At 47.2% G+C, this 57,671-nt stretch carries 54 protein-coding genes and 1 riboswitch (2 of these 55 cut by a window edge); of the genes, 37 read left to right on the top strand and 17 right to left on the bottom strand.

Annotated features, from left to right (window positions below):
• Positions 1-85, bottom strand: partial view of a zinc ribbon domain-containing protein YjdM gene (locus AWU56_RS07155; RefSeq protein WP_272978148.1) — the 5' portion only. Its footprint begins 251 nt before the window's first position; 85 of the gene's 336 nt are visible here — the first part of the coding sequence; the start codon lies at positions 83-85; the stop codon falls past the left edge of the window.
• Between the two features lie 62 nt (positions 86-147).
• On the bottom strand, positions 148-1,512 hold the full coding sequence (locus AWU56_RS07150) for an SLC13 family permease (protein WP_286682125.1): 1,365 nt from the start codon (positions 1,510-1,512) through the stop codon (positions 148-150).
• Between the two features lie 44 nt (positions 1,513-1,556).
• On the opposite strand from AWU56_RS07150, the gene AWU56_RS07145 reads away from it, so the two are divergent.
• Positions 1,557-2,456, top strand: a complete 900-nt coding sequence (locus AWU56_RS07145; protein WP_286682124.1) for an ATP-grasp domain-containing protein — start codon at positions 1,557-1,559, stop codon at positions 2,454-2,456.
• A 46-nt stretch (positions 2,457-2,502) separates the two neighbouring features.
• Here the strand turns inward: AWU56_RS07145 and AWU56_RS07140 are convergent, their stop codons facing one another.
• Positions 2,503-4,635, bottom strand: a complete 2,133-nt coding sequence (locus AWU56_RS07140; RefSeq protein ID WP_272978151.1) for a TonB-dependent receptor family protein — start codon at positions 4,633-4,635, stop codon at positions 2,503-2,505.
• A 273-nt stretch (positions 4,636-4,908) separates the two neighbouring features.
• Between AWU56_RS07140 and AWU56_RS07135 the strand changes: the two genes are divergently transcribed.
• The 3 genes from AWU56_RS07135 to AWU56_RS07125 are packed head-to-tail and all read left to right on the top strand — an operon-like array spanning position 4,909 to position 7,482.
• Positions 4,909-5,766 carry an META domain-containing protein gene (locus AWU56_RS07135; RefSeq protein WP_272978152.1) on the top strand — a complete coding sequence of 286 codons (858 nt, stop codon included), beginning with the start codon at positions 4,909-4,911 and terminating at the stop codon, positions 5,764-5,766.
• 8 nt (positions 5,767-5,774) lie between these two features.
• Positions 5,775-6,227, top strand: a complete 453-nt coding sequence (locus tag AWU56_RS07130; RefSeq protein WP_272978153.1) for an RrF2 family transcriptional regulator — start codon at positions 5,775-5,777, stop codon at positions 6,225-6,227.
• Positions 6,217-7,482, top strand: coding sequence for a metal-dependent hydrolase family protein (locus tag AWU56_RS07125; protein ID WP_286682123.1), 1,266 nt, complete (start codon positions 6,217-6,219; stop codon positions 7,480-7,482). The genes AWU56_RS07130 and AWU56_RS07125 overlap by 11 nt, the downstream gene beginning before the upstream one ends.
• 9 nt (positions 7,483-7,491) lie before the next feature.
• Here the strand turns inward: AWU56_RS07125 and AWU56_RS07120 are convergent, their stop codons facing one another.
• From AWU56_RS07120 to AWU56_RS07105, 4 genes are all read right to left on the bottom strand, one after another.
• Positions 7,492-8,364: a MaoC family dehydratase gene (locus AWU56_RS07120; RefSeq protein WP_286682122.1), complete on the bottom strand. Its 873-nt coding sequence runs from the start codon at positions 8,362-8,364 to the stop codon at positions 7,492-7,494.
• 13 nt (positions 8,365-8,377) lie between these two features.
• Positions 8,378-11,446: an AAA family ATPase gene (locus tag AWU56_RS07115; protein ID WP_286682121.1), complete on the bottom strand. Its 3,069-nt coding sequence runs from the start codon at positions 11,444-11,446 to the stop codon at positions 8,378-8,380.
• On the bottom strand, positions 11,443-12,591 hold the full coding sequence (locus AWU56_RS07110; protein ID WP_272978158.1) for an exonuclease SbcCD subunit D: 1,149 nt from the start codon (positions 12,589-12,591) through the stop codon (positions 11,443-11,445). Before AWU56_RS07110 ends, AWU56_RS07115 begins: the two co-directional genes overlap by 4 nt.
• Positions 12,592-12,667: 76 nt before the next feature.
• Positions 12,668-14,707, bottom strand: coding sequence for a BCCT family transporter (locus AWU56_RS07105; protein WP_286682120.1), 2,040 nt, complete (start codon positions 14,705-14,707; stop codon positions 12,668-12,670).
• A 122-nt stretch (positions 14,708-14,829) separates the two neighbouring features.
• Here AWU56_RS07105 and AWU56_RS07100 point away from each other — a divergent pair, with 122 nt between their 5' ends.
• Positions 14,830-15,420 carry a TetR/AcrR family transcriptional regulator gene (locus AWU56_RS07100; RefSeq protein ID WP_286682119.1) on the top strand — a complete coding sequence of 197 codons (591 nt, stop codon included), beginning with the start codon at positions 14,830-14,832 and terminating at the stop codon, positions 15,418-15,420.
• On the opposite strand, the gene AWU56_RS07095 is transcribed toward AWU56_RS07100, so the two are convergent.
• Complete coding sequence (locus tag AWU56_RS07095; protein ID WP_286682118.1) at positions 15,406-16,599, bottom strand: cyanate transporter; 1,194 nt, start codon at positions 16,597-16,599, stop codon at positions 15,406-15,408. The genes AWU56_RS07100 and AWU56_RS07095 overlap by 15 nt on opposite strands.
• A 130-nt stretch (positions 16,600-16,729) precedes the next feature.
• Between AWU56_RS07095 and gmk the strand changes: the two genes are divergently transcribed.
• The 4 genes from gmk (at position 16,730) to ridA (ending at position 20,367) form a co-directional block, all read left to right on the top strand.
• Entirely contained in the window at positions 16,730-17,356 is a 627-nt protein-coding gene (gene gmk / locus AWU56_RS07090) for a guanylate kinase (RefSeq protein WP_006954445.1), read from the top strand.
• 68 nt (positions 17,357-17,424) lie between these two features.
• On the top strand, positions 17,425-17,697 hold the full coding sequence (rpoZ, locus tag AWU56_RS07085; RefSeq protein WP_006954443.1) for a DNA-directed RNA polymerase subunit omega: 273 nt from the start codon (positions 17,425-17,427) through the stop codon (positions 17,695-17,697).
• 170 nt (positions 17,698-17,867) lie between these two features.
• Positions 17,868-19,973: a bifunctional GTP diphosphokinase/guanosine-3',5'-bis pyrophosphate 3'-pyrophosphohydrolase gene (gene spoT, locus AWU56_RS07080; protein ID WP_286682117.1), complete on the top strand. Its 2,106-nt coding sequence runs from the start codon at positions 17,868-17,870 to the stop codon at positions 19,971-19,973.
• A gap of 1 nt (position 19,974) precedes the next feature.
• On the top strand, positions 19,975-20,367 hold the full coding sequence (gene ridA / locus AWU56_RS07075) for a deaminase RidA (RefSeq protein WP_286682116.1): 393 nt from the start codon (positions 19,975-19,977) through the stop codon (positions 20,365-20,367).
• Positions 20,368-20,384: 17 nt separating this feature from the next.
• Here ridA and AWU56_RS07070 read toward each other — a convergent pair whose 3' ends face one another.
• On the bottom strand, positions 20,385-21,734 hold the full coding sequence (locus AWU56_RS07070; RefSeq protein WP_286682115.1) for a Na+/H+ antiporter NhaC family protein: 1,350 nt from the start codon (positions 21,732-21,734) through the stop codon (positions 20,385-20,387).
• Positions 21,735-21,864: 130 nt separating this feature from the next.
• Here AWU56_RS07070 and AWU56_RS07065 point away from each other — a divergent pair, with 130 nt between their 5' ends.
• The 12 genes from AWU56_RS07065 to hemB are packed head-to-tail and all read left to right on the top strand — an operon-like array spanning position 21,865 to position 34,149.
• Positions 21,865-23,394, top strand: coding sequence for a bifunctional GNAT family N-acetyltransferase/carbon-nitrogen hydrolase family protein (locus AWU56_RS07065; protein WP_286682114.1), 1,530 nt, complete (start codon positions 21,865-21,867; stop codon positions 23,392-23,394).
• Between the two features lie 9 nt (positions 23,395-23,403).
• Positions 23,404-24,096: a tRNA (guanosine(18)-2'-O)-methyltransferase TrmH gene (gene trmH / locus AWU56_RS07060; protein WP_006954438.1), complete on the top strand. Its 693-nt coding sequence runs from the start codon at positions 23,404-23,406 to the stop codon at positions 24,094-24,096.
• Positions 24,097-24,099: 3 nt separating this feature from the next.
• On the top strand, positions 24,100-26,175 hold the full coding sequence (gene recG, locus AWU56_RS07055; protein ID WP_006954437.1) for an ATP-dependent DNA helicase RecG: 2,076 nt from the start codon (positions 24,100-24,102) through the stop codon (positions 26,173-26,175).
• Between the two features lie 52 nt (positions 26,176-26,227).
• Complete coding sequence (gene ubiE, locus AWU56_RS07050) at positions 26,228-26,983, top strand: bifunctional demethylmenaquinone methyltransferase/2-methoxy-6-polyprenyl-1,4-benzoquinol methylase UbiE (protein ID WP_006954436.1); 756 nt, start codon at positions 26,228-26,230, stop codon at positions 26,981-26,983.
• Positions 26,983-27,576 carry a ubiquinone biosynthesis accessory factor UbiJ gene (locus tag AWU56_RS07045; RefSeq protein WP_272977624.1) on the top strand — a complete coding sequence of 198 codons (594 nt, stop codon included), beginning with the start codon at positions 26,983-26,985 and terminating at the stop codon, positions 27,574-27,576. The genes ubiE and AWU56_RS07045 overlap by 1 nt, the downstream gene beginning before the upstream one ends.
• 9 nt (positions 27,577-27,585) lie before the next feature.
• Positions 27,586-29,238, top strand: coding sequence for a ubiquinone biosynthesis regulatory protein kinase UbiB (ubiB, locus tag AWU56_RS07040; protein WP_006954434.1), 1,653 nt, complete (start codon positions 27,586-27,588; stop codon positions 29,236-29,238).
• Between the two features lie 7 nt (positions 29,239-29,245).
• Complete coding sequence (tatA, locus tag AWU56_RS07035) at positions 29,246-29,491, top strand: twin-arginine translocase TatA/TatE family subunit (RefSeq protein ID WP_006954433.1); 246 nt, start codon at positions 29,246-29,248, stop codon at positions 29,489-29,491.
• Between the two features lie 6 nt (positions 29,492-29,497).
• A complete protein-coding gene (gene tatB / locus AWU56_RS07030; RefSeq protein WP_006954432.1) occupies positions 29,498-29,836 on the top strand; it encodes a Sec-independent protein translocase protein TatB in 339 nt (112 codons plus the stop codon).
• A complete protein-coding gene (gene tatC / locus AWU56_RS07025) occupies positions 29,829-30,551 on the top strand; it encodes a twin-arginine translocase subunit TatC (RefSeq protein WP_272977626.1) in 723 nt (240 codons plus the stop codon). The genes tatB and tatC overlap by 8 nt, the downstream gene beginning before the upstream one ends.
• Before the next feature lie 15 nt (positions 30,552-30,566).
• Positions 30,567-31,361, top strand: a complete 795-nt coding sequence (locus tag AWU56_RS07020) for a TatD family hydrolase (protein ID WP_272977627.1) — start codon at positions 30,567-30,569, stop codon at positions 31,359-31,361.
• 2 nt (positions 31,362-31,363) lie between these two features.
• Positions 31,364-33,148 (top strand): sensor domain-containing diguanylate cyclase, encoded by a 1,785-nt coding sequence (locus AWU56_RS07015; RefSeq protein WP_286682113.1) that lies wholly within the window; start codon positions 31,364-31,366, stop codon positions 33,146-33,148.
• 5 nt (positions 33,149-33,153) lie between these two features.
• Positions 33,154-34,149: a porphobilinogen synthase gene (hemB, locus tag AWU56_RS07010; RefSeq protein ID WP_006954428.1), complete on the top strand. Its 996-nt coding sequence runs from the start codon at positions 33,154-33,156 to the stop codon at positions 34,147-34,149.
• Here the strand turns inward: hemB and AWU56_RS07005 are convergent.
• The gene (locus AWU56_RS07005; RefSeq protein ID WP_286682112.1) at positions 34,141-35,079 is read right to left on the bottom strand and encodes a Ppx/GppA family phosphatase; all 939 of its coding nucleotides are present in this window, start codon (positions 35,077-35,079) and stop codon (positions 34,141-34,143) included. The genes hemB and AWU56_RS07005 overlap by 9 nt on opposite strands.
• Before the next feature lies 1 nt (position 35,080).
• Positions 35,081-36,346 (bottom strand): ATP-dependent RNA helicase RhlB, encoded by a 1,266-nt coding sequence (rhlB, locus tag AWU56_RS07000; protein WP_286682111.1) that lies wholly within the window; start codon positions 36,344-36,346, stop codon positions 35,081-35,083.
• Positions 36,347-36,439: 93 nt separating this feature from the next.
• Between rhlB and trxA the strand changes: the two genes are divergently transcribed.
• The 9 genes from trxA to AWU56_RS06955 all read left to right on the top strand — a co-directional run bounded on the left by trxA (position 36,440) and on the right by AWU56_RS06955 (position 45,717).
• Entirely contained in the window at positions 36,440-36,766 is a 327-nt protein-coding gene (gene trxA / locus AWU56_RS06995) for a thioredoxin TrxA (protein ID WP_006954425.1), read from the top strand.
• 264 nt (positions 36,767-37,030) lie between these two features.
• On the top strand, positions 37,031-38,299 hold the full coding sequence (gene rho, locus AWU56_RS06990) for a transcription termination factor Rho (RefSeq protein WP_006954424.1): 1,269 nt from the start codon (positions 37,031-37,033) through the stop codon (positions 38,297-38,299).
• Positions 38,300-38,302: 3 nt separating this feature from the next.
• Positions 38,303-39,775 (top strand): 4-hydroxy-3-polyprenylbenzoate decarboxylase, encoded by a 1,473-nt coding sequence (gene ubiD / locus AWU56_RS06985; RefSeq protein WP_286682110.1) that lies wholly within the window; start codon positions 38,303-38,305, stop codon positions 39,773-39,775.
• Positions 39,776-40,477, top strand: coding sequence for an NAD(P)H-flavin reductase (gene fre, locus AWU56_RS06980; RefSeq protein ID WP_286682109.1), 702 nt, complete (start codon positions 39,776-39,778; stop codon positions 40,475-40,477). It abuts the gene before it with no gap.
• 35 nt (positions 40,478-40,512) lie between these two features.
• A riboswitch (TPP riboswitch) is annotated at positions 40,513-40,611 on the top strand.
• 84 nt (positions 40,612-40,695) lie between these two features.
• Positions 40,696-42,810 carry a TonB-dependent receptor gene (locus tag AWU56_RS06975; RefSeq protein WP_286682108.1) on the top strand — a complete coding sequence of 705 codons (2,115 nt, stop codon included), beginning with the start codon at positions 40,696-40,698 and terminating at the stop codon, positions 42,808-42,810.
• A 9-nt stretch (positions 42,811-42,819) separates the two neighbouring features.
• The gene (locus AWU56_RS06970) at positions 42,820-43,080 is read left to right on the top strand and encodes a hypothetical protein (protein ID WP_006954420.1); all 261 of its coding nucleotides are present in this window, start codon (positions 42,820-42,822) and stop codon (positions 43,078-43,080) included.
• A gap of 4 nt (positions 43,081-43,084) precedes the next feature.
• Positions 43,085-43,678, top strand: coding sequence for a nicotinamide riboside transporter PnuC (pnuC, locus tag AWU56_RS06965; RefSeq protein WP_286682107.1), 594 nt, complete (start codon positions 43,085-43,087; stop codon positions 43,676-43,678).
• A complete protein-coding gene (locus AWU56_RS06960) occupies positions 43,675-44,391 on the top strand; it encodes a phosphotransferase (protein WP_286682106.1) in 717 nt (238 codons plus the stop codon). Before pnuC ends, AWU56_RS06960 begins: the two co-directional genes overlap by 4 nt.
• Positions 44,392-44,400: 9 nt before the next feature.
• Positions 44,401-45,717, top strand: a complete 1,317-nt coding sequence (locus AWU56_RS06955; protein WP_272978523.1) for an MFS transporter — start codon at positions 44,401-44,403, stop codon at positions 45,715-45,717.
• 30 nt (positions 45,718-45,747) lie between these two features.
• Here the strand turns inward: AWU56_RS06955 and AWU56_RS06950 are convergent, their stop codons facing one another.
• A complete protein-coding gene (locus AWU56_RS06950) occupies positions 45,748-45,945 on the bottom strand; it encodes a DUF3185 family protein (protein ID WP_006954416.1) in 198 nt (65 codons plus the stop codon).
• A gap of 195 nt (positions 45,946-46,140) precedes the next feature.
• On the opposite strand from AWU56_RS06950, the gene AWU56_RS06945 reads away from it, so the two are divergent.
• The gene (locus tag AWU56_RS06945) at positions 46,141-46,935 is read left to right on the top strand and encodes a TonB-dependent receptor plug domain-containing protein (protein ID WP_272978521.1); all 795 of its coding nucleotides are present in this window, start codon (positions 46,141-46,143) and stop codon (positions 46,933-46,935) included.
• Positions 46,936-46,953: 18 nt separating this feature from the next.
• On the top strand, positions 46,954-48,585 hold the full coding sequence (locus AWU56_RS06940) for a TonB-dependent receptor domain-containing protein (RefSeq protein WP_286682105.1): 1,632 nt from the start codon (positions 46,954-46,956) through the stop codon (positions 48,583-48,585).
• A gap of 55 nt (positions 48,586-48,640) precedes the next feature.
• Here AWU56_RS06940 and AWU56_RS06935 read toward each other — a convergent pair whose 3' ends face one another.
• Positions 48,641-49,117 (bottom strand): Dps family protein, encoded by a 477-nt coding sequence (locus tag AWU56_RS06935; RefSeq protein ID WP_006954414.1) that lies wholly within the window; start codon positions 49,115-49,117, stop codon positions 48,641-48,643.
• A gap of 57 nt (positions 49,118-49,174) precedes the next feature.
• Positions 49,175-50,104 carry an oxygen-dependent tRNA uridine(34) hydroxylase TrhO gene (trhO, locus tag AWU56_RS06930; protein ID WP_286682104.1) on the bottom strand — a complete coding sequence of 310 codons (930 nt, stop codon included), beginning with the start codon at positions 50,102-50,104 and terminating at the stop codon, positions 49,175-49,177.
• 95 nt (positions 50,105-50,199) lie between these two features.
• Between trhO and AWU56_RS06925 the strand changes: the two genes are divergently transcribed.
• On the top strand, positions 50,200-50,925 hold the full coding sequence (locus tag AWU56_RS06925) for a sulfite exporter TauE/SafE family protein (RefSeq protein ID WP_272977710.1): 726 nt from the start codon (positions 50,200-50,202) through the stop codon (positions 50,923-50,925).
• Here the strand turns inward: AWU56_RS06925 and AWU56_RS06920 are convergent.
• Both AWU56_RS06920 and AWU56_RS06915 read right to left on the bottom strand, forming a co-directional pair.
• Positions 50,890-51,924, bottom strand: a complete 1,035-nt coding sequence (locus tag AWU56_RS06920; RefSeq protein WP_272977711.1) for a CNNM domain-containing protein — start codon at positions 51,922-51,924, stop codon at positions 50,890-50,892. The genes AWU56_RS06925 and AWU56_RS06920 overlap by 36 nt on opposite strands.
• A gap of 10 nt (positions 51,925-51,934) precedes the next feature.
• Positions 51,935-52,552 carry a YqaA family protein gene (locus tag AWU56_RS06915; RefSeq protein ID WP_272977712.1) on the bottom strand — a complete coding sequence of 206 codons (618 nt, stop codon included), beginning with the start codon at positions 52,550-52,552 and terminating at the stop codon, positions 51,935-51,937.
• Between the two features lie 129 nt (positions 52,553-52,681).
• Between AWU56_RS06915 and hemH the strand changes: the two genes are divergently transcribed.
• The 3 genes from hemH to AWU56_RS06900 are packed head-to-tail and all read left to right on the top strand — an operon-like array spanning position 52,682 to position 54,766.
• A complete protein-coding gene (hemH, locus tag AWU56_RS06910) occupies positions 52,682-53,779 on the top strand; it encodes a ferrochelatase (protein ID WP_286682103.1) in 1,098 nt (365 codons plus the stop codon).
• Positions 53,780-53,786: 7 nt separating this feature from the next.
• Complete coding sequence (locus AWU56_RS06905) at positions 53,787-54,290, top strand: retropepsin-like aspartic protease family protein (protein ID WP_272977714.1); 504 nt, start codon at positions 53,787-53,789, stop codon at positions 54,288-54,290.
• Between the two features lie 8 nt (positions 54,291-54,298).
• Entirely contained in the window at positions 54,299-54,766 is a 468-nt protein-coding gene (locus tag AWU56_RS06900; RefSeq protein ID WP_272977715.1) for a hypothetical protein, read from the top strand.
• Here the strand turns inward: AWU56_RS06900 and AWU56_RS06895 are convergent.
• Positions 54,759-57,419, bottom strand: coding sequence for a putative bifunctional diguanylate cyclase/phosphodiesterase (locus tag AWU56_RS06895; protein ID WP_272977716.1), 2,661 nt, complete (start codon positions 57,417-57,419; stop codon positions 54,759-54,761). The genes AWU56_RS06900 and AWU56_RS06895 overlap by 8 nt on opposite strands.
• A 199-nt stretch (positions 57,420-57,618) precedes the next feature.
• Here AWU56_RS06895 and AWU56_RS06890 point away from each other — a divergent pair, with 199 nt between their 5' ends.
• Positions 57,619-57,671 carry the 5' portion of a M1 family metallopeptidase gene (locus tag AWU56_RS06890; RefSeq protein ID WP_286682102.1) on the top strand. It continues 1,654 nt past the right edge of the window, so the window shows 53 of its 1,707 coding nt (coding positions 1-53); its start codon is at positions 57,619-57,621; its stop codon lies beyond the right edge, outside the window.

Here is a 57,671-nt window from a genome sequence, read left to right as displayed (position 1 = left end):
GTCCGCACTCAGGGCAGACTAATACGTTACCGTCTTCGTATGCGTATTCAGAAGCGCATTGTGGGCAAGCAGGCAATTGATCCATCGAGAGACTCCATCTTTAAAAAGCGCTCAGTTTACCTGAGTTTGCTTAACAGAACATTTGATTTAGACCAAAACCATGACAATTGCGGTCGTTACAAACGCTAGAATAATGTTTAGTACAACGCCTGTGCGCGCCATATCGCGGATGCTGATGCGATTAGACGCAAATACAATTGAGTTAGGTGGCGTTGCTACGGGCATGCAAAATGCACAGCTGCAAGCAATCACCGCTGGAATCATGAGTATCTCAATAGGCTGATTAATGGCCTGTGCGGTTGCTGCTAAAATGGGCATTAGAAGCGTTGCTGTGGCTGTGTTAGAGGTAAACTCGGTCATAAATGAAACCGCCAGCGTGAGTACCAGTATCAACAACCACAGTGGCCATTCTCCTAATACCGTTAAAGACTCGCCCATTAACGTGCCGAGACCACTTGCCATGACGCCTTTAGCGAGACAAATACCGCCCGCGAATAATAATAAAATACCCCATGGGATGTCTTTCGCTAGCGACCAATCGAGTAAGGTGGGTTGTTGCTTTTCTCCCGTTGGAATAATGAACATGGCCAGCGCACCCGCTAAAGCGACAGTCGCATCGTTCAGTGAGGGTAGCCCCAACAGACCTGTCCAGCCGCCAAACGGGGTGGTGCGCATCACCCACAGTAATACCACGACACCAAACACAGTCAGCACGCGTCTCTCATAAGCTGACATTTTATCTTGTTGGGGTAATTGTAATGGCATGCTCAAATGAACGTTACGAGTGAGATACCAAGCCATTAATGGAATGCTGATAACCATCATGGGTATGCCAATACCTAGCCAACGCGTGAAGTCGAAGCCTTGCCCTGAGATATTCTCATATATTGAGGCAAATATAAGATTAGGTGGGGTGCCCACTAAGGTGGCAATGCCACCCACCGACCCTGAATAGGCAAGACCTAATAATAGGGCTTTTTGGAATGGCTTGTTGTCGGTGGCATCTGCAAGTGCCAATGCCACGGGGAGCAAAGCTAATACACTCGCGGTGTTAGAGATCCACATCGAAAGGAAGGCGGTTGCACACATAAATGCAACGACGATGCGACGGCCACTGTCGGGTCCAATGAGCGCAATTAATGACAGTGCGAGACGCTTATGTACACCGCTGGCTTCAATGGCTTTTGCCATCATGAACGCCGCCATGAATAGCAGAATAATGTTATCGCCTAAGGCTGTCGCCGCCTCTTTAGGGTCGAGAACACCAATAACGGGTAGTAAAATAAAAGGTAGCAACGCTGTTATCGCCAGTGGAATACATTCAGAAACCCACCACCAAGCCACCCATATGACGATTGCTAGGGTCAGCGCCGCATCAAGCGGCATGTCTAAACTTCGTGTTACTATGACACTTAATAGGGCGGCAATAGGGCCGATAATTTTATGGGACATGAGCGACCTGTAGGCGTGTTCTTTTTATTGTAAGGAAGTGTAGCATGCGCGATATCGTAATCTTGCACGAAAATGAAGAATGGTTGAAGCCTCTATACGAAGCGTTCAAAGAACGTGGCGTTACACCTAAAAGTTGGTTTTTAGATGAAGGTGTTGTGCCGTTTCACAATCAGCCTGACGATGCGGTTTACTACAATCGAATGAGTGCGTCGTCACATACGCGGGGACATCGCTTCGCCCCCGAGCTGACAAAATTGGTGTTAACTTGGTTAGAGAGCCAGAATCGTACCGTCGTGAATGGCTCGCAAGTGTTAGCGCTCGAGGTGTGTAAACTCTCGCAGTATGCCGCATTGCAACGTTCAGGCTTGTCGGTACCGCGCACTTTTGCAGCGGTGGGCAAAGCGCAACTCGTTGAAGCTGCGAGGCAATTTAACGATTGGCCTTTAATCGTTAAGCCTAACCGCGGAGGTAAAGGTCTCGGCGTACAAAAGTTCAATCAGCTTGATGAGTTGGTTGCTTACACAGAGAGTGCCGACTATGAGGAGCCGCTCGATGGCACCTGGTTAGTGCAACAATACATAAAAGCTAAATCACCGGTTATTACGCGGGCTGAATTCGTCGGTCAGAAGTTCGTTTACGCGGTGCGGGTTAATACTGAACAGGGTTTCGAATTGTGCCCAGCGGACGCTTGTGAGATTGCTGAAAAATTCAAAATTACCACACGTTTTAATGAGCATTCGGTTATTCACCAATTGGAAACGTTCTTACGTAGTAACGACATTGACGTGGCAGGCATTGAGTTTATTGAAAACAGTCAGGGTGAGCTGTTTGTTTATGATGTGAATACCAATACAAATTATAACCAAGACGCTGAGCAGCGTGCGCACGTTGCTAAAACTGGCATGGGTGCGTTGGCGGATTATTTAATCGCATTAGCCGGATAGAAAAATGACCGAGCTCTTGATGAGCTCGGTCGCTTGTTCTTTACCACTAAAATTTATAGTCGATACCCATCCAAACGGTCTGTGGTTTGTTCGGGCGAGCACCATCAGGTGTGCGTGCAACAATCGCTTGCTGGTCGAAGATATTCTCGACTTTTACATAGACGGATGTCTGCGTGTTAAGTTCGTAGCGGCTGACTGCATCGGTAACGAATAGAGACTCTGTTTCGTTAAACGCCGCAGTGCTGTTGTTACAGCCTACGCTGACACACATAGAATCAATATATTTAAAGTTGAGGTAGTTAACCCAACCGGCATTGTTATCAAGGCTAATACGAACGTTTGCCGTGTGCTCTGGAATGTCGTTTAGCCGATCGCCGTCCATCAGCCCCGAGACTGCATTATCTTTACTGATCTCACCTTGAGTGTAGGTGTAAGCAATATCAACCGGAATCAAAAACTTGCCCGCAGCAAAGGTGTGTTGCGCTTGGAACTCTAAACCTTGCACAACCGATTCGCCAAGTACATAAGTACCTGATTCAGCACCGTTATCACATGGTGTAGCGATAGAGCACAACTGGGTGGTGTCGCTAAAGTCGCTATAGAATGCAATGGCTTCGACAAAAGTATTTTGTTGTTGATAGCGTAGGCCGGCTTCGTAGTTGATACTCGTTTCTGGCTCTTGGTTTTCTGTTGCACCGCCACCGAGTGGTGAAAAGCCTTTGTGGATGCCCGCAAGCACCTGCCATGAGTCGCTTAAGTCGTAGGTAAACGATGCGCCGGGTAGCCACTCATCGCTTGAGTTGGAACGGAATGCTGGCGCAGTAGTACGTGCAGCCTCATCGTACTGGTTACGGAATGATGATACATCTTCGTAACGCAAGGCTAAATTAACTTTTAGCGCTTGGTTAACTTGCCAACTATCGGTCACCCAGAGGCTGGTTGCATCGGCACCTTCAATACGGTTATTGCTACCGGAAGGGCTGACCGTGGATTGATAGACTAAGCTGCCGTTGATTTGGTCGAAGATCTCCACAGGTTGAAAGCGATCCATTTCATCCGTGTGGTCGCGCCCACCGACTTCAAGTGCATGCGCGCCAAGTTGCCACTGTGCATTGAGCTCAATGCCATAGCTTTCATAAGCGCGGTTATTATGTTTGTATTCAAGGTCGAAGGCATCTTCGGTACCGTCAAGAATACCTTGTGCTAGCATGTCGCCTTGGTTCGCGGCACTAACATACGACCCACCACCGTTGAGCTTAAACCAGTCACGTTTGAATTCGTTACGATATGCGACAGCATTGAGCGTAACATCACTGTTTACATCAAAGCCGTAAGCCAAGCTAAAGCCTTTATGGCTGTTGTCCATTTGGTCAATCGATGAGATGCCGTAACGACGATTTGGTGTCTTCGCGAAATCGGCATCGGTTAGGCCAAGATAGGTCTCGTTAGAGATTTCTTCTGAGTACTGCGCCTTGAAAAGCAGGTGGTGTGGTCCTTGATCAAAGCTCAGCTTTGCGGTGTAGTCTTGAATATCATAGCCGCTGTCGCCATGACTGCGATCAATGGCTTTAAAACCATTACTCTCGCGTTGCACTGTCTCAAGTAAGAAGCCCCAAGCGCCTTGCGTGCCACCGACATAAGCATGAATATCGTTACTGCTGAACTCACCCCATTGTGCTAATACCTGACCTGAAATAGCTTGTTCAGGAATGGGAGTAGATACCAGGTTAAGCACGCCGCCCGTTGTTTGAGGGCCGTAACGCAGTAATGGTGCCCCTTTCAGTACTTCAACAGAGGCCATGCGCATAGTGGTTGGGAAATAATACGCTGCTGGGTTTGAATAAGGGGCTGGCGCCATCATCACACCATCTTCTAATAGTGTGACTTTACTTACCCGCCCCGCATTTGCGGCGCGAATACCGATGTTTGGACGTAGCCCGAAGCCGTCTTCTTCTAACACGTAAACGCCCGGAAGGGTTTTCATTAACTGGTTAATATCGGTGGGTACTTCAACGCGCATTTGTTCTTCATCTATCACGGCTGATGAGCCTGCAATCTGACGCGCTTGTTCGGTTGAGCCAATAATTTTTATTGTTTCGATCTCAGTATTCTCTTCCGCGATTACCAGCGGGCTACTTAGCAAGCTTGCGATAGCTAATGCGATCGGGGCTTTATTCATGGTTTATCTCCACACGTTATTTTGATGCGGCAGATAGTAATTAAAATACGAATAATTCGCAATTAAAAATTAAGAATTTATTAACTCTTTATTTAGCAAAGGTGCATTTAATGTAAACGCGCAGTTAATTGCTTGAGCTTTTAACCTGGCGCGGTATGCTGACAATCAACGTTTTATATTAATTTTGTTGGGTTGATTATGTTGCGGTTTGCAGTCGTTATTTTTCTGACTAGTGTCATTGTCGCCGGGTGCTCGTCTTCTTCGCAACGAGATATGAGCCAAGAGCAGGTGTTTATTTGTGGCGCTTATACGGTGTATACCGAGTGGCAGAATGAGCAACTTAAAGTACGCTTTGGGGATCGTCATGACACATTGAAGCAGCAGCGCGTGGCATCCGGTGCTAAATTTGTCTCTGATGACGGTGAAAGTAGCTTCTGGAATAAAGGCAATATGGCCACATTTATCTGGCGGGGCGAGTCACTTCCTGAGTGCCGAGCTGCTGACTCCCTTCCCAAAGCGTTTTCAGCATCCGGAAATGAACCATTTTGGGCATTATCGCTAGAGGGGCAAGAGCTCGAAGTAAGTACGCCAGAAAAAGAGTGGATTGCTTCAGTGACATCTGTTCAGCCTTTGCTTGAAAACGGCACCGTATCACAGTGGCGACTCGCGACCGCGAACGGTGATCAAGTAGATATTCGGTCCGAGGTGTGTCGGGACACGATGAGCGGTATGGTCTATCCTTTTTCTGTGAGTTACTCCGGACAGTTTGACGGTGTCGGGTGTGGTGGTGAGACACTGAGCTTATTACAAGGACCTAAGTGGATTTTGACCGAAACCAATGCATCGATGACACCATCATCTAATATGTACATTCAATTTTTAGCCGATGGCAAGCTAGTGGGGTCTGATGGGTGTAATCGTCGTTTTGGACAATATCAGTTTGGTAGCGAAATGATTCATTTAAAGTGGGTAGGCAGTACACGTCGTGCCTGCTCGGAATCCATTATGCAGGATGCAACCACCTTTGCCGAAGCTGTTAATAATGTACGGTCAATTAGCTTTGAAGATAATCGGCTCATTATAGAAAGTCGTAACGGGACCCAATTAAAGCTAAAAAATGAGAAGCCTTAGGAAATCGCGTGCAACTAAAGAAATACACAGATTATGGATTACGGGTACTGATTTACTTGGCGGCAGCAGAGTCCGATGAGCGAGCAACGATAAACGATTTAAGTAGCGTATTCTCGGTATCTAAAAATCATTTAAATAAAGTGGTTCACCACTTGGGTAAGCTTGGTCTGATAAAGACGTGGCGAGGCAAAGGCGGCGGCTTTTCACTCGCCGTGGATGCCCGTCACACACGTTTGGATACGGTTATCCGCCAGCTTGAAGGGGATGAAGACTGGATTGATTGTCTGAACCCAACTTGTAAGATTTACTCAGTATGTGATTTGAAGGGAATTATCCACGCAGGTAAAGAGCAGTTCTATAGTTACCTTGCTAAATACACCATTGCTTCGTTGGTTGAAAGGCCCGAGGAAATCAAAGTGCGTTGGCACATAGACACTCAGGAGTTGAACGATGAATCATAGAATAGCGCTTGGGTTGGTGTTGGCAGTCTGTAGTTCTGCTGCGCAGGCAGATGGCTGGTTACATTGCGGTAACCTATTTGATAGCGAACAAGGTAAGTTGGTTGGCGAACGCTATGTTCACTTTAATGCAAATAAAATCCTTGCCGTGACGTCTGATAAACCTGCGGCAGACAGTGTTGATCTCAGTGATAAAACCTGTCTCCCAGGATTAACTGATTTGCACGTCCATTTGGATGGGCAGTCGGGGCCGGGCGCCTATCTGAATCGTTTTACCGAAGGACCCGCCGATCTTGCGTACACTGCTCAAAATTACGGTATGAAGACTTTGCTAGCAGGTTTTACTACGGTGCGTAATCCAGGCGACTCCTATAATGTGACGCTCGCTTTACGAGATGCGATCAAGGCGGGCAAGGTTAAAGGGCCACGTATCTATAGCGCTGGAAAATCACTTGCGACCACTGGAGGACATGCTGATCCCACCAACGGTGTGAGACCCGATTTGATGGGAGAACCCGGCCCTAAGCAGGGGGTTGTAAATAGTCCATCGGATATAAAGGAAGCGATTCGTCAGCATTACAAAGATGGCGCAGACTTCATAAAAATCACGGCCACCGGAGGCGTGTTAAGTATGGCTTCAAGTGGTGACAATCCTCAGTTTACTGATGATGAGCTTGAAGCATTGGTCGCGATTGCGGATGACTATAATTTCCACATCGCTGCGCACGCGCATGGCAAAAGCGGTATGTTGCGTGCCGTCAATGCGGGTATCAATACCATTGAGCACGGCACTTATATGGATGATGAGGTGATCGCAGCGATGAAGGCTAATGGAACGTACTTAGTGCCTACGATTATGGCAGGCAAGTTCGTTGCTGAAAAAGCTAAGATCGACGGCTATTTCCCGGCTGTGGTTAAACCCAAAGCACTTGCAATTGGACCTAAAATTCAAGATACCTTTGCCAAAGCTTATAAAGCCGGTGTGAAAATTGGTTTTGGCACTGACAGCGGTGTATCAGCTCACGGCGATAATGCTAAAGAATTTGAGTACATGGTTGAGGCGGGAATGCCTGCGAATCAAGCCATTCAAGCGGCGACAATTGCCGCCTCAGATATTCTAAGAGACCCGCGTTTAGGTCGTATTAAAAGCGGTTCATACGCGGATATCATTGCCGTGGATGGTAATCCGCTTGAAGACATTACGGAGCTACAGCGAGTGACCTTTGTTATGAAGGATGGTGAAATTCACAAACAATAGAACGGCTGATTACGAAGGGAAACGGATCTTCCCTTCGAGTTGTACTTGCGTATTATCGTTGTTTCGGACTTCGTAACCTTCCGATGATTCAGTGTTGCGCCATAAACGTATACGCGCAGGTAGAATGACAGGGCGTTTAAATGTCACATCAATATAATTAGCGCTTTTTCCCTCGATGCGTTCAAGGTCGGCTTGCGCTCTTGCCATCATATACATCCCGTGAATAATGGGCTTATTAAAACCAAACCAACGCGATGTAAATGGGTGTAGATGGATGGGGTTAAAGTCACCCGAAACACGAGCATAGCGTCGGCCGAGGCCCGAGCCTAATTGCCAGTGATGTAAGTAGGTCCAATCTGGCTTTTCGATCTTCGTCTCAGGCTTCTTAGCGCGAGGAGCTTCTTTGCCTTGTGCTTTCATGACCTGGTACGTACTCTCGCACCGCACAACTTCTTGACCATCTTGAAAGAAGCTGACTTCAAATTTAGGACGTAACCGACGCGGAGATACTTGCGGACCACGAGCCGGAACGTTGACGGATGCTTTGATATAAAAAGGTTGATCGGTCTTTATGTTGCCTAACTGCTCTAATCGATTGTTTAAATGCACCAAACCCGGGGCTGGCCAAGGAAAACGTTTATCGAGCATCTGGGCTAAATGGGTTCTTTGCGCTAAGCAATAGAAAAGCGATAGCGGTATATCACTGACAAAGCCACCAAACATAGTTTTATAGGCGCTTATTCGCTTGCTAGAGAGGGCTTCTAAACTATACTCATGCTCGATTTTATCCGCTTCTGCTTCGCTATTGTCGTTACGTAGCAAGGTGAGTAACGAACGTGCGAGCATGCCGGGCATTGCTGGGAGCGTTGTTGGTGAATGCATGACACCATCCATATTAGTTATTTACCCTCGTCGTGATGTGGCTACCATATTGACCTTTATGAACATCGATGCGCATATCAATACGTTCTTTTAATTCTCGCACATGGGAGATGATTCCGACACTCCGACCACTGGCTCTTAGATTGGCGAGCACATCGATAGCGGCATCTAATGCTTGCTCATCAAGACTGCCGAAGCCCTCATCAACAAACAACATATCGAGTCTAATTCCGCCCGAATACTGCTGAACCACTTCGGAGAGTCCGAGCGCCAATGCGAGTGCTGCTTGGAAGCTCTCGCCACCGGAAAGTGTCTTAGTGGAGCGTTGGATGCCCGTGTAAGCGTCCGTCACCGCGAGGTTCAAACCGCTTGCGGAGCGAGCGTCATTGACTTCGTTTTCGCGCACTAATAGATACCGATGGTGCGTCATTTGTGCTAAATGCTTCGATGCAACAATTAGTATATCATCTAGTAGAACACTTAATATAAATCGGTGCAAACTTAAACGTTGGTCGTTTTGTCCATTTGTCAGGTTTGCAAGTGTACCAATATTGGCATACTTAGCTTCTAGCTCTTTGTTCTGTGTTGCCAACTGACGTAACCGCTGCGCTGCCTTTTCGTTGTTAAATAATGCGCTTTGCTGCTGGTTAAATTGAGTCTGTTCCGACTCAAAATCTTTACGTAACTTTTCGAGTCGTAAGGTTAATTGCTCGGTATCAGCGGGTTGAATGTCATCGACATAGCGTTGTAGCTCTGCGATCATTGAACGCAGCTCGACCATACGTTGATTATGCTCCGCCACCGCTGAATTAAGTTGCTCAAGTTCAGGTTCACTGACGTGCGCCGACTGAAATTCGTTGTATGTGGCAAAGGGGCTACTGGCGAGCTGTGCTTGCCATGCTTTTTCAGCCGCTTCGAGCGCTTGCGCGAGTCGTTTGTTTTCTTCTACTTCGGCCTTTAATTGAGTGCGTGTCGCATGGTATTGCTCAGACTGCTGTTGCATCGCATGCTGTGCTTGCTCGAATTGCTTTTCAAGCTGACGCAGCTGCTGCTTAATTTGATCTATCCGTGGTTTAACTTCCGCAACATTGATATCACTTTGTTGCCAACGTTGATTTAAGTGTTCCAGGTCAGCATTTACGCGAGCATGCTGAGCTTTAACTTCAGTGTACTTAGCGCGACACTGTTCAAGTTGGTGTTCCAATTCACTGCGCTGTTGTTCCGCCTGATCGAGTTTGCTTTGAAGGGTTTGGCGGCGAGTTAATAGTTCTGCGCGTGTTCTTCGTTCGTCATTTAATTGGACTTGTTGTTGCTCAATCAATGCTTCCGATAAATCGGTGAATTCAGATAACTGCTGATTTAACTGACGTTCATGTTCATTTGCTTTCGTGAGTGCTGTTTGTTCATCATAAAACGCCTGCTCGGCAGCTCTATAGGTTGCTCGTGCGTGCTCAAGCTCATGCTGCGAAACTAATGCTGTTGTGTCTGATTGAGCGGGGTCCGGATGCTGTTTGCTGCCACACACAGGACAAGGTTGTTGCGGCTTAAGCTGGCTGGCAAGCAAGGGAGCTTGGCTTGCCAGCCAGCGTTGCTCGAGCTCGTTGGCGCGGTTATAAGCCTGTTGTTTGTCGTCCAGCCTTTTCTCTAACGCGTGCTGCAATTTAGCTTGGTCATTTTTAACTGTCGTCGCTTGCTCAGTGAGCTGTTGCTTTTTTAGCAGTTGCTTGCGTTGCTCAGACAATGCCTGCACACGAACTTCTAACTCAGGCAACTCATCAATTTTTGATTGCACCTGCAGTTGTTCTGATCGTAGCCGCTTAATATCTAACTGAACGGCATCATACGAAGCTCTTAGTTGTTTCCCCTCTTTTTCTTGCAACGCAAGCTTAGATTGATGTTGCTCGACTTGCTTTGTCAAACCTTCTAATTGTTCAACGGTTGGTAATAGCTCTTCTAATCGCTGGAGAGTCGTTCTAAGCGAATGATTCTGTTCAAGTTTCGTCTTAGCCTCTTGGAGACTCGTCTGAGCAACCTTTAGCGTCTTAGCTTGCTGTTGTTGTCTGGTTTCGAGCTGTAGTTGCTTTTCTTGACTTGTCTTGACGTGCTTCTCGTTTTGCTGCCATTCGTTATATGTCGGCAACAAGCGAATGGCAGCTTGAGCGGCTTTGATTTGCTGCTGTTTATAATCGATATCCGCTTGTTTGGCTTTTAATGCATCCTGTTGGTGTTTAGCGTGTTGTAAATCTTTGTATTTGGCGTTGCGCGTGTGTTGTTGCTTAAGTTGGTAATCGGTGTCGTTGATCTGTTGTTGAAGCTGGTTTAGAACAGTTTGCTTAGCTTCTAACTGCGGCTTTAGATCAGCGATGTGTTGCTCAAGCTGTGTTAGATCCTCACACTCGGAGCCGTCGAGGATATGCGCTTTTTGCTGTTCGAGTTGCTCAAAGCTCTTTTTGAGTTCGCTTGCTTGCTGCTTAAATAATTCTTCGTAGCGCTTGAATCGTTGAGTTTGGAACAGTTGCGACAGAATCGTTTCGCGCTCATTCGCATCGGCATTAAGTAGTTCGCGAAACTTGCCTTGTGGTAATACAACGACCTGACGGAATTGTTCAGCCCGCAAACCTAGCAACGTTTCTATGTGTTTATTCACTTCGGTAACTTTGCGCGTCTCGAGCGGCTGCCAATCCATTGCGTTCGGCGACTGATCGTTTGACCACTCCCCTTGCAACTGATACAGCGATGCCGTGGTACGCCGCTCCACTTTGCTGTTCCCACGCTGGCCGAGTATATGCTGTGTAGGCTGACGCATCACTCGATAGGTCTTTTCACCTACGGCAAAGATAAACTCAACTTCAGTGGCACAGTCGTCCGCTGCGTGGTCGCACCGCATTTGTTTGCCGATACGATCTTGCCCTGTAGTTTCTCCGTAAAGTGCAAAGCTGATGGCGTCGAGCAATGTTGTCTTCCCGGCACCGGTGGCTCCGTTGATTAAAAAGAGTGGGTGTTCACCCAGTAACGTAAAGTTTATCGACTGCTGCGTAGGGAAGGGACCAAATGCCTGCATGTTAAGAACGAGTGGTTTCAAGATTCTGACTCCTCTTGTTCAATCTGTTGGATCACCTGATTAATGCTGGCTTTTTGCTCCGCAGTTAGGGGGGTACCATAGACTTCAGTAAAAAAGTCATGGATGAGTTCGTTATCCGCCTTTTTTAGTTGCTCCTGGCCACTTGTGTCTGATGCTTTACGGATGTGCTCAAGTTGCTCTTTGCGCAGTTGCATTAAGTTCGGGTAATGGGCGCGTAGCTTTGCCATCGGATATAAGATCGCTTGCTTATCGGTCAATATTGCCTGGATAAAGTCGTTACGCTGAGGATCGTGTTCCGCTTGAGCAATTAGCTCTGCTAGTGTGCCTTTGAGCACTCGCATATCCCGACTCGGCTTCAGAGAAATCTGTTGAATGTTCTGTACACCTTTCTCGTTAACATCGAGCAACGTAATGGACTTGCTTTGGTTGACTTCCGAAAAACTATATTTCATTAGCGATCCACTGTAACGAATATGTTCCATACCTTTATGCTGAGGTTGGTGCAAATGACCCAACGCGGCATAATCAAAGTCCTTAAACAACTGCCAATCAACGCGATCGGCACCGCCTATCGATAGAGGACGCTCCGATTCTGATTCTGAGGCGCCATCTAAATAGCAGTGACTTACAATCATATTCAGATGATCGGGGTTTCGTTCTGCATTGATTCGGTCAACGATCATTTGGTGAGCCGTATTAAATTCTTTACAATCGGTATCTAGCCAGTTATTCACTTGTAGAGGGTCGTGAAAGGGGACGCACCAAATATCGATCGTGGTTGCCGAATCATTCAGTACGATGGGCTCCAAAGCTTGCGGTAATTCGGTGACTAAATGAAGGTTGGATTGTTTTAGTAAGGAGGTTGCGAATCCTAATCGCTCTGCGCCATCGTGATTTCCTGATATCGCAATAATCGTTTTCTGACGCGAGACTGCGACTTCTTCAATAAAGTCGTTAAATGCGCTAATAGCCGCTGATGGAGGCACAGAACGGTCATAAATATCGCCTGCAATGATGACGGCGTCGACCGCTTGCTGGTCAATAATCTCCACTATTTGTTGGAGTAATTCAATTTGCTGCTCTAGTAACGACTGCTGGTGAAACAGGCGACCTAGATGCCAGTCTGAGGTATGTAGGATCTTCATGATATGTCGCTGGACGTCGAACAAAAACTCAGTATATCAGATAAAAAAAGCCCCCATCGCTGAGGGCTTAAATTGTCTACTTATTGGTTTCGATGTCTTGTAAATCCTCATCGTGTTTTTCCATCTCCCATGGCAACACGCCTGGGCTGTGATGTCTGAAGTGCAAGTAATTTTCAAACTGGTTAATGACATCATTAATAATATCTGTCATTTCGTAACCATAGAGGTCGTATGACTGACCGCCCTGGCGCAAGAATAATTCGGCACGATAGTAGTGCTCATTCTTGTGACTCGGACGTAGCACGAATTGTGGCATCGAATACTCGCGTAAACGAATCTCGTAGGCAAAGTCGAGGTCGCCTTCGCGTTCGACCGTCAGCATAATACGCTCATGCTCCTCGTCTTTAGTGAATCGAGCGGGCCAATCTTGTGTTTCGAGCTCGGATTTTACCTTTTCTAAAGCTTCGCTCGCACGACCATAAATAAACTCTTTTACTTCGCTTTGTTGTGGGAACTTGACCAAGCCACGTAGACGTTTCTTCCAATAGTCGGGGCCTTCATTAACGCCACGGCGATGAGACTGACGGTGGCTCTTCAGGCTTGAATACTGGTGACCCTCAATAACTAGCGCGCGCCACATGCCGACGGCAGCAATTAATATAACAATTGCAAACGGAAAGGCGCTTGTGATGGCCGCGGTTTGTAACGCATTTAAGCCTCCTGCGACAAGTAGCACCGCAGCAACAACGCCTTCGGTCGATGCCCAAAATACACGTTGCCATACGGGCGTTTCACCCACACCGCCAGAGGCTAATGAGTCGACAACGAGCGAGCCTGAATCAGACGAAGTAACGAAGAAAGTGATTATCAATAGCACGGTTGCGAAACTGAGCACATTAGTAAGTGGCAAGTTTTCAAATAGCTTGAACAACGCGATAGCCTGGTTGTTTTGCACCTCAGAGATTAACGAGGTATAGCCCTCGTTCATAATCATGTTAAGCGCTGTATCTCCAAATACTGCGAACCAAAAGAAAGTGAAGAAGGTTGGCACTAACATGACACCCAATACGAACTGACGAATCGTGCGCCCCCGACTGATTTTGGCAATAAATAGCCCGACAAATGGTGCCCAAGCGATGGTCCAACCAAAGATAAAGAGTGTCCAGTTGCCTATCCAGTCACTGCGAGTATAGGCCTGCAGGTTAAAGGTTCGTTCGACGATACCGCTCAGGTATGCGCCTGTATTCTGTAGATAAGTTTCTAAGATGTGGATAGTCGGACCGACGGCAAAAACGAATATCAGCAAGAACATCACCAGCGCCATGTTCAACAAAGACAGTCGTTTAATTCCTTTATCCATACCGGCAACGACCGATGCAATGGCGGCAAGCGTAATCACGGCAATGGCAATCACTTGTACCGTGGTATCAACGGGGATGTCCTCCCACAGATAATTTAACCCGGTATTAATCTGGATAACGGAAAGCCCCAGCGTGGTTGCAATACCAAATAGGGTGCTCAGGATGGCAAAGGTGTCGATCGTATGTCCTGCCGGACCGTGTATTTTGTCACCAATTAGAGGGTATAAGGTTGATCGCATGGATAGCGGTAAGCCATGCCGAAAGGAGAAGTATGCCAAAACCAGGCCGACGAGACCGTAAATAGCCCAGATATGAAAGCCCCAATGGAAATAGGCGATTTGCATTGCTTGTTTGGCGGCATCTACCGTTTCTGCGGCCCCAACGGGCGGTTCGGCGTAGTGCAAGACAGGCTCGGCGACACCAAAGAACAGTAGTGCAATTCCGTAACCTGCGGAAAATAGCATGGCAAACCAAGAGGTGAAGCTGTATTCCGGCTCGCAATGATCGGGACCCAATTTGATGCGTCCCCAGCGTGACAATGCTACACCGACTATAAAAATCAAGAATAATGCGACGGCCAGCATGTAAAACCATCCGAAGTGTTCGGTGATTCCCGCAAGAGTTGCACTAAAAAGGTTGCCAGCTAGCTCCGGTGCGCTTAAAGTGCCTATTACCAATAAGGCTATGACGATGACTGCAGGGAGAAAGACGGGAACCAAAATGGCATTCCGCCAATTACCTTTGGCGTTGGACATAAATTGCTCCTGTTCTCTATAATTATTGTTCATTTACATATAGCCTACTGTGTCTTTATGGAAAAAGCTCACAATTGGTCATTACTGTTTTAAGGTAAAGAAATCATTCTTAGGGAAGGAAAATGGCTAGAACACCACAATTTGATAGGGATATTGCACTCAACAACGCGATGCTTTTGTTTTGGAAACAGGGCTACCACGCAACGTCAATGAAAGATATTGAATATGCATTGGATATGCGCCCTGGGTCAATCTATGCGGCCTTCGGCAATAAAGAATCACTATTTAATGAAGCACTGAGAACGTATGGTGAACAGCTTATAGAGCAGTACACCGGTTTTTTATTTGAGGGTTCCGACACCATCGAAGGCTTCCGCAAAGTCTTAATTACCATGGTGGATGAGTGTGGTCAGCAAAAGCCAAGCATGGCGTGTATGGTTGTAAAAAGTCTTCTCGAGTTACACACGCTCGATGATGCGGATGCATCAACCGCAATTAATTATATTGATCGATTCGAGAACATCTTCAAAGAAGCATTTTTGCTTGCTAAAGAGCGCGGTCAATTGGGTCCAGATGAAGATCCAGAGCGTCTTGCTGTGCTCTATCAAGCTACACTCATTGGCGTGACCACATACGCTCACCGAGGGCTAGAAAAAACAGCATTAAATCAGCTAGTTGAAGACGCTCTCGAGCGCGTATTACCGCGTAACTGAAAATGCTGCTTTATACCCTGAAGGTCTAAACCGCGTCGTCATTAACAAGATGACGACGCCAACTAGAATGTGAAATCCCCATCCTAACTGATAGTTACCGCTAATATCACGAAATGCGCCGGTCACTAATGGCATTATGCTGGCAAAAATAAATCCGATACCTTGCATAAACGAGACGAGTCTGCCCGACTGCACCGGATCGTCGATGTGATCGAGTGCCATGACAATACACAACGGGAATGCACCTCCTAAGCCGAAGCCACACAGTGCTGACCACAGCCAAGGCGCTTGCTCAGGTAGCCAACAGAGCCCGGCAAACCCAACCATTTGTGTGATCACCGCCAATGCCAGCCACGGACGGCGATCCATGCTACGTGATAGGGTCGGAAGAATCAGAGCACCCATCACCTGCACTAACGAAAACAGCGCGAGAAGATTACCTGCCTGTTGAGTGGTCCAACCGAATTCACCATAAAAAGGCGCTATCCAGGCGATAAACCCGGCGTAACCTGCATTAACTAGGGCAAAATAGGCACCTAATAACCAGCTTCGAGGATATTTAAAGGCTTTAAGTAATTCATGGCGTGGCGGGATATCGGCTTTAGGTACACGATTCGCTGGGCTCAGCCATAGTATTAGCGTTATAAGTGCCAGTAATGCCCAACTGGCGAGAGCAACTGAGTGGGAACTAAAGTGAGCGTCAAGCCATGGTGTCACTACTGCGCCAAGCGCCGCGCCGCCCATCAGTGCTGCGGACCAAAGACCGGTCATGGCTCCGAGACGGTGACGAAATTGCTGTTTAGTCAGTTCGGGAATAATGATATGCAGTAAAGCAATGCCAAAACCGCCAATAACCGCGCTGATCACCAATATCGCGGCGGAGGCAGGCCATGCCCGAATGACTAAGCCGGCAATCAGTACCAATAAACCTGTGGCAATTCCCCGTTGATAACCTAGCGCTCGGGTCATTCGACCGGCAAACAAAGCGAGCACACCAATCATCATGATAGGAATTGTGGTAAGCAGCGAGAAACTACTGTAAGGCATGCTTGTAGCTGCTTGTAGGGCTTGCGTTAATGGCCCGATTGATGTCAATAACGGGCGTAGGTTTAAGCCTAGCAGTATTAATAATAAAATCGCAAAGCCGACCGATGTTTTGCCTTGGTGTGTATTGCTCATAGCTTCCCTAGCGCACGTTAAAAGCATTAATAATACTGATTTAGTCACGAAGAGTGAATGTTAACTTTTTCCAAATCTCGTTGCTCGTGTTATTCTTCTTCGCCATATAAAGCAAGGTACTGTGTTTTCTATGGCAAATCACACTGGCAATCTATTTATCATCGCGGCTCCAAGCGGAGCGGGCAAGTCGAGCCTTATCGGTGCTCTTTTAAACAAACATAATGATGGCTCGATGCAGGTCTCTGTCTCTTGCACAACACGTGCTCCACGTCCCGGAGAGCATGATGGCATACACTATCACTTTTTATCGGCTGAAAGCTTTGAAGAGCGTATCGAGAAAGGTGAATTTTACGAGTGGGCGAAAGTGTTTGATAACTACTACGGCACTTCTAAAAAGGTTATTGAAGAAGGCTTAGCCGCCGGCATTGACATTTTTCTGGATATTGACTGGCAAGGCGCGCAACAAGTACGCGAACATCATCCTGACACCTGCTCTATTTTTATTATGCCGCCTTGTTTGGCAACTTTAGAACAGCGACTTCGGCGCCGCGGACAAGACAGTGATGAAGTCATCAGTAAGCGGATGGCAAAAGCGCAAGCAGAAATGTCGCACTATCATGAGTTTGATTATTTGTTGGTGAATGACCATTTTGATGACTCACTGGCACAGCTCGAGCATATTGTTTTAGCGCAACGCAATGCAATGGCAGTGCAGCAAGAGCGCCATAAAGCGGTGATTAACGAATTACTTGGCTAATTGCGCTTATTTCCGTATAATTATTAGCCTTTCGAAGAATTTCACTCAGGTTGGATGGAGAGTAGAGCATGGCTCGCGTAACTGTAGAAGACGCTGTTGACCGCGTAGGTAACCGTTTTGATTTGATCTTGCTTGCTGCACGCCGAGCGCGTCAGCTGTCAGTCCAAGGCAAAGATCCATTGGTTGAAACTAAAAACGAGAAGCCCACGGTTATCGCTTTACGCGAGATCGAGCAGGGTAAAATCGACGCAGATCGTTTAGATGCCGAAGAACGTGCAGCGCAGCAAGAAGCAGACGCAGAAGAGATGCGCGCCGTTGATGCGTTGCGTCGCGTTGAATAAGCTAATTATTAGCTAGAGGCTAGCCCTTTAGCACAATGAGTTCGCACTCATACTAAAAGCCAACGGTGTATTCCGTTGGCTTTTTTGTCTTTTGCTCTTATGCTGTCAGTTAGTGTCGGTATTAACCGCAGAAGAAACTTTGCCTTATCGCCCACAAATGGAGTCTTTCGGTGTATTTATTTGAAGGCCTGAAAAATCAAATAAGTGAGTATTTACCAAGCGATCAAATTGATCGTGTTGAACATGCCTTTAAAGTGGCCAAGGATGCCCACAGTAGTCAGAAGCGCAGCAGCGGTGAGCCTTATATAACCCACCCAGTCGCTGTGGCTAGTTTGCTTGCCGATATGCGCCTTGACCATGAAACGTTGATGGCGGCTCTACTACACGATGTGATCGAAGATACCGAGATTAAAGAAGAAGAACTCGCTGAGATGTTTGGGTCAACGGTTGCCTCGTTGGTCGAGGGTGTATCAAAGCTTGATAAATTGCAGTTTAATTCCAAAGAAGAAGCGCAAGCCGAAAACTATCGTAAAATGATCATGGCGATGACGCAGGATATTCGCGTCATTTTGATCAAGCTAGCTGACCGTACGCATAACATGCGAACAATACAGCACTTAAGACCCGATAAACGTCGCAGGATTGCCCGAGAGACACTAGAAATTTATGCCCCGCTTGCGCATCGATTGGGTATTCACGATGTTAAAAATGAACTCGAACGACTCGGCTTTTGGGCGCTGTTTCCATGGCGCGCGAAACTTCTAGAGTCGGAGGTCAAAAAAGCGCGCGGCAATCGTCGTGAGTTTATGGAGCGTGTTCAGCATGAAATTCAGGCTCGACTTGAAGGTAACCACATCAGCGCGCGAGTGATGGGACGCGAGAAGCATTTGCATAGTATTTATCGCAAGATGCTGAACAAAGAGTTGCGCTTTAATCAGGTGATGGACATTTATGCTTTTCGTGTCATCGTTGATTCCGTGGATACGTGTTATCGCGTGTTGGGCGCGCTGCATAACTTATACAAACCGATTGAAACACGTTTTAAAGACTACATTGCGATTCCGAAATCGAACGGTTACCAGTCGCTACATACGTCCCTCAAAGGGCCCCACGGCGTCCCTGTCGAGATTCAAATTCGTACGGAAGAAATGGACTTGATGGCCGATCGCGGGGTGGCTGCACACTGGCTTTATAAAAATAATGATGACTCGGGCACCACGGCTCAGGTAAGAGCGCGTAAATGGATGCAAAGCCTGCTGGAGCTGCAACAAAGCGCCGGTAGTTCGTTCGAGTTTATTGAAAACGTGAAATCGGATTTGTTCCCCGACGAAATATACGTATTTACGCCAGACGGGCGCATCGTCGAGTTACCTCAAGGTGCTACTGCTGTCGACTTCGCTTATGCAGTACATACCGATGTGGGCAATACATGCGTCGGAGCTCGTGTTAATCATCGCACTTACTCATTGAGTAAACCATTGGAAACGGGACAAACGGTAGAAATTAAAACCGTTCCAGGTTCACGGCCTAATATCGCATGGCTCAACTTCGTTGTAACGGGCAAGGCTCGTGCGAAAATTAGACAGTTTTTGAAAGGACAGCAAGCATCTGAAGCTGAGCATTTAGGCGAGCGTCTATTGCGATCTGCTTTAGGTTCGCTGAGCTATGATGAGATTCCGAACGCTGAGTTTGAGCGGGTAATCGCGGAGCTTAAAATAGAAACACGTGGCGAGTTATTAAAACAAATTGGCCTGGGTAACCTCATGTCATTGGCAGTTGCAAAGCGCTTACTGGGTGAGCTGCAGCCTCTCAAGGACGAAAGTTTGAGTCGCAAGAGTTTATCCATTAAGGGTGCCGAGGGGCTATTGGTGAGTTTTGCGAAATGCTGTCGACCCATTCCTGGTGACGACATTATTGCTCATGTGAGTCCAGGGAAAGGTCTGGTCATTCACCGTCGTGAGTGTAAAAACGTTCGCGGTCATGAGGAAGAGCCAGGCCGCTACTTTCCAGTGGAGTGGGATAATAACCCTGAAGCGGAATTTATTTCAGAGATTAGAATCGAGATTATTAACCATCAAGGTGCGCTCGCTAAACTCACGTCAGCTATTGCGACGACGGGTTGTAATATCGATGGTCTTAAAACTGAAGAAATCGATGCCAACATTTATTTCATTGATGTGGCACTGACTATTAAAAATAGAAAGCATCTTGCTGACGTGATCCGTCATATCCGTAAGATGCCCGATGTTCAGCGCGTGACGCGCTTAAGGAAGTAAAATGTCTAAAGTAATCATTGCAACAGATAAAGCGCCTGCGGCGATCGGCACTTACTCGCAAGCGGTAAAAATTGGCACGACTGTCTACCTTTCGGGTCAGATTCCGCTTGATCCAGAAACCATGGACTTGGTCTCTGAGGACTTTCAACAGCAAGCCGAGCAGGTATTTAAGAACCTAGCAGCAGTGTGTGAAGCCGCCGGTGGCGAACTTCAGGATATGGTGAAAGTACAAATCTACTTAACTGATTTAGGTGAGTTTGCCATCGTCAATGAGGTCATGGCTCGCCACTTCAGCAAACCTTATCCAGCGCGCGCGGCTATTGGTGTGAAGCAGCTGCCCAAAGGTGCTCAGATTGAAATCGACGGTATTCTCGAATTACCAAGCACCAATTAATTTTTGATAGAAGCGGTCTAAGTGACCGCTTCTGTTTGCTCCGGTATACGATCTTCAAGTGGCTTGCGCCATACGATAATCACCAAAGCGACTGCACCTAAGATAAAGCAATAGCCGGTATGGATACTCACCGATAATGGCGAAATACCGAAACTCGCCCCCATGAGTAATGCCTGCGCGCCATAAGGCAATACGCCTTGCACAACACAGGCAAAAATATCCAATAAGCTGGCGCTTTGGCGCGCTGCTAAATTACCTTTTTTAGCTAAGCGTGCACTGACTTCTCCCGCAAGCAGAATACTCACCGTGTTATTCGCAACACAGAGATTTGTAAGTGATGTAAGGCCAGCGACGCCAAGCGCAGAAGACCGTTGTTTGTGCTTACTTAAGCGGCTGGTGACCGCTTCAACGGCTTTGGCAAGGAAAGCCAAACCGCCCTGCTGACGGATCAAGCCCGAAAGCCCACCTATCAGCAACGACAGCAAGAAGATTTCTTGCATCGATGAAAAGCCATTGTAGATATCCTGACTAAATTTCACCCACTGGTAATCTACCGCAACCATGCCAAATGCAGCAGCCAATACGATACCGAGACCTAACACCGCAAATACATTCAAGCCCATTACTGCTAGCACAATGATGGCGAAGTAGGGAATACATAACCATAGGTTGGCTTCAGGAATGTTCAAAGGCGCGTTACTGGTGTCGTAACTGACTAACCACAGCAAGGTGATGATCGCTGCGGGAATCGAGATTTTTAAGTTTGCTTTAAACTTGTCTCGCATACTGCAGCCTTGTGTGCGTGTGGCTGCAATTGTTGTGTCTGAAATGATGGATAAGTTATCACCGAACATGGCACCACTGACCAAGACCCCTGCGAGCAAAGGCAGACTGATATCTGTTGCTTCGCCAATGCCCAACGCGACGGGAGCGAGGGCAGCCAAGGTACCCATTGAAGTCCCCATTGCGGTCGAGATCACACCAGCAATAATAAACAGGCCAGGCAGGAGAAATGACGCCGGGATAATACCTAACCCCAGAGCTACCATGGCATCAACACCACCGGTTGCTTCGGCGACCGTAGAAAATGCGCCGGCTAATAAATAGATCATGCACATGGTGACAATGTTGCTGTCACCCACGCCCGCGACAAAGGTGGCGATGCGTTCCTCGAACGCTTGTTTGCTGAGCAAAATACCTAACGCAATCGCAGGTAAAATAGCGACGGGACTTGGCAGTTGATAAAAAGCGTATTCCACACCCTCTGACTGAAAATAAATGCCTGTTCCTAAAAACAGCGCGAGGAACAAGGCGAGTGGCAACAGCGCCTTAGCGCTGGCGGGTTGCGCAGGAATTTGTGACGACATAGGTGACCTTTATGGTTAATTCATTATTATATTTAGACGTCCAGAAGTTTATATAGCTAACTGTTGTGATGCAACCTTTATTAAAAACCGTGTACACTACTCGTATAGTAATTGACGTAAAGAGGCAAGTATGAGCCCAGAAGAATTGCATCTTCAGATTCGTAATCTTCGACTAGATGATTACGAGCAGTTAAAAGAGTTAATGGATGCCATCTACACCGATATCGGTGGTGCGTGGAGCCGTTTTACCATCGAGAAGTTAATCAAAGACTTCGCCGAAGGACAGTTTTGCCTCGAAGATAATGGTCGTATTATTGGTGTCGCGTTGACCGTGAAAGTTGCCTATAACAAATTTTCGAACCCGCACACTTACGATGATTTGATTGGGCATCGCGAAGCCATTCTTAATGATAAGAAAGGCGATGCATTGTATGGCCTTGATGTGCTGATTCATCCGGATTATCGCGGTTATCGTTTAGGCCGTCGTTTATACGATGCACGCAAAGAGCTATGCCGACAGAAAAACCTGCGCGCTATTCTTGCCGGTGGACGTATCGTTAATTATCACAAGTACTCAAACGATCTGTCTCCGTCACAGTACTTAGACAAAGTTCAACGTCGTGAAATTTATGATCCGATTCTCACGTTCCAGTTAGCGAACGACTTTAGTGTGAAGCGTTTGCTCGGAAAATATTTGCCTGAGGACGAACGTTCGCGTGGTTTCGCCACGTTGTTGGAGTGGAATAATTTCCTCTACGATCCTTCGACAAACATGTTGAATACGCGGGTTCAGAATGTGCGTGTTGGTGCGGTGCAGTGGCAAATGCGGTCAGTCGAGTCTGTCGATGAGCTTCTGCAGCAAGTCGAGTACTTTGTTGATGCGCTTTCAAGCTATCAGAGTGACTTTGCTGTGCTACCTGAATTCTTTAATGCGCCGCTGATGGGGTTAACCGATCAGAGTCAACAGATGAATGCTATTCGCTTTCTCGCCGGTTTCACCGAGCGATTTAAACGCGAAATGTCGCAAATGGCGGTCAGTTACAACGTCAATATCATCACGGGCTCAATGCCATTACAAGAAGGCGAGAGTATTTACAACGTGTCTTACCTGTGTCGTCGCGATGGCTCAGTTGAAGAGCAGCGTAAACTGCATATCACTCCGCACGAGAAGCGTGACTGGGTCATTGAAGGCGGCGATGATGTGCGCGTATTTGACACCGATGCGGGGCGTGTCGGTATTTTGATTTGTTACGACGTCGAATTTCCTGAGTTGGGTCGTATTATGGCTGAAGAGGGACTTGAGATCTTGTTTGTGCCCTTTTGGACCGATACACGGAACGCGTATCTGCGAGTTCGCCACTGTGCACAGGCACGTGCCGTTGAAAACGAGTGTTACGTAGTGATTTGTGGCAGTGTTGGTAACTTACCTGAAGTCGAAAGCTTAGACGTACAATACGCGCAGTCTGCTGTATTTTCGCCGTCAGACTTTGCCTTCCCACACGATGCGGTGATGTCAGAGACGACTCCGAATACAGAAATGTTAATGTTCTCTGATTTGAATTTAGATGAACTGCGTTATCTGCATCACGAAGGTTCAGTGACTAATAAGAAAGATCGTCGTACTGATATTTACGATGTAGTAAGAAAGCATAGAAGTTAAAGGCTATCAATGAGTCCAGAACGTTATCAACGCATTACCGAGATGCTGGCGTTTCGCCAGCCCGACTTAACCGTCGTCATGGAAGGGGTGCATAAGCATCATAATTTATCTGCGGTGGTGCGTACTGCGGATGCTGTCGGCGTCCATGAAATGCATGCCATTTGGCTTAGCAGTAAAATGCGTGTATCCGGCGGCACTGCTTTGGGAAGTCAAAACTGGGTTAACGTGCATCATCATAGCCAGTTAAGCCCTGCGGTAGAGCAAATAAAGCAACAGGGTATGCAAGTGGTAGTGACTCACTTGTCTGATCAAGCGGTGGATTTTCGTGAAATCGATTACACCCAGCCTACTGCAATCTTGTTAGGTCAGGAAAAGCATGGTGCGACCGAAGAGGCGCTGAAAATTGCCGATCATCACGTCAAGATTCCGATGGTGGGTATGGTGCAGTCGCTGAATGTCTCAGTGGCAGGTGCGGTGATGCTTTATGAGGCGCAGCGTCAGCGAGAGCAAGCGGGTATGTATGACGCTATGCGTTTAAGTGATACCGAACAGCATCGGGTATTGTTTGAAGGTGGCCACCCAATTTATGCCAAAGCCTGTAAACGCAAGGGACTACCGTATCCTCCGCTAGATGAACACGGACAAATTGTCGCGGATAACGAGTGGTGGTTAGCCATGCGCGCCGCTAAAAAGCGAGCCTAATCAATGCAGCCTCTCAGCAAAATTCCACTGACCACGCTCAAAGGAGTCGGCGATAAAGTCGCTAAGAAGTTGGAAAAGCTGGGCTTAGTGACGGTAAATGATGCGATCTTTCATCTACCTGCGCGGTATGAGGATCGCACACAGGTTTACCGAATTGCTTATGCGCGTCCTGGGGTGGCGGGTCACTTTCAGGTAACTGTCGATAATGCGGACATTAAATATGGTCGCAAGCGTATGTTGGTGTGCCGAGTGCGTGACGAAACCGGCACTATGACATTGCGCTTTTTCCAATTTAGCGCTGCGCAACTAAAACAGTTCAGCGCTGGCACCTCGTTATTAGTCTTTGGTGAAGTGCGTGCGGGGCTTAGCGGTCTAGAAGTGATTCATCCCGAATATCGTGTACTTTCTTCATCCGACGCGATTGAGTTACCCGATACCTTGACGCCTATCTATCCCACGACCGAGGGCGTCTATCAGGCTTCTCTACGTAAGATTATCGACCAAGCTCTCTCTTATGTGACCGAGCGAGCGTTGCCCGAGTTATTGCCAGAACCTCTTCAGCCCCACGATCTATCTTTGGTCGAGGCACTCAAAACACTGCATAACCCGCCCAAGGATGTTGGTCTTGCGCAACTTGAACAGGGGTCACATCCTGCACAACAGCGGTTAGCAATGGAAGAATTGATTGCACATCAGGTCAGTTTATTGCAGTTACGTGAAAAACGTCAGCAAGAGCGTGCACATGCGCTGAATGCGGATCCGCACTTACAAAGTGAATTCTTAAAGCAACTCCCGTTTAAGCCAACGGCTGCACAGCAGCGCGTATTAAGTGAAATCCATGCGGATCTCGCGCGCGAACAGCCGATGATGCGTTTGGTGCAAGGTGACGTGGGCTCGGGGAAAACGCTCGTGGCGGCCCTGGCCGCATTGGCTGCTATCGAACAAGGTCATCAAGTGGCGATTATGGCGCCCACCGAAATTCTGTCAGAACAGCATGCGCTGACGTTCGAGCAATGGTTCGCACCCTTGGGTATTGAAGTTGCTTGGCTCAGTGGGCGCAGCAAGGGCAAGGCGCGTCAGCGCACGTTGGAGCAGCTTGCGAGCGGTAGAGTTCAGCTAATTGTAGGCACCCATGCATTATTTCAAGCCGACGTGCACTATCACTCACTCGCGTTAGTTATTATTGATGAACAGCACCGTTTTGGTGTGCACCAGCGGTTACAATTGCGAGAAAAAGGTGTACAAGCGGGCTTTCAACCGCACCAATTAATTATGACAGCCACACCGATTCCGCGAACGTTAGCGATGACCGCCTATGCGGACTTAGCGACGTCAGTAATTGACGAGCTACCGCCGGGGCGTACACCGATCACAACCGTTGTCATCCCGGATACACGACGTGACCAAGTGATCGAGCGTGTGCGCGAAGTGTGTACTCACGAAGGTCGACAAGCTTATTGGGTCTGTACTTTGATTGAAGAATCTGAGGTGTTGGAATGTCAGGCGGCTGAAGACACCGCAACGGAGTTACAAGAACAACTGGATGGGTTGACGGTCGGGCTCGTGCATGGGCGTATGAAAGCCGACCAAAAGGAAGCGGTAATGTCGCGTTTTAAAAGCGGCGAAATTGACTTGCTGGTGGCGACCACTGTGATCGAGGTGGGTGTCGATGTACCTAATTCATCTTTAATGATTATCGAGAACCCAGAACGGTTAGGCTTAGCGCAGCTTCATCAGTTGCGAGGACGTGTGGGTCGAGGCTCGGTAGCGAGTCATTGTGTTTTGCTCTACAAAACGCCCTTATCAAGAACCGCGACCGAGCGTTTGTCCGTATTAAGGGATAGTAATGATGGTTTTGTGATCGCGCAACGAGATATGGAGATCAGAGGGTACGGTGAACTTCTCGGACAACGACAAACCGGTCTAACACAGATGAAAGTGGCGGATATTGAACGTGATGAGGTATTAATACCCGAGGCTCAGACGGTTGCCGAGGAGCTTATTCGCAAGTACCCCAACACTGTCAATGCGTTGATTGCGCGGTGGTTACCACGGCGAGATCATTACGCTCAGGTGTAGTATTACAGCAGTGACGCCCGTACAATAGGGTAAAAAGTCGTTAGGAAAAATTATGTCAGATAAACACGAAGATGGAATCGACTTTGGCTACCAGCGCGTGCCAAAGGATGCGAAAAAGGGCCTCGTTGCCAATGTATTCAACTCAGTGGCAGCCAAATATGATGTTATGAATGACCTCATGTCGATGGGGATCCACCGTGTTTGGAAGCGCTATACCATTGACTGCAGTGGTGTACGTAAAGGCATGAAAGTGCTCGATATTGCCGGTGGCACGGGCGACTTAACGGCACAGTTTTCACGCCGCGTTGGCGAGACAGGCGAAGTTGTTTTAGCTGATATCAATGATGCCATGCTTAAAGTGGGTCGCGATAAATTGCGCGACAAGGGCATCGTGGGAAATGTTAATTGTGTACAAGCCGATGCGGAAAACCTGCCCTTTGCTGATAATAGTTTTGATATTGTGACTATTGCTTTTGGTTTGCGAAATGTGACCGATAAGCCAGCTGCTTTACGATCAATGTTACGGGTATTGAAGCCAGGCGGTCGTTTACTGATCTTAGAGTTTTCCAAGCCAACAACAGCGACGCTGAATCAGCTTTACGACTTTTACTCATTTAATATTCTGCCCAAAATGGGGCAACTGGTTGCCAATGATGCAGACAGTTACCAGTATTTAGCTGAGTCGATTCGTATGCATCCTGATCAAGAGACACTGAAACAGATGATGTCGGAAGCGGGTTACGAGAACGCCGACTATCAAAACTTGACGGGCGGTATTGTCGCACTTCATCGAGGATACAAATTTTAATGATTTGGCAATTGATTCCGTGGATGGTGCTTGAGCGCACTATCAATGCACTGTTGCAGCAGGACCCGAATTCAACCGAGCGATTAAATCAGTTGGCGGGTAAGCATTTTCGATTTAGCTTCAAAGAGCTACCCTTTGATATCAATATCGCTGTGCACACCGACGGACTCAACTTAAGCTCTGTTGATGATGGCGGTGAACTGGATTGCCATGTAAAAACGGAACTTGGCGTGTTACCAGAGTTAAGCGATACGGCTAATCTTACGCGCCTTATTAAAGCCGATAAACTGGATATTGATGGCGACCCCATGCTAGCGCAGCAATTGGTGAATTTGGTTAAAGCGCTGGATATTGATTGGGAAGCCAAACTAGCCGAAAAACTCGGTGACGGTATGGCGCACCGTATCAGTACCTTGTTTAAACAGAGTCGCGAGCGCTTTCAGCAACAAAGTGAAATGCGTCAACGTTGGCTAAAAGGTGTACTCACAGAAGAAAAGCAAGTGCTTCCTAACCGTTTGGAATTCGAGTTATTTAAAGACGATGTGCAGGCTTTGCGTGCGCAAATTGAGCGACTTCAGCGAAAATTAAAGTAGAGACCCAGCATGCGCAGTAAACGTATATATCGCATTGCAAAAACCTTTTTAAATTATGGTTTGGATGACTTGATTCCGGCACGTTGGCTACCGTGGTATCTGCGTTTTGGGCGCCATATGATGTTTTGGTGGCCTAATAAGCATAAAGAAAAGCCCGCTGGAGAGCGTTTGCGTTTAGCGCTGGAGTCGCTGGGTCCTGTCTGGGTCAAGTTCGGCCAAATGTTGTCGACGCGGCGTGACTTACTGCCCCCAGACATCGCATTGGAACTGGCCTATTTGCAAGATCGCGTGGCGCCATTCGATGGCCATGCAGCACAACGCATCATTGAAAAGTCGTTAGATATTGAGCATATCGGTGAGTTGTTTCAAGACTTCGCTGTTAAGCCATTAGCCTCTGCATCGATCGCTCAAGTACATACAGCCAAGCTAAAACAAAAAGATGGCGAGCTTAAAGACATCGTCATTAAGGTGATTCGTCCAGACATACGTGAGACGATTAATGCTGACTTAGAGCTGATGGAATCGCTTGCTGCCGTATTAGCGCGGCATTTGCCCGATGGACGTCGATTAAAACCGAAAGAAGTGGTACGAGAATATCGTAAGACGTTATTGGATGAATTAGATTTGTTGCGTGAAGCCGCCAACGCTATTCAGTTAAAGCGCAACTTTGAGGACTCTGAGTTACTTTATATCCCCACGGTTTACAGCGATTTAAGTCGTAAAAACGTGATGGTAATGGAGCGTATCGACGGGATCCCTGTCAGCGAAGTCGATATGTTGAAGGCACGTGGCGTGGATATGAAAAAGTTAGCGGAGCGTGGAGTCGAAGTGTTCTTCACACAAGTGTTTCGCGATAGCTTCTTTCACGCGGATATGCATCCAGGCAATATTTTTGTCGCCAAGGATGACCCGACGTACCCTCGGTACATCGGTATTGATTTTGGTATCGTCGGCACCCTCAATCGTGAAGATAAACGTTACTTAGCTGAAAACTTCCTCGCCTTTTTTAATCGCGATTACCGTAAAGTGGCTGAGCTTCATGTGGATTCGGGGTGGGTGCCACGAGAAACAAATATCGAAGAATTTGAATCAGCGATCCGAACGGTGTGCGAACCCATATTCGAAAAACCTCTCGCGGAGATTTCATTCGGGCATGTGCTAGTCAATCTTTTTAATACCGCCCGTCGGTTTCAGATGGAAGTACAACCGCAGTTGGTACTTTTACAAAAGACCTTACTGTATATCGAGGGGTTAGGTCGCCAGTTGTATCCTGAATTGGATTTATGGAAGACCGCTAAACCGTTTTTAGAGCGTTGGATGAATGAGCAACTAGGATGGCGAGCGGTGGTGCGTTCAGTGAAGGAAAACGCACCTTATTGGGCCGAAAAGCTGCCAGAGCTCCCGAATCTATTGTACGATGGACTGCGTTCGCAACAACGTATTCAAGCGCAGCTAGAGCGGCACCGCATAGAGCAGTTGATGACGCAACAGCAAGCGGCCACTAGTCAGTTTTGGACTATTTTGACGGCAAGCGGAGTTGTCAGCTCGGTATGGTTAATTAGCCAGGGCACTGCTGCGTGGGCGCTGGGTTCTGGTATACTTACCGTAATGGTTGGATTAAAAGCGTGGCGCGCGCGCCCTCAAATTAAGATAAAGGAATAGGTGAATTATGAGTCCAGGTCCTTGGCAATTACTGATTTTATTACTCATTATCGTGCTACTTTTTGGTAGTAAGCGCCTACGAAACCTCGGTTCAGACGTTGGCAGTGCTGTACGCGGCTTTAAAAAGTCAGTGAGTGACGAACCTAAAAAGGATGACGACGCTAACGAAGACGGTGAGCCAACCAAAAACCTGAAGCAAAACCAACAAACGGAAAGCACAACCAGCGAATCCGAGAAAGATAAGAACGCCTAATTTTTTATGTTCGATATTGGATTTTGGGAGTTGCTGGTCATTATCGTGGTCGGTCTATTAGTGCTAGGGCCCGAGCGCTTGCCGTCTGCTTTGCGTGGCGTTCAGCGAGGTATAGCGAAAGTAAAGTCGTTCTCTCAAAACGTACAAAATGAGCTTGATCATGAACTCAGAGTTAAAGAGCTACACGAGCATTTACGTAAGTTCGAGCAAGAAGGCAAAGATTTTCACGAATTAAGTCCTGAGTTACAGCGTTCAATCGTTGAGTTACAAAATGCCGCAGCTGACGTTCAGCGCCCCTACCAAGCGGCAAAAGAATCTGATACTGAGCCTAAAAAGCATGACTGATTCGCCTCTCCTTAGTCACCTTATCGAGCTTCGTAAACGCTTGCTCAGAGCTGTCATCGCGGTCGTTGTTGTATTTGCTGGATTGGCGTATTTCGCGAAGGATCTTTATCGCCTTCTTGCTGACCCGCTTATCCGCTATTTGCCGGAAGGGTCGCAAATGATAGCAACGAATGTAGCAGCACCCTTTTTCACGCCTTTCAAGCTGACCTTTGTGGTTGCCTTTGCTTTAGCTATCCCTGTCATTTTATGGCAAATATGGGCTTTTATTGCGCCGGGTTTATACAAAAAAGAAAAGCGCTTTGTTGTGCCGCTCTTAGCCAGTAGCACCTTGCTGTTCTATCTGGGGGTCGCGTTTGCGTACTTCGTTGTGTTGCCGCTCGCCATGAGCTTCTTTATGGCAGCGGCACCCGATGACATTCAGGTTGCTACAGATATTTCCAACTATCTCGATTTCGTTTTGGCGATTTTTGTCGCTTTCGGTATCGCATTTGAGACTCCTGTCGCTATCTTTTTACTTATTTTGTCGGGCGTCGCGTCACCGGCTAGTTTACGTAAAAAAAGGCCATACGTTATTGTCGCGGCCTTCACTATCGGTATGTTGTTGACACCCCCAGACGTTATCTCACAAACGCTAATGGCGATACCAATGTGGCTATTGTTTGAGCTTGGTCTTATTATTGGAAGCTGGTATAAACCCAAATTGAACGATAATTAAATTAAAGTGGGCTTTATGGAATGGTTCGATGCGGGCGTAAATCTGACACATACTCGGCTTCATCGCCAACTTGAGTCCGTTATTACGCGAGCACGTGCGGCCGGCGTGAGTCATCAACTTGTTATTGCAACCGATATTGCTGAAGCGCATGCAGCGATCGAGCTGTGTGAACGCTTTCCTGACTCATTGTATACGACCGTGGGTGTTCACCCGCATGAAGCTGATAACGCGCCAACAGACCTTCAGTCTCAACTCTTTGAATTAGCCCAATCTCCATTTGTTAAAGCCATTGGCGAATGTGGCTTGGATTTTAATCGCAACTTCGCAAGCTCAGCAAATCAAAAGCGTGTATTTATTCAACAGATCGAGGTGGCCAATGAGTTATCTTTGCCACTTTATCTCCATGAGCGTGATGCGCTGGAAGAACAAATTAGTCTACTCGACCGTTACGCGAAGCCCAAGTTGCCACGACTGACTCATTGCTTTACAGGCGGGCATAAGGCCTTAGATGCCTATAACGAACGTGGACATTGCTTTGGTCTAACGGGCTGGCTGTGTGATGAACGCAGAAATCAAGAATTATTGTCAGTATTGCCTGCGTTGCCAAAACAACGAACGGTTCTTGAGACCGATGCACCTTTTCTACTGCCGCGAAATATTCGCCCGCGACCGCGAGATAATGAACCCGCTTATCTGCCCTACGTCGGCGAGGCACTGGCTGAAAGCTGGTGTATGAGCGTAACAGAGGTTGCACAATTGACGACCGCTAACGCCTTACGTTTGTTCGCACTTGACAACTATTCGAGTTGAATATGACGCGATGGTCCTCGATCGTTTTATTTTTGGTGGTGATTGCCGCAACTGTTTTGTGGTTTGTGTTTTCATCGCTCACTATGGACCAACGTCGGAGCTCAGAAGCCTTAAATATTGAGTACTTTAGTACGCCGGAATCGTTAAGTATCGAAGCGGTGAAGGCGCGCTCAGATGAAAATTGGCATGTGCTCAATGGATCACGCGGCTCATTCGGCTATACCGATGATCACTACTGGTTAACCTTTAACATTAGCGACGTCGATTATGATCGCGTGCTATACATGGCGTATCCATTACTCGATTCAATTCACATCCACTGGTTTTCCAATGACGGTTTAATTGAATACAACCTAGGTGATAAGCAACCGTTTTTTCAACGAGCGGTATTAATTTCTGATTTCGCGATTCCAGTACCGGCGAATCAAACCGGCGAGGTTTTCATCGAAGTTGTGACATCAAGTTCAATGCGTGTTCCTGTTTCGTTGATGTCGGAAGCCGACTTTTTTGATGCCAAGCTACAGCGACGGCTTGTAGAGGGTCTCTATTTTGGCGTGCTTTTTTGTATGACCGTGTATAACTTATTTGGGTTCATCGCTTCACGTGAACCTGAATTTGGCATCTATTCTTTATATACGATCTTCTTCGGTGGTTTAATGCTGAGTCTTGATGGACTTGGTTTCCGGTATTTATGGCCCAACTGGCTGTACCTGCAAGACAAAGGTATACCGATATTTGGGAGTTTGACGCTGTTAACGGCTGCGTTATTTGCCTATCAATTATTACGACTTAAGAACTATCGACGAACGTTAGCGCGTGGTCTTTTTATCATGGCGGGTTTGGCTTTGGTTAGTCTGGCTGTTGGTGCTTTCAGTAGCTATAAAGTCGGTATCCATGCGCTACTCGCATTAGCCGTACCCGGCTGCCTTTATTTATTGATTATTGGCGTCTACTTATGGAAAAAAGGTCTAATTTACGCGCGCATGTTCACCATTGCATGGGGCGCATTACTTCTCTCCGTGATGGTCAACTCGTTGGGCTACCTTGGCATTATCGACAGTATGTTTATCCAGCGTCACGCTATCATGCTGGGCTCTGGTTTAGAAATTTTGTTGCTCTCGTGGGTTTTGGCGGTGCGTTATAACGAGCAACGGCGAGAACGTTTGATTGCACAACAGCGTTACAATGAGGAGCTTGAAACACGTGTAGAGGAGCGAACATTTGAGTTAGAAATCACGTTACGAGAGCTACAAGAAGCGAATAACGAGTTAGAGCAACGTAACTTAGAAGACCCTTTGACAGGTCTACATAATCGTCGTTATTTTACTCAGCAAATTGAACGAGAGTATCGTCGTAGCCGCCGTAATCAAAGGCCGATGTGCCTATTGATGATCGATATTGATAAATTTAAGGCAGTGAATGATACCTACGGTCATGGCGTCGGCGACGATATCTTGCAGGCTGTGAGTACGGAACTGCGTAAGCAAGCACGTCGCCCTACCGATGCAGTCTGCCGCTATGGTGGTGAAGAATTTGCTTTCATTTTAGCGGAAACAGACCTTCAGAACGGTTTGGTGTTCGCTGAGCGGTTGGTTAAGCACATTAGGCAATGTGTGTTTTCGACACGTGACGGCGAGCACTCAATAACTATCAGTGCGGGAGTTGCAGCGATAGACAATACGCGCGATCATAGTGTGCACGATTTATTTACTGCGGCAGACTCGGCGCTGTACAAAGCCAAGCGCGAGGGCCGTGATCAAGTTGTAACAACGTCCATTGAGGAGTAACCGTCATGTCGACGAATGGCAATTTTCCACGCACGCGTATGCGTCGCAATCGCGTATCTGATTTTAGACGCCGGTTGGTCGCAGAGAGCTCGCTCACGGTAAATGATTTAATTTATCCCGTGTTTGTTTTAGAGGGAGAGCAGCAACGCGAAGCAGTTCCCTCGATGCCCGGTGTGGAACGTAAGTCCATTGACTTGTTGCTCGATGAATGCGCTGAATTGGTAGAGCTTGGGGTTCCGCTGGTGGCGTTATTTCCCGTTACGCCCGCGTCAGTAAAGTCAGAAATGGCTGAAGCTGCATATGATGACGATGGTCTTGCCCAACGTGCAGTGCGTGCAATTAAAGCCAAATTCCCGCAGTTAGGTGTGATGACCGATGTCGCTCTCGATCCGTTTACCACCCACGGGCAAGATGGCATTATCGACGAGTCGGGTTACGTATTGAATGATATAACCACAGAGGTATTGGTTAAACAAGCGTTGTCCCATGCACGAGCAGGTGCAGATATGGTCGCGCCTTCAGACATGATGGATGGACGTATTGGCGCCATCCGCGACGCTCTAGAACGTGAGGGTTTCTCGAACACACAAATCATGGCTTATTCAGCGAAATACGCCAGTGCATTTTATGGGCCGTTCCGGGATGCAGTGGGATCAGCAGGTAACCTTAAAGGCGGCGACAAGAAAACCTATCAAATGGACCCGGCTAACCGTCTCGAAGCGTTGCATGAGATTGCGCTGGATATCGAAGAAGGTGCCGATATGGTGATGGTCAAACCCGGTATGCCGTACTTAGATATTGTCCGCGAAGTCAAAGATCAATTTAAAGTGCCGACGTTTGCTTATCAAGTGAGTGGCGAATACGCGATGCTACAGGCAGCAATTGAGAACGGTTGGCTAGCGAACGATGTCGTGCAGGAAAGTTTGCTCGCATTTAAGCGTGCCGGTGCAGACGGTATTCTCACCTATTTTGCGAAACAGGTTGCGCGCGAGTTAGCGTAGCGCTAATTGCTCATTGGGCTGAGAGATTTCAGCGAGTAGCCCTTCACGTAAAGCGCCATTGGTGATCTCAATGGCGTTTATCCCCAATTGTTCGACGAGGGTAGCCAAAATCACCAGGCCACCTAAGAAAATGGGTTTACGATCCTCGCGTAGACCCAATAATGTTAGGTTTTTTACTGCGCCTGATTGAATACATCTTGAAACCAAAGAGGTTAGATAGTCGCTGTCGATGGTATCTTGCTGATTCGCCTGAGCGATTTCGTGCACTGCTCTGAAGGTGCCTGATGCACCAATGACGCGTTTCCAGCCAAGACGCTTAAATGCGTGTTGGTAGTGACTGAGTTGATTACGCACTTGTGCTTGCGCGGACTCGATACGACTCCGAGTGATAATACCTTCAGGAAAATAATTATTTTGAAATACGACACAACCCATATCAAAGCTGTGCAATAGCTGGGGGGTTTTATCGTGGCCCGCAATGATTTCCGTACTCGCACCGCCAATATCAATGACCAACGTGTCACCGCGACTGCGCGCTGTTGAGGTCACACCTGCGTATATCAGTTCTGCCTCGCGTAACCCACTAATTATCTCGATAGGAAATTTCAACGCAGTTTCGAGCGCGAGCAGGACATCCGATTGGTTATTCGCTTGGCGCATCGCCGCTGTTGCGACGGCTTTAACAGTGCTCGCACCGAACTGAACGATCTCATCATGAAACAGATTCAAGCACGCCTTAGCTCGATCTATACCTTGTTGGCTGATGTTTCGAGAGGCATCAAAGCCATCGGCTAAACGCACTTTTTGCTTTACGCGTTTGATGATACGAGGAGAATCAACACCGCCGCGCGTTACCATTTCAGCCAAGAGTAAGTGAAAACTGTTGGAACCTAAATCAATGGCAGCAATGCGGCGGTTATTTGAGGTCATGTTAGTTCTTAGGACCTCGATGCTTGTTATTACGGTTACGATTACGGTTATTAGGATGTGGCCCACGGCGGCGACGATTTTGATTTCGAGGACGTTTTAAATCCGTCAGAATCGCGGTCTCGTCGTATTTCGTAACCGGGATCGTATGACCAATATAGTCTTCAATCGCAGGCAAGTTATATACATACTCTTCGCATGCAAGACTAACAGCTGCGCCACTCGCTCCCGCACGACCTGTTCGACCGATACGGTGTACATAGTCTTCGCAGTCGTCTGGTAAGTCGAAATTATAAACGTGCGTAACTTCTGGGATGTGGAGTCCGCGTGCTGCGACGTCCGTTGCCACTAAAATATCGAGGTGCCCCTCGGCAAAGTCATCCAAAATTTTCAGGCGTTTCTTTTGTGGTACATCGCCCGTTAACAGGCCCACCCGATGACCGTTAATGTCGAGCCATTGATAAACTTTGTCGCAACCATGCTTGGTGTTGGCAAATACGATAGCGCGATCAGGCCAGTCTTCCTCAATCAATGTCAGCAACAGCGGCATCTTATCGTACTTAGACGGATAAAATAGCTCCTCCGAAATACGTACGCCGGTTTTCTGTTGAGGCTCCACCTCGACTTTGGTAGGCGCATTCATATGCTCATACGCCAGTTCCTGTACGCGATAAGATAAAGTCGCTGAGAACAACAAATTGAGTCGCTCACTAGGGTCAGGCATTGCTTTAAGCAAATAACGAATGTCGTTGATAAAGCCTAAGTCGAACATCCTATCGGCTTCATCAAGTACGACTACCTCGATGTTATCGAGAGGGAATAAGCTTTGCTTATAGAAGTCAATAATCCGACCCGTTGTGCCAATGATGATGTCGGGCTTATCTGCTAATTGCTGCTGCTGCGCCTCATAACCCTCACCACCATAAATAACGGCCGTTTTCAGCTCGCATGTTTGTGTAAGAATTTTCGCATCATTGGCAATTTGTATCGCAAGTTCACGCGTCGGTGCCATAATGATAGCGCGGGGACCCGCCTCAGACGATTTTTGCGATTGCATTAATCGGTTGAAAGTTGCTAACAAAAATGCCAAGGTTTTGCCGGTACCTGTTTGGGCTTGGCCTGCTACATCCTGATTAGAGAGCGCCACTGGTAGGCTAAGTGCTTGAATAGGCGTGCAATTTTCAAATCCTGCAGACGTGAGAGCCTGTTGGATTTTGTCATGCAAACCCAGCGTTTCGAATCGAGTTTCAGTTAAATGTGTTTTATTCATAGGTTATAAGCATATCAGTTTGCGCTTGTAATCAAAAACAGAAATAATATCATCATACACACATTAGTCGCGAAAAGAGTAGCGGAGATTAACATGAGTGAAGTAATTGTTCAGCTTAGCGATGACAGCTTTGAAGCAGATGTCATCAATTCTGATAAACCTGTTTTAGTAGACTTTTGGGCAGAATGGTGCGGTCCTTGTAAAATGATTGCGCCTATTTTAGACGACATCTCTAAAGACTACGAAGGTCGTTTGACCATCGGCAAGCTGAACGTAGACCATAACGATCAGACTCCACCAAAATATGGTATTCGTGGTATTCCCACGTTGCTGTTGTTCAAAAACGGTGAAGTGGTTGCAACCAAAGTAGGTGCGTTGTCTCGAGCTCAATTAACTGAGTTTCTTGATCAACACATCTAATTGATCGTAAAAAACGGCGTCTAAGACGCCGTTTTTTAATTTTTATGGCCTAAAAACTGGACGAATCCGAAGTTTGGTGTTAGGTTTTGCTCATTAACTGAGCATCGAGGCAATGTGCGCTAGTCATTGCACGCAAAATAAGTCTTTCTTGACTCGATTTCCAACCGCTCGGAATCCAAATTTCAAATTTTAATGTAACCCTAACTTATAACCTAAGCGAGTCCTTACCGACTTTGTGATGAATCGATAATTCGAAACCCTCCTATGAATCTGACTGAACTTAAAAATAAACCTGTAAATGAATTAGTAGAACTAGCCGATAGCATGGGCCTTGAAAACATGGCTCGTCTGCGTAAACAAGACATTATCTTCGCGATTTTAAAGGCGCACGCCAAAAGTGGTGAGGATATATACGGCGGTGGTGTCCTAGAAATATTGCAAGATGGCTTTGGCTTTTTACGCTCAGCCGATTCTTCATATCTCGCAGGACCCGATGACATTTATGTCTCGCCGAGTCAGATCCGACGCTTTAATTTACGCACCGGTGATACGATTGGCGGTAAGATCCGTCCTCCGAAAGACAGCGAACGCTACTTTGCTCTACTAAAAATCCGTGAAGTTAATTTTGATAAACCAGAAAACTCACGTAATAAGATCCTTTTCGAAAACCTGACGCCTCTTCATGCGAATGAGCGCTTCCATCTTGAACGTGGTAACGGCAGTACTGAAGACATTACTGCACGCGTGCTCGATTTATCAGCACCTATCGGTAAAGGTCAGCGTGGTCTTATCGTTGCACCGCCTAAGGCGGGTAAAACCATGTTGCTGCAAAACATTGCAACGTCGTTAGCAGCCAATCACCCTGAAGCGGAACTCATCGTATTGTTGATTGATGAACGTCCAGAAGAAGTGACCGAAATGCATCGCTTGGTTAAAGGCGAAGTGGTTGCGTCGACGTTTGATGAACCGGCAAACCGTCACGTGCAGGTTGCGGAGATGGTGATTGAGAAAGCTAAGCGTCTAGTTGAACACAAAAAAGATGTGGTTATCTTGCTCGACTCAATCACGCGTTTAGCGCGTGCTTATAACACCGTGATTCCTAGTTCAGGTAAAGTACTGACCGGTGGTGTTGATGCCAATGCGTTACATAAGCCTAAGCGCTTCTTTGGCGCTGCCCGTAATGTCGAGGAAGGCGGTAGCTTAACCATTATTGCGACTGCACTGATTGATACTGGCTCGAAGATGGATGAAGTCATCTACGAAGAGTTTAAAGGTACCGGTAACATGGAGCTGCACTTAAACCGTAAGCTTGCAGAGCGCCGTGTATTCCCAGCGATTGACTTTAACCGCTCTGGTACTCGTCGTGAGGAACTACTTACATCTCAAGACGAACTGCAGAAGATGTGGATACTACGTAAGATCATGAACCCGATGGGTGAAGTTGAGGCCATGGAGTTCTTAATCGATCGTCTGCAAATGACCAAAACCAACGACGAGTTCTTTGAGTCAATGAAGCGTCAACGCAATAGTTAACCTATGAAATATCAAGATCTGCGTGATTTTATTCAGCAGCTTGAGGCGAAAGGTGAACTCAAGCGTATTCAACACGAGATCGATCCATACTTAGAAATGACAGAAATTGCCGACCGCACGCTAAAAGCGGGCGGGCCGGCATTGTTATTTGAGAATGTGAAAGGTCACTCGATTCCTGTGCTCGCCAATTTGTTTGGTACGCCTGACCGTGTCGCTATGGGTATGGGACAAACATCGGTCACTGCACTGCGTGATGTCGGTAAGCTACTGGCTTTTTTGAAAGAGCCTGAACCCCCTAAAGGCTTCAAAGACGCGCTAAATCTATTACCCACGTACAAAAAAGTGCTGAGCATGGCACCTAAGTCGATTAAAAAGGCGCCGTGCCAAGAAGTGGTTGTAGAGGGTGATGACGTTGACTTGACCCAGTTGCCTATTCAACATTGTTGGCCAGGTGATGCAGCACCTTTAATTACGTGGGGTTTAACGATTACCCGAGGTCCGCACAAAGAGCGTCAGAACTTGGGTATTTACCGCCAACAGGTACTTGGCAAAAATAAGCTCATCATGCGTTGGTTGTCGCACCGTGGCGGTGCCTTAGACTTTCAAGAGTGGTGTCAGCAAAATCCGGGTGAACGGTTTCCTGTGTCGGTCGCTTTGGGCGCTGATCCTGCAACAATTTTGGGGGCGGTCACGCCGGTTCCAGACAGTTTATCGGAGTATGCTTTTGCTGGCTTGTTACGCGATAGTCGTACGCAAGTGACTCAGAGTGTAAGCAACGACTTACAAGTGCCGGCTCACGCTGAGATGATCTTAGAAGGCTATATTGAGCCGGGAGAAATGGCGCCGGAAGGACCTTACGGCGACCATACAGGTTATTACAACGAGGTGGATGAGTTCCCTGTATTTACAGTGACTCATATTACACATCGTAAAGACCCTATCTACCACAGCACCTATACCGGGCGTCCGCCGGATGAACCTGCCGTATTGGGTGTTGCATTGAACGAAGTGTTTATTCCGCTTTTACAAAAACAGTTTCCAGAAATAGTCGACTTTTATTTACCGCCCGAAGGTTGCTCGTATCGATTGGCCGTTGTGACCATGAAAAAGCAATACCCCGGTCATGCAAAGCGTGTGATGATGGGTGTTTGGTCTTTTTTACGACAATTCATGTATACCAAGTTTGTCATCGTGTGTGACGATGATGTCAACGCGCGCGACTGGAAGGACGTAATTTGGGCGATGACAACGCGTATGGATCCAGCGCGAGATACGACGATGGTTGAGCATACGCCAATTGACTATTTAGACTTTGCTTCACCGGTTTCGGGTCTAGGCTCAAAAATGGGTCTCGATGCCACGAATAAGTGGCCCGGGGAGACTAATCGTGAGTGGGGCGAACCCATCGTGATGAGCGAAGCAGTCAAGCAGCGCGTGGATTCGCTGTGGGATGAATTAAATATTTTGGAGAAGTAAATGTCGCAAGTGATGCACTGTAAAGCGCATGTGAGCCGTCAGTTAGCAGAGCACGTCTGGGAAGTCAGTGTGACCTTACCTGAGGCGACAAAATTTGAAGCGGGTCAGTACTTAATGGTGGTGATGGGCGAGCGAGATAAACGGCCGTTTAGCATTGCGTCTGCACCGACTGCGCATAAAGAATGGTTACTTCATATTGGCGCGCCACCGGATAACAGCTACGCGACAGAAGTATTGGATGTTGTAAAAGATAAAGGCGAACTCACCATTGAAGCACCGGCGGGTGAGGCTGTATTTAAGTCCGATCGTGCTGGAGATACGGTGTTGATTGCCGGAGGTACGGGCTTCTCTTACACATATTCTATTTTGCAAAAATTGCTGACAGATGGCTTAGATAAACCTGTTTATTTCTATTGGGGCGCAAAGTCGGCGGATGACCTTTATTTGCATAAGGAGCTGCAGGCATTAGCAACTCAACATCCATTATTTACTTACCATCCTGTGGTCGAAGAGGCGCCGCAGGGTTGGGCTTATGGCGTTGGTTTAGTCCATCACGAAGTCATGGCTCAGCAGCCGAATTTGTCTGAATGTCAGATTTATATGGCTGGGCGTTTTGAAATGGTTCGTGTCATTCGTGATGATTTTACGGCACGTGATGTGCCAATGGAAAATATGCACGGTGACGCGTTGGCATTCATCTAGGTTTGCCAATTTTAAACAAGGCGTTATACTAGCGCCCGAGTACCAAGGGGTGCCTTTTTAGGCTGAGATGCGAAAGCGAACCCTTTTTACCTGATCCGGTTAATACTGGCGTAGGGATGGTAAAGTCTCGCATACAATGAGTGAATAACCTCCTTCAGTATCAGTCTCTGACTGATCCAACCGGGTCGTTTCTTTGCAGTCAATAAGGGAAATGATCCATGCATAACAACAGTTTTAAACTATCTGCGCTTCTGATCGGTGTGCTGAGCAGCACTTCTGTTTGGGCACAAGACACCAACGAAACCACTATTGATGAATCCATTGAGGTGGTCGGTGACTTTCAAAAGCAGACCATCACACAAACCACTCGCAGCATCGCCATTGTTGATGAAAACTCAATGCATCAACGCGCATCACGTCACTTGCAGGACGTCTTGAACTCGGTTGCTAACGTCAATTTTTCGGGTGGCTCCAGTACGGCACGTTTCATCCAGATCCGCGGTATCGGCGAACGTTCGCAATTTGTTGATGCAATTAATCCATCGGTCGGCTTAGTCATTGATGGCATCGACTATTCTGGGTTGGGTTCTGCAGCGACATTATTCGATGTCGGACAAGTGGAAGTTTACCGTGGTCCACAAAGTGGGCGCTTTGGCGTTAACGGGCTGGCGGGTATGGTGTTGCTCGAGTCGAATCAGCCCACCGAGGTTACCAGTGGTGAGTGGCTAATCGGTGTGGGTAACTACTCTGAAAGCACATTGGCCGGCGCTGTGGGTGGTTCCTTGGGCGCGTTGGGCAATGCACGCTTATCCCTCATGCAATTCGACCAAGATGGCTACACCGAAAATACCTTTCTAAACCGCGATGATACTGAGCAACGTGATGAATTTACTGCGCGCTTAAGCATCGATACCCAGCTCGGGCAAGATTGGCTTTTAAAAACGCGTATCCATAAAATGGATATTGATAATGGCTACGATGCCTTTAGTTTAGAGAACGACCGCACCACCTTATCTGATGAACCTGGGTTTGATCGTTTGGATTCAACGGCAGGGCGATTACAGCTGGATTACAGCGGCTTTGAAAAATTCACGATTGAAACCGCGGTTAACGTGCTCAGCGCTGACAAAGACTACGCATTTGATGAAGACTGGACTTATGTCGGCATCGCTCCAGGTTGGGAGTACTCTTCTTTTGACGCGTATTATCGTGAGCGAGACGATGTAACTGCTGAAGTTCGTTTTACATCGGATGCACCCATTAACCTGTGGGGCTTGCCAACAGACTGGACGGTCGGTGTTTACTATTACAGCAAAGACGTGAACCTGACCCGTGATTACTATAATTGGGACATTGGTTCACCAAGTATTTTCGGCAGTAGTTACGAAACTCAAAACCAAGCGATCTATGGCGAGCTTGTCCAACAAGTCAAAGATAACTGGAGCTGGATTGGTGGTTTGCGTATCGAACGTTACGACAATGACTATGTTGATAGTAACGGAGTGGTTGCAGAGCCTAGCGATACCATGGTTGGTGGAAATCTGAGTTTACGGTATCAATATGCACCGCAAAGTTATGCTTATGCCACGCTCGCACGCGGTTATAAAGCGGGTGGTGTTAATGGTGAGGCGTTAGGGCGCGCGAAAGACCAACAACTTGACGAACTTGAAGCCTATTTACTCGATCGTGCGACTTTTGCCCCTGAAATATTGTGGAATGCGGAAGTGGGTATGAAGGCCACACGCAGCGATTGGAGTTATCGGGTGGCGGCGTTTTACAACTGGCGTGATGATGTGCAGCTCAAGAGCTGGGTAAATCGCAATCAGTCGTTCGTAGGTTACATTGAGAACGCCGCACAAGGCAGTAACTATGGGTTAGAAGCCGAGCTAAGATACCGTTTGAGTGATTCCATCAGTGCGTTTGCATCACTGGGCTGGTTGGATACGGAAATCGATGGCTTCGTCACCGAAGATGGAAGGGATATGAGTGGACGCGATCAAGCTCACGCACCTAACTACCAAGCCAACATTGGCTTAGAGGGACAACTGACGAATGCGTTGAGCTGGAGCGTTCAAACCGATCTAAAAGATGGCTTTTACTTCTCTAACTCACACAATCAACAAGCGGATAGTATGGCCTTGCTGCACGCGCAACTTAATTACGATTGGAACCAGTGGCGTTTTACCCTTTGGGGACGTAACTTAACCGATGAAGACTACGAAATTCGAGGTTTCTATTTTGGTAACGACCCGCGCGATGAATACGTGACGGAAACCTACGTCCAATATGGTGAGCCGCGTCGATTTGGCCTTACCGCACGTTACACATTTTAAGGAGGTTGTATGCCATTTTCTGCAGAACTCTCGCTCTATCCGCTTGCAAATAATTACTTAGAGGTGATTCAAGCGTTTATCGATAGGCTGAATGAGTATCCTGATTTAACGGTGCTCACTAACACGATGAGTACACAAGTATTTGGTGACCTTGAGGTGGTCATGGGCGCCCTAACAAAGGAGCTCAACTGGTTATACGATCGGGTGCCATCGCAAGTTCTTGTTTGTAAGTTTATCAATAAAGACCTGACCCCTGACCATGTTAAGTGAGTTAATGGATCAACTTATGCTGAGCTCCTTTTGGGAGCTCGGCGCTTTGCTACTGGCGCTTGCTTACTTAGTGCTTGCTGCGCATCAAAGGCAAGAGTGCTGGCTCGCTGCGGCGGTAAGCTGTTGTGTTTATGCGAGTATCTTTTGGGATGCAAAGCTGTATATGGAATCGCTACTGCAAGTGATATACGTCATTATGGCAGGTTATGGCTGGTGGCAATGGCGACAGCAGGGGACTGCAATTGAGGAAAATCAACGCGGTCATCACTATTCCTTTAAGTGGCATTTCAAGCAATGGGTTTGGGTATCAGTGGTTGCGGTGGTTACCGCCGTGCTTTTACAAAACTATACCGATGCAGATGCGGTTTGGCTCGATACCTTTACGACCGCATTTAGTCTACTAGCGACCTACTTGGTTACCAAAAAGGCGATGGAAACCTGGTGGTATTGGCTTGTAATCGATTCGGTCTATGTTTATCTCTATTTAAGTAAAGGATTCGTCGCTACAGCCATGTTATTTGTGCTCTACCTGGTACTTGTGGTGTATGCCATGTACCGCTGGCGAGTGGATGATGGACCTGCGGTTCAGACGACATGAGACTGCCGGCCCCTCAACATGTTGAACGCATATCGACTGGACAAGTGAACGATGTTTGGCGCATTACCTGCGCTCAGGAAAGCTACTTGTTTAAGTGGCTTAATGCGGCAGAGGGTCTATTACTTAATCGCGAGGATGAGCTGAAGTTGCAAAGTGCTCTGGCGGTGCAAGGTTTGGCCCCTCAAATTATTGATAGCGATTACAGTCGTTGGGTGCTGCAAGCGTTCGTTGAAGGACCTACCCTAGCGCAAAGTCAGTTACCGCGAACCGAAAAACTAACTATCATGGTTGGTCTCATGGCTACGCTGCATCAAACGCGCGTTGATTACCAGGGTCCTTCTTTCTGGCAACGCCTTGAGGGCTATTTTGCGTGTGCTTCTGAGCAACAGTTAGCACGCATACATGCGCTGCAAGAACAGTTAACGATTGATGCAGCGCAATCTTGTCTTTGCCATTTCGATCTTTCTTTCGATAATATCGTACTAACAGAACGACCTGTGGCGTTGGACTGGGAGTACGCCAGTTTTGGTAACCCCGCCGTTGATTTTGCCAGTGCTATGTTAATTAATCGCTGCTCAGTGGCTGAACAGCATGACTGCTTTGGTGAGTACCGTCGCCGGTCGCCGGTACCTTTAAAGTGGGATGATGTGCTAGCTGCGCTGCAATTGATGCAATGGGTCAATGACATTTGGTATCAATTAGCTGACGATTAGGGAAATGTGATGGCTGATAAGCAATTGATGAATCGTGTCTACGGCTACCTTGCTGAAGACGAAGACGCACGCGTATGTAAAGATATCCCCGAAAATGCATGCAATGAACAACCGCGTTCATTCGTATTGATGCTTATTTCTCTAATGCTGACCAAGCTCGGGGATTCACTGGTGAGCGCACGGTTAGTCTTAGCCTGGATGCTCAGTGCACTGGGCGCGCCACCCGTATTTATCAGTGCCTTAGTGCCCATAAGAGAATCTTTGGCGTTACTACCACAACTCTTTGTTGCGCAAAAATTACGCGAGCAACCTGTACGAAAGTGGTTTTGGGTCGCCGGTAGCGTTGGTCAAGCCGTGTCATTGGCTTTAATGCTTGTGGCTGTCGCGACTTTGGACGGTACCGCGTTGGGTTGGACAGTCATTTTGTTTCTAATTACTTTCTCACTGTCGCGTGGGGTCTGTTCCGTAGCCAATAAAGACGTGACGGGCAAAACCGTCTCGAAAACGCGGCGTGGGCGACTGTCGGGTGTCGCCGCTTCGGCTGCGGGATTACTGACCTTAGTGACAGCGTTAGTTATTGTGATGTTTCCCGATGTTGAGGGGCAACGCAGTCTCTTTCTTGTATTGCTCGGTGGTGGCGTGCTGCTTTGGACCTGTGCGGCAATCACCTACGCGGGTATACCCGAAGTTGCTGGCGCAACAGAGGGCGGCGGTAACGCTATCAGCGAAGCGTTAAAGTCACTGTCATTACTGTGGCGTAATGCACTTTTTGGTCACTTTGTTCTTACCCGAGCTTTATTAGTTGCGGCGGCTTTTGCGATTCCATATATCGTTGTTCTTATTCAGCGCGAAGGCGATGCAGGCTATACCAGTCTAGGGAGTTTACTATTGGCTAGTGGCTTAGCCGGCTTATTGGCCGGACGGTTTTGGGGACGTTGGTCAGATTCGGCTAGCCATCATGTGATGGCGGCGGCGTCGGTAATGTCGACGCTTGTGATGTTAGTAGCCTTGGCGATTTATTATTGGTTCCCACAAGCGTTAAGTTCAATTTGGGCGGCGGGCGGTTTAATGTTCCTATCTGCAGTGGCGCATCATGGCGCGCGTGTGGGGCGTAAAACCTATCTGGTGGACATGGCAAATCAAGATAACCGCGCGCAACTGACTGCTGTATCTAATACGGTGATGGGCGTTATTCTACTGGCTGGTATCTTGCTTGGTTGGCTCGATGCTTCTTACGGTGTGGCGGCGGTATTATGGCTACTTGTCGGCATTGGGGTGCTTGCCACACTGTCATCGCTTTCACTTAAAAATGTGTCTGGCAGTTAGCCAGACACACTGCTTTATACTCTAATTTACTTACTTTCCTTTAAATACCGCGTATAACCCAATAATCACGGCGACCACACCACCGATTAAATACCACATGGTGTTATCCGTTGGCTCATTGGTGACCATTTGTGAAGCTTCAGAAGCAAGCGACTGAGACGCCTCATAAGAAAAGTACAATAAAATTGCTCCGACCACTAAAAGAATAAGACCTACGATTTTGTTCATCTGAATCTTCCTAAGTTGTTGTTATATATATTAAATAATTTAACTACAATGACTACCATAGCATGTATTTTTTAGTTTGACGTCAACGTTACGTCAAATGTCATATATATATTCTTCACCAATATAAGTAAACACTGTAAATGAACTATTACAAAATGGTGAAGGAAGAGCGAGCATGAAAGAAAAACAATAAAATTGAGTGTCATCGCGCTTGCTGTATCAGCCGTTTGCGGTGCCTCACCGGTTTTGGCACAGCAACAGCAAGCTGAAGAAGTGCCTGAAAATATCGAGCGTATTGTTACTTTGGGTTCACGAGTAAACGGGCGAACGGCCACCGAGTCGGCGTCACCTGTGGACATTATCTCGAGTGAGCAACTGGCTGAGACAGGCGCTTCTGAACTCGGTAAAGCTATTCAAATGAGTGCGCCTTCGTTTAACTTTTCTTCCACCACCATTTCAGATGGCTCGGATATCATTCGACCAGCGACGTTACGTGGTCTAGGACCTGACCAAGTACTTGTACTCGTCAATGGTAAGCGTCGTCATCAACAAGCGCTTGTTAACGTTCAAGAAACCATCGGCAAAGGTTCACCAGGCTACGATATCAATGCGATTCCAATCACTGCGGTTGAGCGCGTAGAAATCTTGCGGGATGGTGCAGCCGCACAATATGGATCGGATGCTATTGCAGGTGTTATCAACATCACGCTTAAATCAGGAGACGGTGGAAGCGTGAGTGCGGAAATCGGGCAAACTTATGAAGGTGATGGTGAGGTTAATCAAGTTGGCCTCAACTTGGGCACTACGAACGATAAAGGCTACTTTAATTTTACTCTAGAATATCGTGACCGCGGTATGACTAATCGCGCTGCACCAGCGACCTTAGAAGCGACCGGTGGACAATTAATCGGTGACTGGTGGGATCGTAATGGCGATCCTGTTGTACGTTTACATGTGGGGGATGCAGATTCAGAAAACTATTACGCTTAGTTTAACTCAGCCTACACATTGACGGGCTCGACCGAGCTCTATGCTTTTGGTGGTATTTCGTCACGCGATGGTGGCTCAGCGGGCTTTTTCCGTGGTCGCGGACACCCTCGTACAATTGAGACAATCTATCCAGATGGCTTTTTGCCACAACTTAAAACCGAAGCGGATGATCAGTCGATAGCGGTTGGGTTGCGGGGGGACTTACCCAATGCATGGTTGTGGGACGCGAGTATTGTGTATGGCAAAAATGAATTCGGTTTTAACTCTGCCTACTCAGCAAACGTCAGTTGGTATTATGAGCCGGCACCCGGCGGTGGAATCTACGCAGACACGCCGACCGAGGCGTTTGATGGTGAATTAGTGTTTGACCAAACCACCTTCAACCTCGATTTTAATGGCACCATCGACGTCAATAACGAATTACTCTATCTCGCTTTGGGCGTTGAGTTTAGAACCGATGGTTATGAGATCAATGCAGGTGATCCGGTGTCTTGGGCTTATGGTCGTAGCAATGACCCTTCAATAACCATTCTAACGCCTTCCGGTGCGCCCGCAGAAGCCGGTATCCAAGACTTTCCTGGCTTTAGTCCAGGACAAGAAGTAGATGCCTCACGTGATAGCTACGGCGCATACGTTGATGCCGAGTACTACGTAACACCGGATTGGCTACTTGCTGGTGCGTTGCGTTACGAAGATTACGATATCGCCGGTGACAACATCTCCGGTAAAATCTCAACGCGGTACGATATTACCAATGATTTCTCGGTCCGTGGCACTTTGGCGACCGGTTTTAGGGCGCCCGGTGTGCAACAGATATATTACTCACAAGTGCTTACTAATATCGTAAATGGTACTTTGGTACAAACGGGTACTGTGTCGAATGACGATGAAGTTGCCCGTCAATTTGGCATTAACCGACTCGAAGAAGAAACATCTGAGAGCGCGAGTATCGGTATCATCAAACGTTGGCGAAACGGACTCGACCTAACCATCGATTTGTATCAAATAAATATTGATGATCGCATCGTTATCTCAGAGCCGCTAACGGCAGATATTGGTACCGAGTTCGCAACTATACTCGATAATAACAATCTCGGCGCGGCGCAGTTCTTCACTAACTCTGTGGATACCAAAACGCAGGGTGTCGATATTATCGCGTCATATCCGACAGAAGTTTTGAGTGGCGATCTTGTATTAACTACGGCGTTGAGCTTTGTTAATACCGATGTCGAACGCGTTAACTCAGTCTCATCACTTATCCCTGCCGAGCAGATATTTAACGAAACTCAAGTATTACGTATCGAAGAAGGTCAACCGAGTGAGAAAGCATCGATTATGGCCGACTGGGAGCGTGATCGTTGGAGCGTTAATCTTGCATTTAACTACTTTGGCGCCGTAGAAGGTCAGGCTTTCACCGGTATCAAACATAAATGGGATGGAAAGTGGCTTACTGACTTGTCGGTCGGTTACGATCTGACTGATGATTTTAAACTGGTCGTGGGGGCAAACAACCTGTTTGATACTTATCCGGATGAATGGGGGAGTGCAGGCGTTCCGTTCTCTCAAGCAGGTTTTAAATATGGCTGGGAAACACTACCTTTTGGTATCAACGGCGGCTACTACTACGTAAAAGCGAAGTACAGCTTTTAATCGCTCACAAAAAAGCCCACCGCAGGGTGGGCTTTCATTTTCTAGCTTCGTAACTTTAGTCGTTTAGGTATGAGGTGAGCATCCACGCAGTTTTCTCTTGCTCGCGAATATAATCACTCATCAGTGCTGAGGTGCCTTCGTCATTTGCGTCATTCGCCAGATCTTGAATTTCGCGTTGTAGGCGAATTGTCGTTTGATAGCTATCTAAGATGTTAGCCACACACGCACGACCATCATGAACGTCTTTGACTTCTTCGATGTCACTGGTCTTGATGTAAGTCGAATAGGCATGCATCGGGCGTTGACCTAATGTCAAAATACGCTCGGCAATTTCATCAATCTTCAACAATAAATCGTCGTAAGTTTCTTCGAACTTGGCATGTAGCTCAAAAAAACGCTCACCTTTAATATTCCAGTGAAAGCCACGAACGTTCATGTAAAAAATCTGATAGTTAGACAACAATTCGTTGAGTTTGTCGGCTAATTGCTCAGCTTTTTTCTCATCTAAACCAATCACTTTTAATTGCTTCATTACCTTTCTCCAGTAAATCGATGCTGTTGAACTGATACGAATCTAGCGCAATTCCGATCAGTTTTGTAGTGTGGCATCGCGTTTACCATCGCGAATATGTGCTTCGCCTCGCTGTTTAGCAAGTTGGATTTGGCGTTCGCGTTCGGCATAGCGCGCCTTTTGCTCTTCGGTTGTCTTGTCGTAGCAGTGTGGACAACTGACCCCTTTCACATAATGTTCCGATTGCTTCTCTTCATTAGTGATAGGCATGCGGCAAGCATAGCACTGGTCGTACGCACCTTGCGCTAAACCGTGTTTTACCGTTACACGCTGGTCAAAAACAAAGCACTCACCATCCCAAAGGCTGGTTTCCTCTGGCACCATTTCTAGGTATTTTAAGATGCCGCCCTTTAAATGATAGACCTCATCAAATCCTTGCTCTTTCAAGTAAGCCGTCGACTTTTCACAACGAATACCGCCGGTACAAAACATGGCTACTTTTTTGTGTTTAGACGGATCTAAGTGCTCCTTGACGTATTCAGGGAACTCACGGAAGGTTTCTGTTTTGGGGTTGACCGAGCCTTTGAACGTGCCTACGGCGTATTCGTACTCATTACGTGTATCAATTAAAAGCACTTCGGGATCTGAGATGAGGTCGTTCCACTTTTCGGGCTCGACATAAGTGCCCACAGTGTTCTTTGGATCCACCCAATCAACACCCATGGTGACAATCTCGTTTTTAAGCTTCACTTTAGTGCGATAGAACGCTTGTTCATCGCTCGGTGACTCTTTATGCTCAATACCAGCGAGGCGTTCATCCGCGTTGATGTGTGCTAGTACATTGTCAATGCCTTGGCGGGTGCCACAGATAGTACCGTTAATGCCCTCACGTGCGAGCAATAATGTGCCTTTGACATCATTCTCTAACATCACTTGGTAGAGTGGTTCACGGAGGGATTCAAAGTCGTTGAGTTCAACGAACTTATAGAGGGCTGCACAGATATACATGTTTACTTCCTTTTTCAGCAGGTCGGATCGCAAATCCGGGGCGTTAAAATCGAGCGGATTATAACCAAATTAGAGCGTTGTGTGTAGGGGGCGAGTTGGGCGTTCAGGATATCTGGTTTAGTTTATTGGTGGGTCTTTCGTTTTTGACATCACTATTGAGTGCTGTCGCGGGTGCTGGCGGTGGCGCTGTGCTTATTGCCGTCCTAGCTTCGGTATTGCCGGCGCATGCAATCATCCCGGTACACGGTTTTGTGCAAATGGGATCGAATGTAGGGCGTTCAGCATTGACGTGGCGGCATATTGATTGGCGGACCGTCATTTGGTTTGTGCCCTTTGGATTGGTCGGAACGCTGCTGGGTAGCCTCGTATTGCTGCAATTACCGCAACATTGGTTGCAGTTGAGTATTGCTGGGTTCCTGTTGTTTTTAACTTGGGGGCCGCAGTTACCTAAATTAATTTTGGGACGTGTTGGTTTAGCGCTTGGCGCGGCATTATGTGGCTTTATTTCACTGTTTGTTGGTGCTTCAGGGCCCGTGGTCGCCAGTTTCGTAAAAGCACGCTTTGATCATAGGCATACGGTTGTGGCGACATTTGCCGCTATTATGACAATGCAACATGCGCCGAAAGCAATTGTCTTTGGCGCACAAGGTTTTGTCTTTGAGCAGTGGTGGTTACTTATCATGTGTATGATAGCCGCCGGTTTTTTAGGAACCTACATGGGGGTTCGCTGGTTAAAGAGAATGACTAACCAGCACTTTGACCAACTCTTTAAATGGGTCATTACCTTACTCGCTCTGCGCTTGCTTTGGAGTGCTTTTTAAGCGTTTATCCCAGCGCTGCCGAGCATAACGACGCAGGCTGGCGATATTATCGGTTTCGTCCATGATCGGCGTACCTAAAATGGTCTCGATGATATCTTCTAAAGTAATTAACCCAAGCCAACTTCCATGCTCATCGTAGACCAAACACATATGCTGGCGTTCTTGTAGCAGATGCGCCATTAAGGCTTCAACACTCACCGTTTCCGTGACAATTTCAACTGGGCGTGTGAGCTCAGCAAGGGTTGTTTCCTGATCGGCTTCTAGCGCGTCACTGCGAAACAAGATTCCATGCGGCTCCTCGTCAGCATCGATGACTGGAAATCGAGAAAAGGGTAGTTGTTTAGTGTGCTTGTAGAACTCGCCAATGGTCATATCTGGGCGCACTGTCTCGCATACTGTGCGCGGCGTCATGACTTGTTTCACGCGAATATCGTGTAGGTCTAGAATGTTCCAGATAACTCGGCGCTCGTCCTCATCGAGGGCATTTTGCTCAAGTCCCATAGTCGCCATCGCTTTGATTTCTGAGCGCACATCGATATCCGCTTCGTTGGCGCCAATACGTTTGGTGATTTGATCCGATAGCCAGATAAATGGCTTAAGGCTAGTGATTAAGAAGTTCAAAATCCCCGGGAGTAGAGGCGCGAGCGAACGCCAAAATTTTGCACCGATGGTTTTCGGAATGATTTCTGACAGAATCAAAATCAGTAAAGTCATGACTGCACTCGCGGCACCGAGATAACCATCTCCGAATACAACACCAACTTGGGCGCCCACACCCGCCGCACCGGCCGTATGCGCGATCGTATTCAGGGTCAAGATAGCAGCGAGCGGGCGATCAATCGTCTGTTTCAATTTAGACAGCTGTTTGTGCAGCTTGGGGCGCTGTTCTTTGAGGCCAGCAATGTAGCTTGGTGTAATCGACAGCAACGACGCTTCAAGCATGGAGCACAAAAACGATATACCAATAGCTATAAACGCAAATACAATCAGCAAAAACATGAATGAGTACCTATACGAGTTGAACGCCGATAATAACCATTGCGGCTATAAGTACAACCCCCCAACCAAGCTTAACAGCGTGCTTTTGCCACCATTTTTGTGCATAAGGACCTAACCAGAGAGCGAGTAACGCCAGTCCGTAATAGCGAATACCGCGTGATAGCGCGGATGCCAGCATGAACATAGCAAAGGAGTAGTCAACAGCGCCGGCAGCTAACATCGCTGTTTGAAAGGGGACGGGTGTTACGCCGACTAAAAATACGGCCCAGAAACCTTGAGCTTCGAGTGTGCTTTTAAATTGTTCAAAAGAATCTTCAATACCAAAATAGTTTATTGCCCAAACGCCTGCCGTATCCATGAATGCTTGACCCACGAAATAGCCTGCGGTCGCACCTGTTAGACAACCTGCTAGCGCGACAGAAGCAATGAGCCAAATGCGCTGGCGCTCAACAAGCATGTATGGCACTAATATGAGTTCTAAAGGAATAGGTATAATGGTGGCTTCTAGCGCTGAGAAGAAAAATAAAAGCACCAATGCATGAGGCGAGTCAATGAGTTTCTGGAACCACTTGTTCGCTTTTTTATCATCCGGTTCAATTTTCTGCGCTGAAGCAGGCTCGTTACTCACTTTAGGTATCCTTTTTACTCGATTAAGTTAATCGTATCGTTATACTGCATAAATTGGAATTTAGTGGATCGTAAAGTCGAAAAATTTCGTAAACTAAACCCAGAATGAAGTTAATAAGGTGTTTCCTCAATGAATTATCGTGGTAATAGCGCGTTCTCGCATCAACAAGCTGATAAAGTCGGTGTTTTGCTCACTAATTTAGGTACGCCCGATGCGCCGACTAAAGCAGCGCTCAAGCCTTACCTTAAAGAATTCCTGTCTGACCCCAGAGTTGTTGAGTTTCCACGTTGGCTTTGGAAAATTATCCTTAACGGTATCATTCTGAATATCAGACCTAAACGTTCTGCAGAGGCGTATAAGACCGTATGGACTGATCGGGGCTCGCCCTTGCTGTATCACACAGAGGACCAAGCCGCTGCGGTGCAACACGCGCTGACGCAGGATTTAGGTGAACATGTGATAGTGGACTATGCGATGCGCTACGGAAAACCATCGATTCAAGATGCGCTGGACAGAATGATGCGTGCGGGCGTACGCAAACTATTGGTGTTACCACTCTATCCTCAATATTCGGCATCGACCGTAGGCTCAACCTTCGATGCAATAGCGAATGACTTTACTCAGCGACGTTGGTTACCCGAGTTTCGTTTCATTTCGCATTATCACGACTATGACCCATTTATCAGTGCTTTAGTTAATAAGATAGAGCGCCATTGGGAAACTCACGGACGTGCCGATAAGCTGATTTTTTCTTATCACGGCGTACCTTTGCGCTACCTGAAAAACGGTGACCCTTATCATTGTGAGTGCTATAAGACCACGCGCTTGGTGGCTGAACGTCTCGGCCTCAGTGAGCACGAGTATATGACAACTTTTCAATCGCGCTTTGGCCGTGAGGAATGGTTAAAGCCATACACCGATGAGACGTTAAAGGCGTTGCCGAAGCAGTCAGTCAAATCAGTTCAAGTGATGTGTCCGGGTTTCTCATCCGACTGTTTGGAGACTATTGAAGAGATAGGCGAAGAGAATCGTGAGTACTTTATCGAGAACGGGGGCGAACGCTATGAATATATTAGCGCTCTCAATGCCGAAGAGGAGCATATCTCAGCACTTGTTAGCTTAATTAAAGATAACCTCGCAGGCTGGACTGTACCCGAGCAGCAGGCCGAAGCGTTAGCGACAAGACAACGTGAAGCTGATAAGGTAGAGCGAAATACGGCGAATTGAGTCAAGCATGAGTAGCACTCAAGGATTTGGTAAAACATTTAGTTTTATAGCGTGGGGACTTGCCCTCGCGCTACTTTTTTGGTTCTTCCAAGACAAGCTCGAACAGCAATTTAATCCCAACCAAGACGTTGTTTCTCAGCGGTTGAGTGGTCAAACTGTGGTCGAACTGACGCAAAACCGCATGGGTCACTACGTAGTATCAGGCAAGATAAACCAGCAACCCGTTACGTTTCTATTAGATACCGGCGCTACCTTAGTGGCTATTCCAGAACATATTGCTGACAGACTGGGCCTTGTAAAAGGACGAAAGGGTATTTCTGCAACCGCCAATGGACGTATTGTTACCTATAGAACCCACCTAAACTCATTAACTCTGGGCGATATTGTACTCGATAATGTGGATGCCTCGATCACGCCTGGCTTAGAAGATGATGTGATCTTGTTGGGCATGAGTGCGTTAAAACAACTGGAGTTGGTACAAAAGGGCGATACATTAACCATTAAATATTAAGAGGTGGTATGAGAGTTAATATTGTGACGATTTCGTTAGTACTCGTGTCTGGCGTTGTAGCGTCAGCGGCCATGGCGCAGCAATCATATCGTGATTGTGCGCTCATTCAGGACGACCAAGAGCGGTTGATGTGCTACGACCGATTGAATGAGCAAGATAAAAAGCCGGTCCCTGCTGCCAAAATGAAAGAGAAAGTCGAGCAGAAGCGTGACAACAATGCTGACTTTGGTTTAGAGCATAAAAAGCTGAAACAAGATGAAAGCATGTCAGTTAAACTGACAAGTCGCGACAAGGATGCTTACGGTAAATGGATACTTACTTTCGATAACGGTCAAGTTTGGAAGCAAAAGGGCTCAGAAGACTATTTTCCTTGGCACGATGAGGGCAACTATACCATTACGCGAGGCATGTTTAATGCGTATTTTCTGTCACGCAAAGAGGTCAATAAACGCATGAAAATCGAACGCATTAAGTAGTCGCAGGATTAATCACTTCTATGAGTTGCTCGAGCGGCATAGGGCGGTAGAAATAGAAACCTTGTGCCGCTTGGCAGCTACGCCGAGCAAAGTAAGCTGCTTCTTCGGCATTTTCAATTCCCTCAACAGTAATTGACTTATTCAGACCCAACGCCATCGAAATCACTGCCTCAGTGATGGGGTGCGATGAGCTATCGGTAAGCACTCGCCGTGTGAAGCTTCGGTCAATTTTAATAATATCGGCGGGTAAATCATTCAAATAAGAAAGCGATGAGTAACCGGTGCCAAAGTCATCAATAGCGATTTTGCAGCCGAGTGTTCTGAGCTCGGCGAGTTGTTTAAATGCAGCCTTTGCATCATCGACTAGCATAGTTTCTGTCAACTCAAACTGTAGCGTACTGAACGGCATCTTGTACTTGTGAGCCAACTGTGTCACTTGACTGACCAACTGACCATTTTGCAACTGTTTGGGTGACAAATTTATCGACAATATAAAGTTCGGCTGAGCAACATACTGAGCTACCTCACGAATTGACATTTCTAGGATCAAATCGGAAAGCGGCATAATCTGTCCAGTATGCTCAGCTAGCGGTATAAAAACGTCGGGAGGTATCCAGTTGCCTTGTTTATCACGCCAACGAGCGAGCGCCTCAACGCCGATTATCTGCTCGCTTTTGAGGTCGACGAATGGTTGATAGAAGACTTCCAGTTGTTGGTTTTCAATCGCCACTTGAAGTTGATTACGTAGCGTTAAATCTGTCTGATACTTCAGCCCCATCGCTTGTGTGAAGAAAGCGAAGGTATTTCCCCCACTCTCTTTCGCTTTAGTCATCGCGACGTCAGCATTTTGAATAAAGGCTTCGGCAGAAGACACTTGAAACTCACGCGACGCAATACCGATACTTGCAGTGAGGTACAGATCGATATAATCGATTTCAAACTTGTCGCGTAGGGCAGTTAACAAAGAACGCGCCACCTCCGTCGACGATGTTTTATCGGCTCCGGGTAGAAAGACGATAAACTCATCGCTACTAAATCTTGATAACTGCGCCGTTGCAGGGCTGACCTCTGCTAAGCGTGTCGCAATACGCTTGAGTAACTCATTACCTGTATGAAGCCCTAAACTATCATTAATGGGCTTAAACCCATCTAAATCAATAAACAAAATATGCGCGTCAGTTGGATTGACCGATAGCCACTGGTTGATATTCGTCTCTAAGACATCGCGACGCATTAGCTGAGTCACCGAGTCAAAATTGGCCATTTGAATCAAGCGACCCTGTTGTTCGGTTAGTTTGCGGTTACTCTCTATCGACTCCAACAACAAAAAGGCAAGAAGGATTCCGGCGATGAGTATGGTTTGATTAACGCGAGCCGCTTGCCAGAATACATGAGCGTCGGCAATAACAGCGTGTAGCTTAATGGGTTGCCCAAGAATCGAAGACATGGTCGATACCTTGTAGGCATGGATGTCCGTGAGTTCGGACAGTGAAATAACATCAAATGAATCACTACTTATCGGTAATAGGTAACTTTCTGATAGTTCGACGTAACTGTCGAAGATATCTAAATAAGGTATGCGATCGATCCGCATGAGGTCTTTGATATTTAAATTGGCGATTAACTGATCGGCTTCGATGTCTGGGTTAGTGATCGGGTAACTAAGAATTAATCGTGGAACGCCTTGTTGTAATGAATAGGCGGAAATAACGCGGCTTTCATTATGCACATTATTGGCGCGCCATGCCTTGATTGAAGGCTGTTCTAAAATCTCTTTATCAATATCCGATATCGGGATAGGGCTAAACATCAGCTGTTGACTATCATCGTAGACTCCCATCCACTCAATCAATGAAAAATCGCGCGTGTAGTCCTCTGTATCAATATTGATAATTTGGTCGACAGATTCTGCTGGTAATTCGCTCCAACGTCGATAGAGGCGCTGAAGCGCGCTGAACTGAGAGCTGAGCCTTTGGCCAATCACATCCGCTGACTGAGTCAGGTTTACTTCGCCGCGACTGCGTATTTCATTAATGTCGGCATTCGATTGAGCGAACCAAATTGCGATTGTGGCACTCAAGGTTAAGACTAAGCCTGTTAGAGAAAGAATAGATTGCTTTGGGGGCGATTGATTAAAGCAATAAAATAGCATGCCTAAACCGGCAATGAGGCCAATGATGGTGGCTGCTGAAAATGCGATCGGGTTTTGAATCAGTGGGTAGGTATTAATATCGAGCCAAGTAATAGCGAAGCTAATCAGCGCAATGAAGATAAAAATACTACCGACGGCTTTCCAAATAATGCGATGTAATTGAGTCTTACCCGTGGTGATGTAGACCGCCGCTAATATGAAACAACAGGTGGGCAGGAATAGGGGCAATTGTAGATCAGTGGCTTTAAGTGCGTAGAGGCCAGTGGCGAATAACCCAATCCCGCCAATACGTGCAAGCCAGTATCGATGAGCTTGCTGACCGTAAAGTGCGACGCCAATACATAGCGCTGCGGCGCTTAATGACAGACTTGCAGAATTAATACGGCTTGATGGTTCGATAAAAAGATAGTTTGCAAAGCCTAACATTCCAAACAACACGCACGTAAACGCGGCCGTATGAACAACGGAAGTTGATGCATGTTTGAGTAATGCTTTTAACAAAGCGGCTCTCTCTAATTAGGTTATTTTTATTATTGATATTTGTATATTTGCAAGGTAACAGATTATGTCGCTGAGCACATATATTTTTGATCAATGTCATGTAACTTTCTATCAACACCGTATTTGAAGCGACTAACGAACTGTATGCCAAGTGGGAGACGCGCTAGTGTATAAGTACAAAAACAAACGAGGTGAAAACATGGGTTCTAACGCTATAAACTCGGCTCTCGTGCTGGGGATCTTATCTGCTAC

This window comes from Idiomarina sp. T82-3 (assembly GCF_001577655.1).
Taxonomy (GTDB): domain Bacteria; phylum Pseudomonadota; class Gammaproteobacteria; order Enterobacterales; family Alteromonadaceae; genus Idiomarina; species Idiomarina baltica.
This window is presented reverse-complemented; position numbering and strand designations above follow the sequence as displayed.

Excerpts from the sequence above, each read along its gene's own strand:
- tatB (WP_006954432.1), top strand. The coding sequence starts at position 29,498 with ATGTTCGATATTGGATTTTGGGAGTTGCTGGTCATTATCGTGGTCGGT.
- AWU56_RS07070 (WP_286682115.1), bottom strand. The coding sequence starts at position 21,734 with ATGTCGTCACAAATTCCTGCGCAACCCGCCAGCGCTAAGGCGCTGTTG.
- trmH (WP_006954438.1), top strand. The coding sequence starts at position 23,404 with ATGAGTCCAGAACGTTATCAACGCATTACCGAGATGCTGGCGTTTCGC.
- AWU56_RS07120 (WP_286682122.1), bottom strand. The coding sequence starts at position 8,364 with ATGCATTCACCAACAACGCTCCCAGCAATGCCCGGCATGCTCGCACGT.
- AWU56_RS07045 (WP_272977624.1), top strand. The coding sequence starts at position 26,983 with ATGATTTGGCAATTGATTCCGTGGATGGTGCTTGAGCGCACTATCAAT.
- AWU56_RS07005 (WP_286682112.1), bottom strand. The coding sequence starts at position 35,079 with ATGACCTCAAATAACCGCCGCATTGCTGCCATTGATTTAGGTTCCAAC.
- ridA (WP_286682116.1), top strand. The coding sequence starts at position 19,975 with ATGTCTAAAGTAATCATTGCAACAGATAAAGCGCCTGCGGCGATCGGC.
- AWU56_RS07065 (WP_286682114.1), top strand. The coding sequence starts at position 21,865 with ATGAGCCCAGAAGAATTGCATCTTCAGATTCGTAATCTTCGACTAGAT.
- AWU56_RS06920 (WP_272977711.1), bottom strand. The coding sequence starts at position 51,924 with ATGTTTTTGCTGATTGTATTTGCGTTTATAGCTATTGGTATATCGTTT.
- AWU56_RS06905 (WP_272977714.1), top strand. The coding sequence starts at position 53,787 with ATGAGTAGCACTCAAGGATTTGGTAAAACATTTAGTTTTATAGCGTGG.
- rho (WP_006954424.1), top strand. The coding sequence starts at position 37,031 with ATGAATCTGACTGAACTTAAAAATAAACCTGTAAATGAATTAGTAGAA.
- AWU56_RS07110 (WP_272978158.1), bottom strand. The coding sequence starts at position 12,591 with ATGAAGATCCTACATACCTCAGACTGGCATCTAGGTCGCCTGTTTCAC.
- AWU56_RS07095 (WP_286682118.1), bottom strand. The coding sequence starts at position 16,599 with ATGAGCAATACACACCAAGGCAAAACATCGGTCGGCTTTGCGATTTTA.
- AWU56_RS07125 (WP_286682123.1), top strand. The coding sequence starts at position 6,217 with ATGAATCATAGAATAGCGCTTGGGTTGGTGTTGGCAGTCTGTAGTTCT.
- AWU56_RS06970 (WP_006954420.1), top strand. The coding sequence starts at position 42,820 with ATGCCATTTTCTGCAGAACTCTCGCTCTATCCGCTTGCAAATAATTAC.
- AWU56_RS06950 (WP_006954416.1), bottom strand. The coding sequence starts at position 45,945 with ATGAACAAAATCGTAGGTCTTATTCTTTTAGTGGTCGGAGCAATTTTA.
- AWU56_RS06900 (WP_272977715.1), top strand. The coding sequence starts at position 54,299 with ATGAGAGTTAATATTGTGACGATTTCGTTAGTACTCGTGTCTGGCGTT.
- AWU56_RS07140 (WP_272978151.1), bottom strand. The coding sequence starts at position 4,635 with ATGAATAAAGCCCCGATCGCATTAGCTATCGCAAGCTTGCTAAGTAGC.
- tatA (WP_006954433.1), top strand. The coding sequence starts at position 29,246 with ATGAGTCCAGGTCCTTGGCAATTACTGATTTTATTACTCATTATCGTG.
- trxA (WP_006954425.1), top strand. The coding sequence starts at position 36,440 with ATGAGTGAAGTAATTGTTCAGCTTAGCGATGACAGCTTTGAAGCAGAT.
- hemH (WP_286682103.1), top strand. The coding sequence starts at position 52,682 with ATGAATTATCGTGGTAATAGCGCGTTCTCGCATCAACAAGCTGATAAA.
- AWU56_RS07100 (WP_286682119.1), top strand. The coding sequence starts at position 14,830 with ATGGCTAGAACACCACAATTTGATAGGGATATTGCACTCAACAACGCG.
- rpoZ (WP_006954443.1), top strand. The coding sequence starts at position 17,425 with ATGGCTCGCGTAACTGTAGAAGACGCTGTTGACCGCGTAGGTAACCGT.
- AWU56_RS07145 (WP_286682124.1), top strand. The coding sequence starts at position 1,557 with ATGCGCGATATCGTAATCTTGCACGAAAATGAAGAATGGTTGAAGCCT.
- tatC (WP_272977626.1), top strand. The coding sequence starts at position 29,829 with ATGACTGATTCGCCTCTCCTTAGTCACCTTATCGAGCTTCGTAAACGC.
- fre (WP_286682109.1), top strand. The coding sequence starts at position 39,776 with ATGTCGCAAGTGATGCACTGTAAAGCGCATGTGAGCCGTCAGTTAGCA.
- AWU56_RS06975 (WP_286682108.1), top strand. The coding sequence starts at position 40,696 with ATGCATAACAACAGTTTTAAACTATCTGCGCTTCTGATCGGTGTGCTG.
- AWU56_RS06955 (WP_272978523.1), top strand. The coding sequence starts at position 44,401 with ATGGCTGATAAGCAATTGATGAATCGTGTCTACGGCTACCTTGCTGAA.
- hemB (WP_006954428.1), top strand. The coding sequence starts at position 33,154 with ATGTCGACGAATGGCAATTTTCCACGCACGCGTATGCGTCGCAATCGC.
- rhlB (WP_286682111.1), bottom strand. The coding sequence starts at position 36,346 with ATGAATAAAACACATTTAACTGAAACTCGATTCGAAACGCTGGGTTTG.
- ubiD (WP_286682110.1), top strand. The coding sequence starts at position 38,303 with ATGAAATATCAAGATCTGCGTGATTTTATTCAGCAGCTTGAGGCGAAA.
- AWU56_RS07135 (WP_272978152.1), top strand. The coding sequence starts at position 4,909 with ATGAGCCAAGAGCAGGTGTTTATTTGTGGCGCTTATACGGTGTATACC.
- recG (WP_006954437.1), top strand. The coding sequence starts at position 24,100 with ATGCAGCCTCTCAGCAAAATTCCACTGACCACGCTCAAAGGAGTCGGC.
- gmk (WP_006954445.1), top strand. The coding sequence starts at position 16,730 with ATGGCAAATCACACTGGCAATCTATTTATCATCGCGGCTCCAAGCGGA.
- AWU56_RS07020 (WP_272977627.1), top strand. The coding sequence starts at position 30,567 with ATGGAATGGTTCGATGCGGGCGTAAATCTGACACATACTCGGCTTCAT.
- AWU56_RS07015 (WP_286682113.1), top strand. The coding sequence starts at position 31,364 with ATGACGCGATGGTCCTCGATCGTTTTATTTTTGGTGGTGATTGCCGCA.
- pnuC (WP_286682107.1), top strand. The coding sequence starts at position 43,085 with ATGGATCAACTTATGCTGAGCTCCTTTTGGGAGCTCGGCGCTTTGCTA.
- AWU56_RS07105 (WP_286682120.1), bottom strand. The coding sequence starts at position 14,707 with ATGTCCAACGCCAAAGGTAATTGGCGGAATGCCATTTTGGTTCCCGTC.
- ubiE (WP_006954436.1), top strand. The coding sequence starts at position 26,228 with ATGTCAGATAAACACGAAGATGGAATCGACTTTGGCTACCAGCGCGTG.
- AWU56_RS06935 (WP_006954414.1), bottom strand. The coding sequence starts at position 49,117 with ATGAAGCAATTAAAAGTGATTGGTTTAGATGAGAAAAAAGCTGAGCAA.
- trhO (WP_286682104.1), bottom strand. The coding sequence starts at position 50,104 with ATGTATATCTGTGCAGCCCTCTATAAGTTCGTTGAACTCAACGACTTT.
- ubiB (WP_006954434.1), top strand. The coding sequence starts at position 27,586 with ATGCGCAGTAAACGTATATATCGCATTGCAAAAACCTTTTTAAATTAT.
- AWU56_RS07150 (WP_286682125.1), bottom strand. The coding sequence starts at position 1,512 with ATGTCCCATAAAATTATCGGCCCTATTGCCGCCCTATTAAGTGTCATA.
- AWU56_RS06960 (WP_286682106.1), top strand. The coding sequence starts at position 43,675 with ATGAGACTGCCGGCCCCTCAACATGTTGAACGCATATCGACTGGACAA.